50 protein-coding genes, 1 tRNA gene and 1 other RNA gene (1 of these 52 running past the window's edge) are annotated in these 57671 nt (G+C 58.8%); 16 read left to right on the forward strand and 36 right to left on the reverse strand.

Annotated elements, in window-relative coordinates; genetic code table 11:
* Positions 1 to 191 precede the first annotated feature (191 nt).
* From nth to VMV64_RS10125, 4 genes are all read left to right on the forward strand, one after another.
* A complete protein-coding gene (nth, locus tag VMV64_RS10110) occupies positions 192 to 824 on the forward strand; it encodes an endonuclease III (protein WP_325329878.1) in 633 nt (210 codons plus the stop codon).
* A 10-nt stretch (positions 825 to 834) separates the two neighbouring features.
* On the forward strand, positions 835 to 1350 hold the full coding sequence (locus VMV64_RS10115) for an NTPase (RefSeq protein WP_325329880.1): 516 nt from the start codon (positions 835 to 837) through the stop codon (positions 1348 to 1350).
* A 6-nt stretch (positions 1351 to 1356) separates the two neighbouring features.
* Positions 1357 to 2514, forward strand: a complete 1158-nt coding sequence (locus VMV64_RS10120) for an alkaline phosphatase family protein (protein WP_325329882.1) — start codon at positions 1357 to 1359, stop codon at positions 2512 to 2514.
* 109 nt (positions 2515 to 2623) lie between these two features.
* Positions 2624 to 3376 (forward strand): hypothetical protein, encoded by a 753-nt coding sequence (locus VMV64_RS10125; RefSeq protein WP_325329884.1) that lies wholly within the window; start codon positions 2624 to 2626, stop codon positions 3374 to 3376.
* A gap of 58 nt (positions 3377 to 3434) precedes the next feature.
* On the opposite strand, the gene VMV64_RS10130 is transcribed toward VMV64_RS10125, so the two are convergent.
* The 3 genes from VMV64_RS10130 to VMV64_RS10140 all read right to left on the reverse strand — a co-directional run bounded on the left by VMV64_RS10130 (position 3435) and on the right by VMV64_RS10140 (position 5587).
* A complete protein-coding gene (locus VMV64_RS10130) occupies positions 3435 to 3935 on the reverse strand; it encodes a hypothetical protein (RefSeq protein ID WP_325329886.1) in 501 nt (166 codons plus the stop codon).
* Positions 3936 to 4028: 93 nt separating this feature from the next.
* Entirely contained in the window at positions 4029 to 4976 is a 948-nt protein-coding gene (locus VMV64_RS10135; protein WP_325329888.1) for a radical SAM protein, read from the reverse strand.
* 5 nt (positions 4977 to 4981) lie between these two features.
* Positions 4982 to 5587: a SagB/ThcOx family dehydrogenase gene (locus VMV64_RS10140; protein ID WP_325329890.1), complete on the reverse strand. Its 606-nt coding sequence runs from the start codon at positions 5585 to 5587 to the stop codon at positions 4982 to 4984.
* A 284-nt stretch (positions 5588 to 5871) separates the two neighbouring features.
* On the opposite strand from VMV64_RS10140, the gene uvrB reads away from it, so the two are divergent.
* Positions 5872 to 7929, forward strand: coding sequence for an excinuclease ABC subunit UvrB (gene uvrB / locus VMV64_RS10145; RefSeq protein ID WP_325329892.1), 2058 nt, complete (start codon positions 5872 to 5874; stop codon positions 7927 to 7929).
* 35 nt (positions 7930 to 7964) lie between these two features.
* Entirely contained in the window at positions 7965 to 13304 is a 5340-nt protein-coding gene (gene uvrA / locus VMV64_RS10150) for an excinuclease ABC subunit UvrA (protein ID WP_325329894.1), read from the forward strand.
* A 101-nt stretch (positions 13305 to 13405) separates the two neighbouring features.
* Here the strand turns inward: uvrA and VMV64_RS10155 are convergent, their stop codons facing one another.
* The 11 genes from VMV64_RS10155 to VMV64_RS10205 form a co-directional block, all read right to left on the reverse strand.
* The gene (locus VMV64_RS10155) at positions 13406 to 14116 is read right to left on the reverse strand and encodes a response regulator transcription factor (protein ID WP_325329896.1); all 711 of its coding nucleotides are present in this window, start codon (positions 14114 to 14116) and stop codon (positions 13406 to 13408) included.
* A gap of 119 nt (positions 14117 to 14235) precedes the next feature.
* Complete coding sequence (locus tag VMV64_RS10160; protein ID WP_325329898.1) at positions 14236 to 14880, reverse strand: ABC-type transport auxiliary lipoprotein family protein; 645 nt, start codon at positions 14878 to 14880, stop codon at positions 14236 to 14238.
* A 15-nt stretch (positions 14881 to 14895) separates the two neighbouring features.
* Entirely contained in the window at positions 14896 to 15777 is an 882-nt protein-coding gene (locus VMV64_RS10165) for an MlaD family protein (protein WP_325329900.1), read from the reverse strand.
* Positions 15762 to 16547, reverse strand: a complete 786-nt coding sequence (locus VMV64_RS10170; protein WP_325329902.1) for an ABC transporter ATP-binding protein — start codon at positions 16545 to 16547, stop codon at positions 15762 to 15764. Before VMV64_RS10170 ends, VMV64_RS10165 begins: the two co-directional genes overlap by 16 nt.
* Entirely contained in the window at positions 16544 to 17680 is a 1137-nt protein-coding gene (locus VMV64_RS10175) for an MlaE family lipid ABC transporter permease subunit (RefSeq protein ID WP_325329904.1), read from the reverse strand. The genes VMV64_RS10170 and VMV64_RS10175 overlap by 4 nt, the downstream gene beginning before the upstream one ends.
* Positions 17681 to 17876: 196 nt before the next feature.
* Positions 17877 to 18473 (reverse strand): recombination mediator RecR, encoded by a 597-nt coding sequence (recR, locus tag VMV64_RS10180; RefSeq protein WP_325329906.1) that lies wholly within the window; start codon positions 18471 to 18473, stop codon positions 17877 to 17879.
* Between the two features lies 1 nt (position 18474).
* Complete coding sequence (locus VMV64_RS10185; protein ID WP_325329983.1) at positions 18475 to 18798, reverse strand: YbaB/EbfC family nucleoid-associated protein; 324 nt, start codon at positions 18796 to 18798, stop codon at positions 18475 to 18477.
* Between the two features lie 18 nt (positions 18799 to 18816).
* A complete protein-coding gene (gene dnaX / locus VMV64_RS10190) occupies positions 18817 to 20418 on the reverse strand; it encodes a DNA polymerase III subunit gamma/tau (protein ID WP_325329908.1) in 1602 nt (533 codons plus the stop codon).
* A gap of 216 nt (positions 20419 to 20634) precedes the next feature.
* Positions 20635 to 20733, reverse strand: an RNA gene (gene ffs, locus VMV64_RS10195) — signal recognition particle sRNA small type.
* A gap of 7 nt (positions 20734 to 20740) precedes the next feature.
* A tRNA-Ser gene (locus VMV64_RS10200) sits at positions 20741 to 20830 on the reverse strand.
* Between the two features lie 54 nt (positions 20831 to 20884).
* Entirely contained in the window at positions 20885 to 22315 is a 1431-nt protein-coding gene (locus VMV64_RS10205; protein WP_325329910.1) for a DEAD/DEAH box helicase, read from the reverse strand.
* 170 nt (positions 22316 to 22485) lie between these two features.
* On the opposite strand from VMV64_RS10205, the gene VMV64_RS10210 reads away from it, so the two are divergent.
* Positions 22486 to 23430 (forward strand): class I SAM-dependent methyltransferase, encoded by a 945-nt coding sequence (locus tag VMV64_RS10210; RefSeq protein ID WP_325329912.1) that lies wholly within the window; start codon positions 22486 to 22488, stop codon positions 23428 to 23430.
* Between the two features lie 4 nt (positions 23431 to 23434).
* Here VMV64_RS10210 and VMV64_RS10215 read toward each other — a convergent pair whose 3' ends face one another.
* The 15 genes from VMV64_RS10215 to VMV64_RS10285 all read right to left on the reverse strand — a co-directional run bounded on the left by VMV64_RS10215 (position 23435) and on the right by VMV64_RS10285 (position 42747).
* Positions 23435 to 25369, reverse strand: a complete 1935-nt coding sequence (locus VMV64_RS10215) for an HDOD domain-containing protein (protein WP_325329914.1) — start codon at positions 25367 to 25369, stop codon at positions 23435 to 23437.
* A gap of 81 nt (positions 25370 to 25450) precedes the next feature.
* Positions 25451 to 27358 (reverse strand): propionate--CoA ligase, encoded by a 1908-nt coding sequence (locus VMV64_RS10220; protein WP_325329916.1) that lies wholly within the window; start codon positions 27356 to 27358, stop codon positions 25451 to 25453.
* 182 nt (positions 27359 to 27540) lie between these two features.
* Positions 27541 to 28524: an oxidoreductase gene (locus VMV64_RS10225; protein WP_325329918.1), complete on the reverse strand. Its 984-nt coding sequence runs from the start codon at positions 28522 to 28524 to the stop codon at positions 27541 to 27543.
* Positions 28525 to 28533: 9 nt separating this feature from the next.
* Positions 28534 to 29619 carry a cell division protein ZapE gene (gene zapE, locus VMV64_RS10230; RefSeq protein ID WP_325329920.1) on the reverse strand — a complete coding sequence of 362 codons (1086 nt, stop codon included), beginning with the start codon at positions 29617 to 29619 and terminating at the stop codon, positions 28534 to 28536.
* A 19-nt stretch (positions 29620 to 29638) separates the two neighbouring features.
* A complete protein-coding gene (gene lpdA / locus VMV64_RS10235) occupies positions 29639 to 31066 on the reverse strand; it encodes a dihydrolipoyl dehydrogenase (protein ID WP_325329922.1) in 1428 nt (475 codons plus the stop codon).
* A gap of 141 nt (positions 31067 to 31207) precedes the next feature.
* Positions 31208 to 32407: a 2-oxoglutarate dehydrogenase complex dihydrolipoyllysine-residue succinyltransferase gene (gene odhB / locus VMV64_RS10240; protein WP_325329925.1), complete on the reverse strand. Its 1200-nt coding sequence runs from the start codon at positions 32405 to 32407 to the stop codon at positions 31208 to 31210.
* 34 nt (positions 32408 to 32441) lie between these two features.
* Positions 32442 to 35264, reverse strand: a complete 2823-nt coding sequence (locus tag VMV64_RS10245) for a 2-oxoglutarate dehydrogenase E1 component (RefSeq protein ID WP_325329985.1) — start codon at positions 35262 to 35264, stop codon at positions 32442 to 32444.
* A 151-nt stretch (positions 35265 to 35415) separates the two neighbouring features.
* Positions 35416 to 36708 carry a citrate synthase gene (gene gltA, locus VMV64_RS10250; RefSeq protein WP_325329927.1) on the reverse strand — a complete coding sequence of 431 codons (1293 nt, stop codon included), beginning with the start codon at positions 36706 to 36708 and terminating at the stop codon, positions 35416 to 35418.
* Positions 36709 to 36958: 250 nt separating this feature from the next.
* Positions 36959 to 37249: a succinate dehydrogenase assembly factor 2 gene (locus VMV64_RS10255; RefSeq protein WP_325329929.1), complete on the reverse strand. Its 291-nt coding sequence runs from the start codon at positions 37247 to 37249 to the stop codon at positions 36959 to 36961.
* 29 nt (positions 37250 to 37278) lie between these two features.
* Positions 37279 to 37974, reverse strand: a complete 696-nt coding sequence (locus tag VMV64_RS10260; protein WP_325329931.1) for a succinate dehydrogenase iron-sulfur subunit — start codon at positions 37972 to 37974, stop codon at positions 37279 to 37281.
* A gap of 88 nt (positions 37975 to 38062) precedes the next feature.
* Entirely contained in the window at positions 38063 to 39820 is a 1758-nt protein-coding gene (gene sdhA / locus VMV64_RS10265; RefSeq protein ID WP_325329986.1) for a succinate dehydrogenase flavoprotein subunit, read from the reverse strand.
* Positions 39821 to 39971: 151 nt separating this feature from the next.
* Positions 39972 to 40322 (reverse strand): succinate dehydrogenase, hydrophobic membrane anchor protein, encoded by a 351-nt coding sequence (sdhD, locus tag VMV64_RS10270; RefSeq protein ID WP_325329988.1) that lies wholly within the window; start codon positions 40320 to 40322, stop codon positions 39972 to 39974.
* Positions 40316 to 40693 (reverse strand): succinate dehydrogenase, cytochrome b556 subunit, encoded by a 378-nt coding sequence (gene sdhC / locus VMV64_RS10275; protein WP_325329933.1) that lies wholly within the window; start codon positions 40691 to 40693, stop codon positions 40316 to 40318. The genes sdhD and sdhC overlap by 7 nt, the downstream gene beginning before the upstream one ends.
* A gap of 9 nt (positions 40694 to 40702) precedes the next feature.
* On the reverse strand, positions 40703 to 41899 hold the full coding sequence (locus VMV64_RS10280; protein ID WP_325329935.1) for a malic enzyme-like NAD(P)-binding protein: 1197 nt from the start codon (positions 41897 to 41899) through the stop codon (positions 40703 to 40705).
* 113 nt (positions 41900 to 42012) lie between these two features.
* On the reverse strand, positions 42013 to 42747 hold the full coding sequence (locus VMV64_RS10285; RefSeq protein ID WP_325329937.1) for a GntR family transcriptional regulator: 735 nt from the start codon (positions 42745 to 42747) through the stop codon (positions 42013 to 42015).
* 171 nt (positions 42748 to 42918) lie between these two features.
* Between VMV64_RS10285 and prpB the strand changes: the two genes are divergently transcribed.
* From prpB to VMV64_RS10320, 7 genes are all read left to right on the forward strand, one after another.
* A complete protein-coding gene (gene prpB / locus VMV64_RS10290; RefSeq protein ID WP_325329939.1) occupies positions 42919 to 43809 on the forward strand; it encodes a methylisocitrate lyase in 891 nt (296 codons plus the stop codon).
* A 189-nt stretch (positions 43810 to 43998) separates the two neighbouring features.
* On the forward strand, positions 43999 to 45150 hold the full coding sequence (prpC, locus tag VMV64_RS10295) for a bifunctional 2-methylcitrate synthase/citrate synthase (RefSeq protein ID WP_325329941.1): 1152 nt from the start codon (positions 43999 to 44001) through the stop codon (positions 45148 to 45150).
* 102 nt (positions 45151 to 45252) lie between these two features.
* Entirely contained in the window at positions 45253 to 46713 is a 1461-nt protein-coding gene (locus VMV64_RS10300) for a bifunctional 2-methylcitrate dehydratase/aconitate hydratase (protein WP_325329943.1), read from the forward strand.
* A gap of 258 nt (positions 46714 to 46971) precedes the next feature.
* The gene (locus tag VMV64_RS10305) at positions 46972 to 47484 is read left to right on the forward strand and encodes a type 1 glutamine amidotransferase domain-containing protein (RefSeq protein WP_325329945.1); all 513 of its coding nucleotides are present in this window, start codon (positions 46972 to 46974) and stop codon (positions 47482 to 47484) included.
* A 55-nt stretch (positions 47485 to 47539) separates the two neighbouring features.
* On the forward strand, positions 47540 to 48040 hold the full coding sequence (locus VMV64_RS10310) for a BCAM0308 family protein (RefSeq protein ID WP_325329947.1): 501 nt from the start codon (positions 47540 to 47542) through the stop codon (positions 48038 to 48040).
* 299 nt (positions 48041 to 48339) lie between these two features.
* Positions 48340 to 48825 (forward strand): hypothetical protein, encoded by a 486-nt coding sequence (locus VMV64_RS10315; protein WP_325329949.1) that lies wholly within the window; start codon positions 48340 to 48342, stop codon positions 48823 to 48825.
* A gap of 38 nt (positions 48826 to 48863) precedes the next feature.
* Entirely contained in the window at positions 48864 to 49640 is a 777-nt protein-coding gene (locus VMV64_RS10320) for a transporter (protein WP_325329951.1), read from the forward strand.
* A gap of 204 nt (positions 49641 to 49844) precedes the next feature.
* Here the strand turns inward: VMV64_RS10320 and VMV64_RS10325 are convergent, their stop codons facing one another.
* The 6 genes from VMV64_RS10325 to VMV64_RS10350 all read right to left on the reverse strand — a co-directional run bounded on the left by VMV64_RS10325 (position 49845) and on the right by VMV64_RS10350 (position 55942).
* Positions 49845 to 50570 carry a BON domain-containing protein gene (locus VMV64_RS10325; RefSeq protein WP_325329953.1) on the reverse strand — a complete coding sequence of 242 codons (726 nt, stop codon included), beginning with the start codon at positions 50568 to 50570 and terminating at the stop codon, positions 49845 to 49847.
* A 104-nt stretch (positions 50571 to 50674) separates the two neighbouring features.
* Complete coding sequence (locus VMV64_RS10330; RefSeq protein WP_325329955.1) at positions 50675 to 51382, reverse strand: response regulator; 708 nt, start codon at positions 51380 to 51382, stop codon at positions 50675 to 50677.
* Positions 51375 to 51773: a response regulator gene (locus VMV64_RS10335; RefSeq protein ID WP_325329957.1), complete on the reverse strand. Its 399-nt coding sequence runs from the start codon at positions 51771 to 51773 to the stop codon at positions 51375 to 51377. The genes VMV64_RS10330 and VMV64_RS10335 overlap by 8 nt, the downstream gene beginning before the upstream one ends.
* Positions 51774 to 51783: 10 nt before the next feature.
* Complete coding sequence (locus VMV64_RS10340; protein WP_325329959.1) at positions 51784 to 52599, reverse strand: response regulator; 816 nt, start codon at positions 52597 to 52599, stop codon at positions 51784 to 51786.
* A 6-nt stretch (positions 52600 to 52605) separates the two neighbouring features.
* Positions 52606 to 53901 carry a protoglobin domain-containing protein gene (locus VMV64_RS10345; RefSeq protein WP_325329961.1) on the reverse strand — a complete coding sequence of 432 codons (1296 nt, stop codon included), beginning with the start codon at positions 53899 to 53901 and terminating at the stop codon, positions 52606 to 52608.
* 4 nt (positions 53902 to 53905) lie between these two features.
* On the reverse strand, positions 53906 to 55942 hold the full coding sequence (locus VMV64_RS10350; protein ID WP_325329963.1) for a glycoside hydrolase family 15 protein: 2037 nt from the start codon (positions 55940 to 55942) through the stop codon (positions 53906 to 53908).
* 314 nt (positions 55943 to 56256) lie between these two features.
* On the opposite strand from VMV64_RS10350, the gene VMV64_RS10355 reads away from it, so the two are divergent.
* Together VMV64_RS10355 and VMV64_RS10360 are read left to right on the forward strand one after the other, a co-directional pair.
* Positions 56257 to 56871 (forward strand): hypothetical protein, encoded by a 615-nt coding sequence (locus VMV64_RS10355; RefSeq protein WP_325329965.1) that lies wholly within the window; start codon positions 56257 to 56259, stop codon positions 56869 to 56871.
* Positions 56872 to 56894: 23 nt separating this feature from the next.
* Positions 56895 to 57416 carry a hypothetical protein gene (locus VMV64_RS10360; protein ID WP_325329967.1) on the forward strand — a complete coding sequence of 174 codons (522 nt, stop codon included), beginning with the start codon at positions 56895 to 56897 and terminating at the stop codon, positions 57414 to 57416.
* A gap of 93 nt (positions 57417 to 57509) precedes the next feature.
* Here the strand turns inward: VMV64_RS10360 and ftsB are convergent, their stop codons facing one another.
* Positions 57510 to 57671 carry the final stretch of a cell division protein FtsB gene (gene ftsB / locus VMV64_RS10365; RefSeq protein ID WP_325329969.1) on the reverse strand. 183 nt of this gene lie beyond the right edge of the window, so only the last 162 of its 345 coding nucleotides appear in the window; the start codon falls outside the window, past its right edge; it ends in the stop codon at positions 57510 to 57512.

Genomic DNA, 57671 nt, shown 5'->3' on the forward strand with positions numbered 1-57671 from the left:
AATCTGGTATCGTTCGTCTTGGGTGAGATGTGTATAGTTCATTCAGGGCAACTTTGACTTGGCGGTCGAGGGGCTCAGATGCTACAGCATCTCGCCCACCCAACCTGTTAATCAGAATTGCACTTCGAACTTGAATCCGCGAGCCATTGATGCGCCAATGGCTCATTTTAGCAAAACGCGTAACCAGTAATATGCCAAGAAATTGCCATGAGGTGGCGAGTTTGCTGCTGGCGCAATACCCCGAGCCGAGGCTCGCCCTGAACTACGCCAACGCCCTTGAACTGCTGGTCGCGGTGATCCTTTCCGCCCAGTGCACCGATGCGCGGGTGAATGAAGTGACCCGGCACCTGTTCATGAAATACCGGACTGCGGCTGACTTCGCCACAGCGGACCACGCGGCGCTGGAGGAAGACATCCGCCCCACCGGCTTCTACCGCAACAAGGCGAAAGCGGTGATCGGCTGTTGCCGCAAGCTGGTGGAAGAATTCGGCGGCAAAGTGCCGGAAACGCTGGAAGCGCTCATCACCCTGCCAGGGGTAGGAAGGAAAACCGCCAATATGGTGCTGGGCAACGCTTTCGGCAAGCCTGGCATCGCCGTGGATACCCATGTGCTGCGCGTTGCCAACCGTCTCGGCCTCGTTTCATCAGACGACCCCGAGGAGGTGGAAAGGCGGCTGATGGGGCAACTTCCACCGGCGCAGTGGACGGCGTTCAGCAATGCCATGATCCTGCACGGCAGGCAGGTGTGCACGGCAAAAAAGCCGAAATGCGGCGAGTGCGTCCTGTACGCCGAGTGCGGGTGGGCTGGAAAGTTGTCGGCCTGATGGGGTGCTTATGAAAACCATGCTGTTAACTGGTGTCCCCGGCGTTGGCAAAACTACAGTGCTGCGCAAGGTGGCTGCCGGCTTGCCGGACCGGCGGCTGGCCGGTTTCTATACCGAGGAAATCCGCTCCGACGGCGAGCGGCACGGTTTTCGCATGGTATGCTTCGATGGGCGCGAGGGAACAATGGCGCGGACTGAATTCCCTGGCCCCCACCGCGTCGGCAAATACGGCGTGGATGTGGCGGTGATCGATGCGTTGGCCGATTCTTCCCTGAAGCTGGAGCAACACACGGATGTTTATCTGGTGGATGAGATCGGCAAAATGGAATGTCTATCGGAACAATTCGTCGCCGCCATTGGCAGAATCCTGGAGTCGGGCAAGCCGGTTGTCGCCACCGTCGCTTTGCACGGCGAGGGGCTCATCGATGAAGTCAAGCGCCGCCCAGGTATCCAGATATGGCAGGTGACCCGGGAGAACCGCGACCGCCTGCCGGATGACATCCTGGCCTGGCTGATGAAGCCGTAATAGCTCATGGTCCTGCCCGATTACCAAGGCGGCTGCATCCTCAACCTGATGGCCTCCATCGAGTCGGCCTGCGGTGGAAACCCGCCCTATCTGCCGCTGCGTGCACTGCCGCCGGAGGAGATTGCCGGTGCCCGAAATCTCATCCTGCTGATAATCGATGGCTTGGGCCATGAACGCCTGATCAGCGGTTGCGCCGGTGGTGCGTTGCACCGCCACCTGCGGGCCAAAATCACTTCGGTATTTCCCTCCACCACGGCCACCGCCATCACCACTTTTCTTACCGGCCTCGCACCCCAGCAGCACGGGCTGACCGGCTGGTTCACCTATTTTCGCGAGATCGGCAGCGTGGCCGCCGTGCTTCCGTTCCGCCCCCGGCATGGTGGGCGATCTTATCGGGATGCGGGTATCGAGGTGAACGCCTTGATGGGCCATACGCCATTTTTCGATAAGATCGCTGTGCCGTCCTACGTGGTGTCGCCGGAGTGGATCGTGCATTCCGACTTTAACGCTGCGCATTCCGGCCGGGCGCAAAGGCGGGGTTACGATACCCTGGACGCGATGTTTCAGAGCATCGCCGGGATCGTGCGCGAGAGCCCCGAGCGCAAGTATGTTTATGCTTATTACCCCGGCTTGGATACGCTGGCGCACGAATACGGCATTGGCAGCCCCCGTGCAACGACGCTACTGTCCAGACTGGATGAGGCTTTCGAGCGTTTCTTGGCGGAAATTGGCGGCAGCGAGAGTACCGTGATCGTCAGTGCCGACCACGGTTTTATCGACGCCAGTCCCGGAAGTCAGATCGAGCTGGACGATCACCCTTCCCTGGCAAAAACACTGCTGTTGCCGCTGTGCGGCGAACCACGGGCCGCATACTGTTACGTGCATCCGGATAAAACCGAACAGTTCGAGACCTATGTGCGCAACGAACTGTCTGCCCAGATCGGGCTATTCAAGAGCCGGCAACTGGTGGAAGAAGGCTGGTTCGGTCCGGGCGATCCTCACCCGCGCCTGCTGGATCGGGTTGGGCATTACACCCTGGTGATGCGGGAGAATTACGCCATCAAGGATTGGTTGACTGGGGAACGCCGCTATACCCATATCGGCCTACACGGTGGGGTGAGCGAGGCGGAAATGTACGTGCCCCTGATTATTGCCCAGACCTAGAAGCGGTTTCAAAAATGGGAACCGGGAATCGGACGCTGGCGACAGCCGGCCCTCCGCCTCTTAGCAAGGAAGGCGTTTTTCAACACGCTGCCTATACTCTCTCTAGACTATGCCCAAACTCTCTCTCATCGTCACCGAAGCCGAACTGCTGATCGGGCATCTGCCCGAGCCGAAACGTCGCGCACTGCAGCAAGTGCTGGCCGATTTGTGCGAAACCCGCTGGCGCGAGCTGCGCGGACCGGAACCGGCAACGACGCTGGCGCATGCGCTGTGGTCGATGACGCCGCCGCTTGCCGACCTGTTTGTCGAGATGTACGCAGCGGGCGACCCTCGGCTCGATCATGCTCTGCAAGGGCACAAGCCGGCATTGGGGCTGGCATTGCTCGTGCTGGAGGAAATCGGACGCGGCGATGCCGAAGGCACGCGTTTCGCGCATGAGCCGATGATGGTGTTCGAGTCCGCCGAAGCGGCGACGCGTTACGCGGAGAGCATCGCCGCGGCGCTCCACGGCCAGTTGGAGGCCCTGCCTTTGCATCGGCATACCTCGCAGCCGCCGCTGTGGAAAGCGCTCGCCGTCGTTGCGGCACATACCGGGCGCTGCGATCTCAAGGCGATCAGCGAAGTAATCCGGCTCCTGGCTGCTGGGCCGGCCCCTGCGGGTCAGCCTTCGGACGAAGCGCTCGAGCGGCTGCGCAACGCGCTGCTCGATCTGGGCGTACGCTTCCTGGGTATCGACGGCAATCAAATCCGCTACGAGCAGCACGGGCATGCGCACAAGCCCGTAAGCGTCAAGCAGCTGGGGGACTCGCTGATCAAGATTCGCCAGGCGCAGCTTGCTCAGGGCAGCGTCGGCCAAGGTTAGCCGGGCCGCAACGCGAGCGCACTGACATGCAAAATTCCCCAAAATTTTTGTAAACCCTCTACTCGTAGCGCAGCAAGTACTCCGCCAGCGTATCTTCACCATGGCGTTCGATCAGGCTTTCGAGTTCCGCCAGCAGCGCATCATCCTCATCCTCGTCCAGCACCCCTTCGCCCACCAGGCGGGCGCTCAAACCAGATATCATGGCTTCCCTTACGGCTGCCAGCGTGGGCGGGCCTTCCCGGTTTTCGTCGCTCACCACCTCCTCGATCACGCGAGAAAGCGGCTCGCTGGCAGCGGCCCGGACGAAGTCGATAGCCGGCGCATCCTTGCCGAACTCGTCAATCAGGGTATTCAGCTCGTCAATCACCGATTCGCCGATATCAAAGTGATGCATGCGCTCCGCTGCGTTGAACGTAGGCGGCAGCAAGCCGGTAACAAACTCACGGACCATCCCCAAGGTGGGCGGCTCACTGGCGTCCGGATCGTTGACCCGGCTTTCGATGAGAGCGGACAACCTCGGAGTAACGCGGGTTGCGATATCAATTGGATTTCGGATCATACTTGTCCCCTACCCGGCAGCGAGTGCGCCGATAATTCACATATAGCAGATTCGGAGTGACCTTACTAACGCAGCTTCTTGGGCTTACCTGGTTCAGACCCAGCGCAGGCTGCGGGGCTTATCCAGCCGCCGTAGACCGTAGCGTTCCGCCAGCGCCAGAGCTTGCCGGTATTCTTCCGCGGTGATCGGGCGGTCGAGGGGTGGGCAGTCGTAGGCGCGGTAGCAGGGATAGTACTGATCCATGAGGTTGAGATAGGTGTTCGGGGAGATTTCGCGGGCAAGAAACGCCAACACTTTCTCGCTGTCGGCCAAGCCGCCGGGCAGTACCAGGTGCCGCACCAGCAGGCCACGTAGCGCGATACCTCGATCATTCAGGATCAGGTCGCCGACTTGACGGTGCATTTCCCGTACCGCAGCTTGATTCACCTCCACATAGTTCCGAATGTGAGAATACTGATGGGCGGTTTCCGAATCGCCGTATTTCATGTCCGGCATATAGATATCGACCACGCCATCCAGCAGTTGCAAGGCCTCCAGGCTATCGTAGCCGCCGGTGTTGTATACCAGGGGCAGACGCAGCCCCCGTTGCGCCGCCGTCCATACCGCCGCCAGGATCTGGGCCACCACGTGGCTGGGGCTGACCAGGTTGATGTTGTGGCAGCCTTTCCCTTGCAAGTCGAGCATCATTTGCGCCAGTTCTGAAGGCTCGACTTCCCGGCCGATGCCCTTTTGGCTGATTTCCCAGTTCTGGCAAAACACGCAGCGCAGGTTGCACCAACTGAAAAAGATTGTGCCCGAGCCGCCCCAGCCACGAAGTGGTTCCTCCTCGCCATGATGGGGGCCGTAGCTGTGGACCACCGCCCGCTCCCCAGTGCGGCACACTGCGCCTTTTACGGTCTGCAAGCGGTTGACGCGGCAATAGCGAGCACAAAGGTCGCAGTCTTCCAGATGCCGCCAGGCGAGTTTTACCCGTTGTTCCAACTCGCCGCTGCGCAGCAGGCGCAGGTAGGCAGGCTCGAATACTGGTATGGCCGAGCTCATTATGTTCAAGGCGGCAATGGTTTGCCCACCGGCATCAGGTACAAGGGTCTCTCTTCCTTGGGCATCTGCAGGATGGAGGCAATACGTGCATCGTCGAATGCCCCTACCGCCGCGGCGCCCAAGCCGAGCGTCTGGGATTGCAGGCATACATTCTGCGCCGAGTGGCCGACCTCGATGTAAATGTAAGATATCCCTCTGTTTCCATATTTTCGGGTGGTCCGCTCTTCGACTGCGCCGAAGACGATCACCGCCGCCGCTGTTTGCATCCATAGCTGGCCCAGGGCGGCTCGCGCCAGTTCGGATCTCCGATCGCCCTCCGAGACCGGTGTGAGAACGTGCCCGGACGGGTCATAGCGGTACACGCCTGGGTCCAGTCCGGTGACGTTCCCAGCTGCGAGGGTGATCTCAAGGGGGTAGAGCGCGCCGGCTGACGGGGCCGTGCGTAAGCCATCCGGGCTGGTAATGCCTTGTGCTGACCAGAGGAGTTGCGCAATCTCGTTCAGAGTAATGGCAGCGCCGCTGAAATTTCGTACTGAGCGGCGCTGCTTCAATGCGCGTTCCAGTGAGAAATGACTGTCGGAGATGGGTTCGGGCAAGCGGATTGTTTTCATCCTAAATCCTTCCGGATTTGCGCTGGCAACATTACCGGCCAGCGCAAGGAAAGCGGCGAGCATGAGCGGGATGGCCAATAATGGCCAGGTTGTTAAATCGGTGGGCATTAATTTGTCGACATGCATTATCCCATTATAGAAAGGGCAAAGGCTGTCGCACACTGACTCATTCAGCAAAAAAGCATCTGCACAAACACTTCCCTGCCAGGGTGGCAAGCACCTTGGCATCGTTCCCTCCCCCATAGCCTAAACTGAGAATTGCCCCTGCCTTCCATCCTAATAACATGCCGGATTTACGCCTAGTAGCCGATTTCAAGCCTGGTGGCGACCAGCCCAAGGCAATCGCGGCCCTGTCGGCCGGGCTGGAGCGTGGACGACGTTATCAGACGCTGTTGGGCGTCACCGGATCGGGCAAGACCTTCACCATGGCAAACGTCATCGCCAACACGAACCGGCCGACCCTCGTCATCGCCCACAACAAGACGCTCGCCGCCCAGCTCTATGGCGAGTTCCGCGACCTCTTCCCTGGCAACGCGGTCGAGTTCTTTATCAGCTACTACGACTACTATCAGCCCGAAGCCTATCTGCCCGCGACCGACACCTACATCGACAAGGAAACCACCATCAACGAAGAGATCGAGCGCATGCGCCACGCCGCGACCCACGCCCTGCGCACCCGCCAGGACGTGATCGTGGTGGCCTCGGTTTCCTGCATTTACGGACTCGGCACCGCCCGCGCCTACTTCGAGATGGCGGTCACCGTCCGCAAAGGCGAGGACTATGACCGCGATCGCCTATTGCACAAGCTGGTGGAGGCGCACTACCTGCGCAACGACATCGACTTTGGCCGCGGCACTTTCCGCGTGCGCGGCGACACCGTGGAGGTTTTCCCGGCCTACGAGGAGGATCGGGCGATCCGCATCGAATTTTTCGGCGATACGGTTGAGCGGATTTCCGAGTTCGACCCGCTGCACGGCGCGCCTCTCGGCGAGATCGATAAAACCGCGATCTATCCAGGCAGCCATTACGTGGTCGAAATCGAGCAGCGCGGCGGCGCCATCCAGGCCATCCGCGAGGAACTCGCCGCACGGCTGGCAGAGCTGCGCGCGGCCGGGAAACTCATTGAGGCAATGCGGCTGGAACGGCGCACACTGCTGGATATCGAGGCCATGGAGCAGTTCGGCTGGTGCCACGGCGTCGAGAATTACTCGCGCCATCTGGCCGGGCGCGCGCCCGGTGAGCCGCCGCCGTGCCTGATTGACTACTTCCCGGAGGATTTTCTGGTGTTTATCGATGAAAGTCACCAGACCATCCCGCAGATCGCCGGCATGATCCACGGCGACCGCTCGCGCAAGGAAACCCTGGTCGAATTCGGCTTCCGCCTGCCCTCCTCGCTCGACAACCGGCCGCTCACCTTCGGCGAGTTCGAGGCGCGTGTCCGCCAAGTGATCTGCCTCTCTGCCACCCCCGCCGACTACGAGTTGAAGCAAAGCCGCGATGCGGTGGTGGAGCAGCTCATCCGCCCCACCGGCCTGCTCGACCCAGAGGTTGAAGTCCGCTCTGCCGACAAACAGGTAGACGACCTGCTGGGGGAAATCAACGCCCGCGCCCAAGCCGGGGAAAGGACTCTGGTTACCTGCCTGACCAAGCGCATGGCCGAGGAGCTTGCCGACTATTACCTGGAGGCCGGGGTCCGGTGCCGCTACCTGCACTCCGACATCGAGACGCTGGAACGCGTGCGCATCGTGCGCGACCTGCGTCTGGGACGGTTCGACGCACTGATCGGCATCAACCTCCTGCGCGAGGGGCTGGACATCCCGGAATGCTCGCTGGTGGGCATCCTCGACGCCGACAAGGAAGGCTTCCTGCGCTCCCGCACTTCCCTGATCCAGACAATAGGCCGCGCCGCGCGCCACCTCAACGGCAAGGCGATCCTCTACGCCAACACCCTCACCGATTCAATGCGCACCGCCATCGACGAGACCAACCGGCGCCGCTCCATCCAGCGCAGTTACAACGAGGAACACGGCATCACGCCGGAAGCGGTGCGCCGCAACATCCTCGACCTTTCCGCCACGCTCTTCGACGCCGCGCCACACGCCATGCCGCTCACGCCGGAGGCAAAAGGCGACCTGCTCGGCAGGGATGAACTCCACCGGCTGATGGCAGACTATAGTTCAAGGATGAAGCAAGCCGCCGCCGATCTGGAGTTCGAGGCCGCGGCGCAATTTCGTGACCGTCTGCAGCTCCTCCGGGAAATGGAACTGGGCTTGAAGCTGCCCTCCAGGGCGCTTCTGGATGCGGCCGAGGCGCCCAAGTACTGGTATCGCGGGAAACGTTGAACCCGGTTAACCGCAGAGGACGCGGTGAAAATCCAATGGAAAATTTCATACTCGTCGAAGGCGCACACCAGAACAACCTGAAAGGAATCACGGTGCGCGTGCCGGTGGGCGCGGTCACCGCGGTGACCGGCGTGGCGGGTGCGGGTAAATCATCGCTTGCCTTCGAGGTCCTTTACGCCGAGGGCTATCGCCGTTACGTCGAAACCTTCAGTCCTTACGCCAGACAGTTTCTCGAGCGCCTGGACCGGCCCAAGGCAGACCGGATCGAGGGTGTGCTGCCCGCCATCGCCATCGACCGCACCACTCCCGTGCGCACTTCGCGCTCCACCGTCGGCACCATGACCTCCATCGCCGACTACATGCGGGCGCTGTGGGCGCGCTGCGCCAGCCTGCACTGCCGCGGCTGCGGCCAGCCGGTGCAGCGCCACTCGCCGTCATCCATTTTCGATGATCTGATCGCGGCTGCACATGGCAAACAAACACTAATCTGCTTCCCGCTCTACGTCGGGCGCGTCAAACCCGACACGCTGCGCGACCTGCTGCAGCAGCTCGGCCTTGTGCGGGTGTTCGAAAACGGCGTTGCAGTGCGCGTGGAGCAGGCGCGGCTACGCCCGCACCAAGGCATGGTCACCGTAGTGCTCGACCGCATCATGATCGAGCCGGAGCGACGCAAGCGTATTGTCGATTCGCTAGAATCGGCGCTGCGCCTCGGCAAGGGCCATGTCGAAGTGCACGCCGAGGGCATCGCTGAGCCGCTGCGCTTCAGCCAGTTTCTTCGCTGCGAACGCTGCAGCATCGACTACACCGACCCGACGCCTGGCCTGTTTTCCTTCAATAACCCCATCGGCGCCTGCGAGACATGCCGGGGTTTCGGCCGCATTGTGGACATCGATCCCGACCTGGTCGTTCCCGACCCCCGGCTTTCCATCCTGGAGGGGGCGATCAAGCCGTTCCAGACCCCTCTCAACAGCCTGTGCCAGGAAGACCTGCTGGGTTTCCTCAAGCGACGGCGGATTGCTGCCAACGTTCCGTGGCAGGAACTCGACCCGGAAATCCGGCGGCTGATCTGGGAGGGTGAGCCAGGCGGAGGCAACCGCTGGTACGGCATCAGCGGCCTGTTCGACTGGCTCGAAACGCGCATCTACCGCGTCCACGTGCGCGTGTTTCTGTCCCACTACCGGCGTTACCTGCCCTGCCCCGCCTGCAAAGGGGCGAGGCTGAGGCCGGAGGCACTGCTATTCCAGATTTCTGGTCGCACCCTACCTGAGGTCGAGGCCATGCCCATCGCCGAGGCGGATCGTTTCTTCCACGCGTTCGGGCCGCCCGCCAACGACACGGCCGCCGAATTGCTGCTGCGCGAAATCCGCGGGCGGCAGCGCTTCCTGCTCGATGTGGGGCTGTCCTACCTCTCACTCGCGCGCCAGTCGCGCACCCTTTCCGGCGGAGAGGCGCAGCGGGTGACGCTCGCCACCGCACTCGGCAGTTCCCTCACCAGTACACTTTACGTTATCGACGAGCCCTCGGTCGGACTCCACCCGCGCGACCTGCATCAATTGTCCGGCGTGCTGCGCCGACTGGCACGGGCAGGCAACGCCGTGGTGCTGGTCGAGCACGACCCTGCCCTGATCGCCGCGGCCGACCACATCGTCGACATTGGCCCCGGCCCCGGCCGGGAAGGCGGCGAGGTGGTCTATGAGGGTGCGCTTGCAGGCCTGCTGCGGGAGGCCCGCTCCATGACCGCAGACTGCCTCGCCGGGCGGCTGGTGATGCCCGCGCCGCCGCAGCGGCGTCGCCCCGACCCAGGCCGCATGCTGCACGTGATCGGCGCGCGGGAGAACAACCTTAAAAATCTGACGCTGGAAATCCCGCTTGGGCTACTGGTCTGCGTCACTGGCGTGAGCGGATCTGGAAAGTCAACGCTGGTCGACCAGGTGCTCTACCGCACGCTGCGGCGCAACTTAGGGCTTGCCGAACCCGAACCCGGCGCATGCGACGCGGTCACGGGCGCGGACCTGCTGGCGGGCGTCGTCCTGGTGGATCAATCCCCGCCGGGCCGCAGCACGCGTATGAACCCGGCCACCTACATGGGCGTGCTCGAGCCGCTACGCCATGCCTTCGCCGCCAGCCCTGGCGCCAGCGCACTCGGACTCGGCCCCTCGTCATTCTCCTTCAACTCGGTTGCCGGCGCCTGCCCCCATTGCAGCGGAGCTGGCTACGAGAAAATCGAACTGCAGTTCCTGCCAGATGTGTTCGTGCGCTGCCCCGGTTGCGACGGCCGCCGCTTCCGCCCCGAAGTGCTGGAGGTGCGGCATCGGGGCTACAACATCGCGGAACTCCTGGACCTGCCGGCCCAGGACGTGGCACGGATTTTCGCCGATGACCCGCGCGTCACTCAGGCGATCCGTCCCATGCTAGATATCGGCCTGGGCTACCTGGCGCTGTCGCAGCCGGCGCCGACTCTCTCAGGCGGCGAGGCGCAGCGGCTGAAGCTGGCCAAGCACCTGGCGCAGGCAAACCAGGCGCGGAATCTCCTGTTCATCCTCGACGAACCGACCACCGGCCAGCACGCCGCCGACGTATCGAAGCTGCTGGGCGCGCTGCACGGGATGATCGATGCCGGTCACTCGGTGGTCGTGGTAGAGCACAACATGGAAGTGGCCAAGTCAGCCGACTGGGTGATCGACCTCGGCCCCGAAGGCGGCAACGCGGGAGGCAAACTGGTCGGGACAGGGACGCCCGAGGAGGTGGCCAGGATCGATACGCCAACCGGGCACGCGCTCAAGCGGACATTCAGAAAAACACCCGCCTGGGTGCGGCGGCGCGGACGGGCTGACGCAGCCAAAACGCGGGACAAAGCGAAGCAGGGATTCATCCGCATCCTGGGCGCCCGCCAGCACAACCTGCGCGATATCCAGGTGAAAATCCCGCGCGACCGCCTGGTCGCGATTACCGGCATTTCCGGATCAGGTAAATCCACTTTGGCCTTCGATGTGCTTTACGCCGAAGGCCAGCGCCGCTTCCTCGATTGCCTGCCCGCCTACGCCCGGCAGTTCATCCGCCCCTTGGCGCGTCCCGAGGTGGACCGGGTCGAGGGCGTGCCACCGACGGTTTCGCTGGAACAAAAGCTTTCCCGTGGCTCGCCGATGTCCACCGTCGGCACCGCGTCGGAGGTCTACCATTACCTGCGGTTGCTGTTCGCGGCCCTGGGCACGCCCCACTGCCCGAAGTGCGGCGTTCCGGGCGAAGAGGCGGATGCCGCATCACTGGCAGCCCGGGTCGCGCACGACTTCGCCGGCAAGAAAGTGCGGATCCTGGCACCTCTGGTGCGTAGCCGCAAGGGCCAGCACCGCGACATTATCGCCGCCCAGGTCAAACACGGCATGCATGAGGTGCGTATCGACGGCAAGTTATGGGACGCGGCGCATCCGCCCACCCTCGACCGTTACCAGCTGCACGACGTGGAAACCGTGGTGGGGCGCATTACGGCCAACATCGCCAATCTGCCACCTCTCAAGGCGGCAGTGGAACAGGCACTGGAACTTGGCGCCGGCACGTTGATCGTCACCGCCAGCGGCATGTCCGACCGCTTCTATTCGACGCGCAGGGCCTGCCCATCTTGCGGAGCGGGGCTGCCGGTACCTGACCCAAGATTATTCACCTGGAGCCAGCGCTTCGGTGCCTGCCCTGCCTGCGGAGGAACAGGCGCCAACTGCCAGGCCTGCGGCGGTACGCGGTTACGGCCCGAAGCGCTGGCCGTGCGCATCGGCGGTCGGCATATCGGCGCGGTGGCTGCACTCGCCATCGGCGAGGCCCGCACATGGCTTCATTCCATCGGCAAGGCATTGCCGGAAGTGCGGGAAAGGGTGGTACCAGAACTGGAGCGACGGCTTAGCCTGCTCGAGGAAATGGGTCTCTCCTACCTCACCCTTGACCGCGGGGCGGACACCCTTTCAACCGGAGAAGCGCAGCGCATCCGCATCGTCGCACAGCTCTCCTCCAACCTGCGTGGGGTCTGCTATGTGCTGGACGAGCCTACGGTGGGGCTCCATCCGCGCGATTCCGCAGCGCTGCTCAAGGCACTGGAAGACTTGCGCGACCGAGGCAACACAGTGGTCGTGGTCGAGCACGACGAGACCACCATACGCGCTGCCGACCATGTGATCGATCTTGGCCCGGGCGCCGGGCCGGATGGCGGACAAATAGTAATGACGGGAACACCGGAGGCCGTCGCCCGGTCACGGAAATCGATCACCGGTCTGTGGCTGCGCGGGGGCGGCGACCGTCCTGCGTGGCCGAGACGTCCATTGGCAGATGCGCCGCGCCTCACGGTAGCCGGCGCGCGGTTGCACAATATAGACGGCGTGTCGGTGGCTTTTCCGCTGGCACGGCTCATCGGCGTCACAGGGGTTTCCGGCTCGGGCAAATCGACCCTGGTGCGGGACATCCTGTTCCAGGCGCTGAAGGCCAGGTTTGCCGGACGCGATCTGCCGCAGGTTCTCGACGATCTGACGGGGTGGGAGCAGGTCGGACGTGTCCTGGAAGTGGATGAATCGCCCATCGGACGCACTCCACGCTCGGTTCCGGCCACCTACGTCGGCATCATGGACGCGATCCGCGCTCTGTTCGCTTCCACCCCCGATGCGCGCGCCAGCGGCTACGGGCCGGGGAGATTTTCCTTCAATGTCGCCGGCGGACGCTGCGAGCGCTGCCGCGGAGAAGGCAGGATCGAGGTGAAGATGGCCTTGCTGCCGCTGGTCTACATCACCTGCGAGGCCTGTGCTGGTCGGCGCTACAACACGGACACGCTGGCGGTCACGCTAAAGGGTAAGTCGATGGCGGACGTGCTGGTGATGTCGGTGGACGAGGCGCGGGATTTTTTCTCATCTTTCACGGCGATCCGGCGACCGCTGGATTTTCTGTCGGAGATCGGCCTCGGCTACCTGCGTCTGGGCCAGCCAAGCCCGACTCTCTCCGGCGGCGAGGCTCAGCGCATCAAGATCGCCGCGGAACTGGCTGCGCCAGGCTTCGGTCCATCGCTCTATATTCTGGACGAGCCTACCACCGGCCTGCACATGGCAGATGTGGCAAAGCTCGTCGCCGCGCTGCAGCATCTGGTGGATCGTGGCGACACGGTGATCATCATCGAGCATAACCTGGACATGATCGCAGCAACGGACTGCATCATCGATCTTGGTCCCGAAGGCGGCGATCAGGGTGGCCGCGTTGTGGCCTGGGGTTCGCCGGAAGAGGTGGCTCACACGCCCGGGTCGCGCACCGCAGAGTATCTGCGGGGAGTGCTGGAGCAGGGCACGAGACGTCTCAAGAAAACGGGGGACAGCAACGAGCATCTCCCGGGTAGAGCAAGGTATGGGTAAATCAGGCTAGTGATTGAGTAAGCTTGACTCACCATCCTCCAGCCTGTTAATTCGCAAGAGGCTGAAATATTTGAGGGGGATGACTGCTTTTTTTGTTGTAGCTACACCACTCTCGATTCGCTCTCAACCCATTGCACGGCAAACCTGACCAGTTCCGTGGCATTTTTTAGCCCCAGCTTTTCCTTGAGATTGGCGCGGTGCGCTTCAACAGTTTTCACACTGCGATTTACCTCTGAGGCAATATCGCTGGTTCTGAGACCCTTACCGATGAGCCGCAGAACATCAAGTTCCTTGTCGCTTAGGTGAGACACTGGGGACGTTGGGGTTTCGAATCGGTTGTCAATGATCCGCTGCAGGATTTTCGAGCGCATTTTATCGCTGACATAAACTTCGCCGCTCAATATATGCCTGATTGCAATCAAGACCTTTTCTGTGGCCTCCTGCTTCATGATGTAGCCTTTTGCTCCGGCCCTCAACGCCCTTTCGGCGTAGAGAGTTTCATCATGCATGGAAATCACCAGAATCTGAATTTCCGGAAAACGCGAACGCAGGATTTTGACTAGCTCGATACCGGAAATGCCAGGCAGAGACATGTCTACAAGAGCGATGTCAGCTTTGCAGCAACCGTTATTTTTGGCGATTGCCTCCAGAGCCTGATCCGCATCTCCCGCCTCGCAGCAGACTCGCATGTCGTCTTCGCGATTGATGAGTTGAACGATGCCCTGTCGGACGATAGGATGGTCATCGACAATCAGTACGTTACTTTTTATTCTGGGCTCAGTAGATGCCTGATGCCGGTCTACTAGTGGCATTATTTTTCCTTCTTGGCCACGAAATGGATATCGGTTCTTGTTATTAGACTTTTTCTATTTTCTCACATTATCATGAATTTATTGTAATGTCGCATGGATATTCTAATGAGAATTTGCGATTATTTTAGGTGCCCATAGAAGGAGACGCCATTCATAGCGGCGAAGTCGGCAATCTGATCGAGCAGCCTCGGTAGCATCCGGTTAGCCGCGATGACGCCTCCGTAGGGGTTGTCGGCAGGAGCGGCTTCGACCGCATCGAATACTTGGGTTGCCAATACACGGTAGCTCGCCTGCTCTACCAGCTGGACGCGCAGTCTCATGTGCATGCGACTGGGCGAGGTGGTAAATTCTTGTTGGAGAAGGGTGATTTCAGTATCCAGACGCACGTCGCCCTTGACCATGCCGTCAGCGGACGTTACCGCATTGAAGCCTGTTCGCAGTTCCAGCGCGCGCACCAGAAGTGGGTCCAGCATCTTTGCCGGCCTTTCGGCCCAGCGATTCTTGGCAAAATATTCGAGCCTATGGGGTTGACGTACAAAAGCCATGCGCTCGGTGTTGTAACCAGGTGCAGCACGCGACGGACTGACTGTCAGCACGAGTGGAACGGGTTTGGCCTGTACTGTGCGGTCAAATTGCGCTTCCAGCAGATAGGTGCGTACCGCTTCTGCTTCAGTCGAGCGCAAGGTGGAGCAGCCTGCCAGCATTAGGGCGAACAGCAGCGCGGCGATTTTGACAGCCAGTTTTTTTCCGAGGATATGTTTCAATTCTCTCCCTTCCCCTTATTCGCCAGGCCCTGGCTCAGGCTGAGGTTTGCCAAACAGAAGTGTGTTAGGGCTGCGTTCCAGTTGATCGCTGACACGGCGCAGAGAAGTGCTCAGCTCTCTCAGGTCGTCCACAAGCAACTGCATGCCCTGCAGCGTGCCGGGCACGGCAGCGGCAGTGTGGGAGGTCTCGTTGGCCAGTCGCTCGACCGCTTCGGCGCTAAGCCCTGCCCGTTCGATCAGGCGGCCCAGATCAGCGCTGGCACGGGCGCTGTGTTCCAGCGTTTTGGCTGCGTTGTTCACGCCGGCTTCGATTGATTCGGAACGTGACGCCAGAACGCGCGTTAATGCATCGATTTGTGCGAGGCTGTGCTTGAAAGCGCGGCGATTGTCTTCGTCCAGCACTGCATTAATGTTGTCCGAGGCGCGGCTGACGTTCGCCAACAGGCTGGTCAGCGCCGTATCCAGGCGCGCCATCAGCGATGGCCCGGTGCGAATCACCGGGTATTTCTCATCGCGCTTCGGCTTCAATAGCGGGGACTGCAGGCTGCCACCGGTAAGCTCGACGTAGGCGATACCCGTCAGCCCCTGAGTGCGCAGCACCGCCACCGAATCCTCCTTGACCGGCGTGCCGTGCTCAATTTTGAGCAGCAGCCTTACCCTTTCGGAATTGGCGGGATCCAGTGTAATGTCGCGGACATTGCCGACTTCAACGCCACGGTATTTGACTGGTGCATTCAAATTCAGCCCTGAAACCGATTCGTTCATGTAAGCGTAATAGGTATCGTAAATTTTGTAGTATCTGCCACCGGTTCCGAGCCAGAGGAGAATGGCAATCAGCGCTGCAACCAGCGTCAAGGTGAACAGCCCGACGATAGTGAAATTTACTTTCGATTCCACGTTTGCTCCCAAGCTGCTCGCCCCCGCGGTCCGTAAAAATATTCACGCACCATGGGATGATCCGATTTGGATAGCTCCTCCATGGTGCCCTCCCCCAGCACGTGCCCATCGCCCAGAATCGCCACCCGGTCAGCTACGCTCCATAACAGATCGATGTCATGGGTAATCATCAGGATGGTCAGTCCAAGCAATTTTTTCAAGTGCCGCACCAATTCGTCAAGGCTGCTGGCACTCAACGGGTCGAGGCCGGCAGTGGGTTCGTCCAGGATCAGCAGTTCCGGATCGAGTGCAATGGCACGCGCCAGAGCCGCCCGCTTGCGCATGCCGCCGGAAAGCTCGGCGGGGTATTTGGCTCCGGCGCTTTCCGGCAGTCCCACCAGGGCAATCTTGATAGCGGCGATCTCGTCGATCAATGTACTGCTCAGATCGGTGTGCTCACGCAGCGGCATGCCGACATTTTCCGCTACAGTGAGCGCGCTGAACAGTGCGCCACGCTCGAACATGACACCCAGTCGGCGGCGCATGATCGTGGCCTGATCGTCGCGCATGCCCTGCACTTCACATCCAAACACCTTGATCGAGCCGGATACAGGCTGCTGGAGCTGGATTATTTCGCGCAACAGAGTGGATTTTCCGCAGCCGCTGCTGCCAGCCAGCGCAAAAATTTCGCCGCGTTGAACGACGAGGTTCACGTCCTCATGCACCACCGCATTACCCAAGCGGGTGTGAAGGTGGCAGATCTCAATAATCGGCTCGTTAGCTTCATTCATATGTTCAGCCAGCTGAGGATCACGGAAAACAGTGCGTCGAAAACAATCACCAGAAAAATTGCCTGTACCACGCTGACTGTAGTCTGTCGGCCTACGCTGTCGGCGCTGCCACTAACCCGGAAGCCCTGAAAACACCCCACCAGTGCGATAATCGCGGCAAAAATCGGGGCCTTGCCGAGACCAGCCAGAAAAGAACTCATTGTGACGGCTTCGTCGAAGCGGTCGAGGAAATCGGCAAAACTGACATCGAGCTGGTTTTGGGCGATGATCATTCCACCCAGCACGCCAAGGATGTCCGCGTATACCGTGAGCAACGGCAGCGCCACCAACAGCGCCAGCATTTTCGGCAACACCAGCAGTTCCATGGGAGAGACGCCGATGGTGTGCAGGGCATCGATTTCCTCGGTGACTTTCATGGTGCCGATCTGCGCCGCGTAAGCCGATCCGGAGCGTCCGGCGACGATGATAGCGGTCAGCAGCGGCGCCATTTCGCGCAAGATGGAAAGTCCCACCAAGTCGGCCACGAAGATATTGGCGCCGTAACGTACCAGTTGCACCGCACCCTGGTAGGCGACAACCACTCCCATCAGGAAGGCCAGCAACCCGACGATGGGCAAGGCATTGAATCCTGCGATCTGCAGGTTGTACAGGATGGCTCGCCAACGGATGAGTGAGGGGTGTGCCAGAGAGCGCAGCATGGCAACGACGATTTCACCCAGAAAGGCAAGAAGCCCGTTGAATTCATCCAGATGGCGCCAAACATTGCGGCCGAACTGATTCAGAAAGCTGTGGCGCGGCAAGCGGGGAGCGCCCTCCCCGGATGCGTGCGTCTGTATCAGCTGCAATAGTGCTTGATGCTCCGGGCGCAACCCCCGGATTGTAACGGGAAGCCCCATCCGCTCAATCTGCCGCAGGGTGCGGAAGATCAGCCAGGCGCCCGCGCTATCCAGGGCGGTAATGGCCGCACCGTCAAAAATCACTGCACCGGATGCGGGCCAGGTAAGTTGTGCGATATGCCGCTCCAGGAGTGGAATACCCTGCAGCGTCCACACCCCGGAGCAGCGCATGACCTCGGCCTCGCGCGTATTTTCGAGGTTTGCTTCAGCATTCGGTACGAGAGTGAAGGCGCTCATGGAGAGACCTTACGAAACAACTAGGAGACTGTCGGACTTATGGGGATCGAAGCGAAAATTCGGCTGGGCGAGGACAGATTTTGCCGGTTTTGCAGGTCAATAGTCATTCTATTGACCAAAAAAGCGGCGAAATATGGACCGCCTAGACGGATTTGCAGCCGATTCATCATAAGTCCGACAGGCTCCTAGGTGGTTGTCAAACTTCGCGGCGCTCCAGGATGGCTTGCGCCAGAGTGCCACTGTCCACGTGCTCAAGTTCGCCGCCAACCGGCAGGCCGCGCGCTATGCGGCTGGCTTTTACGCCGCGCGAGCGCAGGATTTCGCCGATGTAATGAGCCGTGGCCTCACCCTCAACGGTGAAATTGGTTGCCAGGATCACTTCATTCACCGCGCCATCAGTGGCGCGCTGGATCAACCGGTCGAGATGAATCTCCTTAGGACCGATGCCGTCGAGCGGACTGAGCCGGCCCATCAACACGAAATACAGACCATGGTAGCTCTGGGTCTGCTCCATCATCATCAGGTCAGCAGGTGTTTCCACAACACATAGCAGGGAGGCGTCGCGCCGCTCCGAGCGGCAGAGTGAGCAGACCTCCTCCTCGGTAAAACTGTTGCACAGCCGGCAATGGCGGATGGTGTCGAGGGCATGCGTCAGCGCACCAGCCAGTTTCATTGCGCCTTTCTGGTCGCGCTGCAACAGGTGGTAAGCCATGCGCTGGGCTGATTTGGGTCCGACTCCAGGCAGGCAACGCAGGGCTTCGATCAGGTTTTCGAGGCTGGACGGCGCTTTCACTTTAGAAGGGCAGCTTCATTCCCGGAGGAAGACCCAGGCCGGAGGTAAAGCCGCTCATTTTTTCCTGGGTAGTGGTTTCCACGCGCCGCACCGCATCATTCACCGCAGCAGCCAGCAGGTCTTCCAGCATTTCCTTGTCCTCACCCATCAAGCTGTCGTCGATGCTCACCCGCTTCACGTCATGACGGCAGGTCATTACCACCTTGACCATCCCGGCGCCAGCCTGGCCTTCGACTTCGACCATGGCCAGTTTTTCCTGCATTTTCTGCATGTTCTCCTGCATTTGCTGAGCCTGTTTCATGAGACCGCCCAATCCGCCTTTCAACATCGCACTCTCCTGTTACTATAGGGGTTTAATTGAGGATTCAATGACTTTTGCGTCAAAATTTTCAACCAGCTTGCGCACGAACGGATCCTGCTCGATCGCTGCCACGGCCAGCGACTGTTTTTCCTGCTTTTCACGGTTTTCGATCTGGACCGGGGTGTCTCCGGTTATGCTGCCCTCGGTAATGCTGAGCCTGACCGGCTCGGCAAAGTGCTCGGTCACGGCCGCCCTAAGTTTGTCCTGGTAAGGCTTCTCCATCAGGTGGCGATGCTCCTGTGGCACGCACAGCTCCAGCAGGCCGTTGTCAAAGGATTTCAGCTCGCAGTGCTGGGCCAGCATCTTGGCCATACCGCCCAGTTTGAGCTGGTTGACCAGGCTGTGCCAGTCGCCGGCGAAAGGGGGGCTTTTTTCCGGGGGTGGGTTTATCTGGGCAGCGGGAGTTGGCGTTTCAGTCGGCCGCTCCTCATCGCGTACAACGGGCCTGGCAGGAGGAACCGGGCGTGGCGTTTCGCGTCGAGCCGGGGGCTGGGGCGCCTCCCCCAGAGTAAAAGCCAGCATCCGCAACAAAGTCATGCTGAAGCCGGCGAATTCATCCGGTGCCAGATGCAAGTCGCGTCGGCCATGCAGAGCGATCTGGTAACACAACTGCACCTCGTCGGCATCGAAAAGCTGCGCCAGTTCGAGCAGTTTCGCCCGTTCCGGCAGGTCCTCGCCGAGTGCCTCCGGGATAGTCTGCGCCAGGGCAACCTTGTGCAGCAACGCGCCCAAGTCCTGCAAGGCCGCCTCGAACGACAGGCTGCGTTCTTCCATCCGTTCGGCCGCAGCAATCAGAGCGGGCCCGTCCTTGGCAGACAAGGCGCCGAGGATTTCAAGCAGGTAGGTCTGGTCGATCGAGCCCAGCATGTCGCGCACCTGAGCTTCCCCCACCTTGCCACCGCTGTAGGCGATGGCCTGATCGAGAAGAGACAGTGCGTCGCGCATGCTGCCTTGGGCGGCGCGTGCCAGAAGTTGCAACGCAGCCAGCTCGAAAGGGATGTTTTCCTGCGCCATGATGCTTTGCAGATGGCCGACAATCGCCAGGGGAGGCATTTGTTTGAGATTGAATTGCAGACAGCGCGACAGCACCGTCACTGGGATTTTCTGCGGATCGGTGGTGGCGAGGATGAATTTCACGTGTTCAGGCGGTTCTTCCAGCGTTTTCAGCATGGAATTGAAGGCCGCCTTGGAGAGCATGTGCACTTCGTCGATCAAATAAACCTTGAATCGGCCGGCTGTCGGCGCGTACTGGGCGTTGTCCAAAATCTCGCGCATATTGTCGATACCGGTGTTGGAAGCGGCGTCCAGTTCCAGCAGGTCGACAAAGCGCCCGCTGTCGATTTCGCGGCAAGCGGAACATTGGCCACATGGCGAAGAGGTAATGCCGGTTTCGCAGTTGAGCGCTTTGGCCAGTATCCTTGCCAGCGTGGTTTTGCCGACACCTCGCGTACCCGTAAGCAGATAGGCATGGTGCAGACGTTGCTGATCCAGGGCATTGGAAAGCGCCTTGACGACGTGCTCCTGGCCCACCAGTTCAGTGAAGGTTTTGGGGCGCCATTTACGCGCCAGGACTTGGTAACTCATGGGGGAAATTGTACCAGATTCCGACCTGCTAGTAGTCCGCTCCACCAAAACGGGGGCAGATGAAATGGATGGATTTTTTCGTTAGGCTAGGCGCAGACCCGCCGCCGTATGGGGTATACGGCAAGGGGATGCAACGACGTATGGCGGGAAAAGACGCCATTTCATGTCTGCGGTTTGGTGGAGCGGACTACTAGGCAGAGCGCCAAGCAGTTTAAGGGTGGCGAGCCCAACCCCCGGCACTTGCAATAAATAGCTGTGGCTGCTTCCTTCCGGACCTGACCAGGTTCACTACCTTGCAATGCGGGGAGGCCCGCCATAAATCTGGCGGAGAGGGCGGGATTCGAACCCGCGTTAGGCATTAACCTAAACACGCTTTCCAGGCGTGCGACTTAAACCACTCATCCACCTCTCCGAAGAGCCGGGAAGGATAAACTAGAACCGGACTCGAATCAATATCCGGAGGAAATTAGTTTCCTTCAGAAGGAGGAGTCGCCGGGCGCATCAGCAGTGCCGGGATGGGCTTCTTCGCAGCCTGGCGCGGGTTGGAGTGAGATGCAGGCGCGGGTTGAACCGCTTCTTGCTTGGGAGGCGGCGTAACATAGGGCGCATCCAGCGAATTGACGGGGGGACGAGGAGCTACACCTCTACCCTCCCTGCCTTCCCGCCCTTCCCTGTTGTGTGGACGCTCCCCAGGCCGCGGATCTCGCCGGGGCCTGTCCGCGAATCCGGCGCGTGACGCAATCTGGGCGGCCGCACCGGGCTCGAAGCCGGGCACGGTTTTTCTGGGCAATTCACGTTTCAACATGGACTCAATTTCTGCCAGCATCCTAAGTTCTTCCGCGCACACCAGCGAAATCGCCTCGCCGCTGCTGCCGGCGCGTCCGGTTCGGCCAATGCGATGGACGTAGTCTTCCGGCGCGTTGGGCAGGTCGAAATTCACCACATGGGGAAGCTGGTCGATATCCAGGCCGCGAGCGGCGACATCGGTCGCGACGAGAACCCGAACCGTGCCTGCCTTGAACTCTGCCAGCGCTTGGGTGCGCTGCTGCTGGCTCTTGTCGCCGTGAATCGCGGTGGCGCTAATGCCGTCCTTCTCCAGTTGCTGGGCAAGCCGGCTGGCGCCGTGCTTGGTTCGGCTGAATACCAGGACTTGCTGCAGATTTTCAGACTTGATCAGGTGCGCCAGCAGATCGCGCTTGCGTTCGTGGTCAACCGGATAAATCACCTGGGTAACATTCTCGGCAGCGGCATTGCGGCGTGCAACTTCAATCAGCACAGGGTCGGTAAGCAATTGATCCGACAGTTTCTTGATTTCGCCGGCGAAGGTGGCGGAAAACAGCAGGTTTTGCCGCTTCGCCGGCAATAGCGCGATGATGCGCTTGATATCGGGGAGAAAGCCCATGTCCAGCATGCGGTCGGCCTCATCCAGCACCAGGATTTCCACCTTGGACAGATTGACGGTTTTCTGCTCGACGTGGTCGAGCAGCCGTCCGGGGGTCGCCACCAGGATTTCCACCCCGCTTTTCAGCGCGGCGATCTGTTCTTTAATGTTGACGCCGCCGAATACCACGGTGGATTTCAACGGCAGGTATTTGCCATAAGTCTGTACGCTTTCTTCTACCTGCGCAGCCAGTTCCCGCGTTGGCGTGAGAATCAGTGCGCGTACAGGGTGTTTGGCTGGCGAAGTGCTGGTGTTGGCATGGACGCTCAGCAGCTGAAGCAAAGGTAGCGTAAAGCCGGCGGTTTTTCCGGTGCCGGTCTGGGCGCCACCCATGAGGTCGCGCCCTTCCAGGACGACCGGAATGGCTTGCGCCTGGATCGGTGTGGGCTCGGTATAGCCTTGATCGGCTACCGCGCGCAGCAGTTCGGCCGAAAGGCCGAGAGTTTCAAACGACATGTATAGCATCTCCTAAACGTCGGCCCGCAAAATATTCAGCCGGTCCAGGCAGATCGTGACAAAGTTAAAACTCGGGGTGGGGTATACTACGCGGGCTTGTGCGGCAGACCGGATTGCACGACAACAAATCCTTGCCGCGCGATTATACTCCAGCCAAATCAATTTACCAAGTGACTGATATATCGATTTTTTTCAACCGATTGCAGAAAAACTTCCGGCACTGGGCGAAGTGGGCAAAACGGCGTGGCATCAGCTGCTACCGTGTCTATGACCGCGACGTACCGGAGTTTCCGGTTGCGCTGGATCTGTACGAGCAAAGGGCGCACCTGCAAGAATTCGACACCGGCTGGCAGATCGGTGAGGAGGAGCATGAACGCTGGGTGGAAAGCGTTCGCGCCGTGGCGAGCGAAGCGCTGGCCCTGCCTCTTTCCGCTATTTCCTTCAAGCAAAGGCGGCGTCAGCGCGGCCTGATGCAGTACGAAAAAACCGGCGCCCGGGGCGAGGATTTTGTCGTGCACGAAGGCGGCCACCGGTTTATCGTCAATCTGGAAGAATATCTCGACACCGGTCTGTTTCTCGACCACCGCAACACCCGGCGCATGGTTCAGGAGAAAGCCGCTGGCAGGCGCTTTCTCAATCTGTTCGCCTATACCGGCAGTTTTACGGTCTACGCCGCAGCGGGCGGCGCAATCCGCTCCACCACCGTGGATCTGTCCAACACCTACCAGGATTGGGCGCGTCGCAACTTCGAGCTAAACGGCATGAATTTGGAGCAGCATGAACTGGTGCGCGCCGACGTGTTCGGTTTTCTGGACGATGAAGTAAGGTGCGGGGAAAATTACGACCTGATCGTCATGGACCCGCCCACTTTCTCGAATTCCAAGAAAATGAGCGGAGTGCTCGACGTGCAACGCGACCACGCCCGACTTATCAACCAGTGCCTGAAACTTTTGCCGGAAAGCGGCGAACTGTTCTTCTCAACCAACCTGCGCAGCTTCCAGTTCGACGAGGCGGCACTGGCAACGAAAAATATCAAGGAAATTTCCAGTCAGACCGTCCCCGAAGACTTCCGCAACAAGAAAATTCATCGCTGCTGGCTGATCGGAAAGCGCTAGAAGCTTACAGAGGGGTTGCTGGCGTGTAGGCCACAACCCTGTTTCTTCCATTGAGTTTGGCCCGATTCAGCGCATCGTCGGCCGCTTTAATCAGCGCGCTAAAATGCGGCATGGCCGGGTTGTATTCGGCGATGCCGATGCTGACGTTTATTTTTATGCGGTCTGCTCCAGCATTGATCATGCTGCCTTCAAATGCCCGGCGGATAAGCTCGGCATACTGTGCACCCTCTTTCAGCTGGGTATCCGGGCAAATTACCATGAATTCCTCGCCGCCTATGCGGGAAACAATGTCCTGCGTACGTGCGGCATTTTTCAAAATTTTGGCGGCCTGCTTCAGTGCGGTATCACCAGTATCGTGACCGTAAGTATCGTTAATCTGTTTGAAACGATCCAAATCGATCAGCATGATGGTCACGGGACGGCCCCTGTTTTTGGCCGCTTCCCACTCCTGCTCCAGACTGTCCATGCCATAGCGCCGATTGGGCAGCAGGGTCAGAGGGTCCGTCAGAGCCAGGCGCTGCAGACGGCGATTAGTGACCGCCAGTTCCGATGCGACCCGGCGCACCTCTTCCCGTTCCCGGCTGATCTCCTCCTTGAGCTGAGTCACCCTTTGACCGGCACGCAAACGTGCCATCAGCACTTTTACGCTGTAGGGCTTGACCAGGTAATCGTCCACTCCAGCCTCAAATGCCTCGACCAGCCGGTCTTCATCGGCCAGAGCCGTCAGAATGATGAAGTAAAGCCCGCGGCCATCCCGGGTCATGCGCAAGGATTCGCAGAAGGCGATGCCACCCATGTTCGGCATGATCCAGTCGCTGATAACGAGCTGAGGCGTGTATTCGAGCACCTTCTCCAGACCCTCTTTGCCATCCGCGGCAGAAAACACGGTATGCCCATGACTAGTAAGAAGCTTTTGTAAATAACCGGAAACCGCCTTGTCGTCGTCCACAATCAGGATGCGCAGCGGGAATTCAGCTTGATCGGTTTTCCTTGATGCTTCGCTATCGGCAGCCTCGACCATGGGTGGCAAGGAAGCGGCCATTTCAGCAAAGGGCGGCAGCTCCTGGGTTGGCACGTCGAGAATCTTGCCCCACTGCTGCCATTCGCGGACGACATGATCGCTCAGGGTCATCAGCGCTTCAGCATCGATGCCGAGGCGAGCGCCAAGTACGTACAAACCCGGCAGCAGCGCGCGGCGCGAGCTTTCGCCCGCTATGCAGAGGTTTGCCAGGCTACGGGACAAGTGTAACGCATGCACCAGCGTATAGGCCCGTGAGCCCGCCTGAAAATCCCCTTTTTCCGGATGTTCATGATGGCAAACCGTTTCAATGAGAATGTCGGGGAACCCCCATTCTTTGAGCAGAACGGCAGCCAATTCGTTGTGATCGGTATCAAACTGCTCCTGCTCGAGACGGAGCAATTCATCAGGGGATGCTCCCGCTGCAGTGTTAAGGACTTTTGCATACTTCTCGGGAAACAGGGTGGCCAGCGTTAACCTCCCAATCCCGCTCAGTAAACCGCAGGTAAAGGTTTCCTCGTTCGATGTTTTGGCCTGTGCGCTCAGTGCCTGGTTGGCGATGGCGGTAGCCAGTGAGCTTGACCAGAATTCCTGGTAATTGAAAGCATTGCATTGACCATTGCGATAATTGGATAAAACCGAAAATCCCAGCACCAGCTGGCGCACCGTGGGCAGGCCGACCACCAGCACCGCCTCGGGAACCGAAGCGATGGGGCGACGCATATTGAAATGCAGCGAATTGGAGAATTTGATCAAGCGCCCGGAAAGGGCTGGATCGGTCTGTACGATGCGAGCAATATCCTGGATTGTAACGTCATCCTGTTGCATCAAATTCAGCAAGGCGAGAGCCACGCCTTTCGGGGAGGGCAGCCGCCCCGTTGCCTGCAGTTCCTTGAAGCGGTTCTGGTTGATGGCTACCATTTCAGACCTGTAATTTTTTATTCTGACTGGATCTAGGTTACGGAATAACGCCCAACAATACAAACGTTGAGCACCAAACAGTCAGTCTTTCCGCCACTGTGCTATGGCATTTCGTATCAGTTCAAGAGAGGCCGGATCGTCCAGCGTGGTCAGATCTCCAGGTTCGCGCCCTTCCGCCAGCGCTTGCATGCTGCGGCGCAGAAGCTTGCCGGAGCGGGTTTTCGGCAAAGCGGCAACGAAATGCACCTTGGCTGGACGGGCGATGGCGCCTAGCTCCTTGTCTACCGTCGCCATCACTTCCTTTTCCATCTGAGCAGTACTTTCCGGAGTTGAGGTGCGGCCCGCATCCTTGACCACCGCGAAAGCCATGACCGCCTGCCCCTTCACCTCGTCGTGAACGCCAACCACCGCCACTTCGGCGATGTTGGGATGGGCCTGAATGGCCTCCTCGATCTCGCGCGTGCCCAGGCGATGTCCGGCGACATTGATGACATCGTCGGTGCGGCCAAGAATGAAATAGTAGCCATCCTCGTCACGGGTCGCCCAGTCGAAGGTGGAGTAGACCTGTTCGGTCTCGAAATTCGAGAAATAGGTGTTGACGAAGCGCGCGTCGTCGCCCCATACCGTGGACAAACAACCCGGTGGCAGCGGGGGCACTGCTACCAGCACGCCCTTCTCGTTGACACCCACTTCCTGACCGGTGCTCTCGTGCAGCAGCTTCAGATTAAAGCCATACACCTGGAAGCTGGGCGAACCGAACTTGCGTACCGTGTCCTCTATCCCTGGCACGCTGGACAGGATCGGCCAACCGGTCTCGGTCTGCCAGTAGTTGTCGATGATATTCACCTTGAGCGCGTCGGCGATCCAGCGCGCAGTCGGCTCGTCCAGCGGTTCACCGGCAAGATACAGGTTGCGCAGCGAAGAGACGTCATGTTTTTGCAGGAATTCGGGCGGCTGTTTTTTCAGCACGCGAATTGCGGTGGGCGATGAAAACATCACGCTGACCTTATTCTCCTCCACGATCTTCCACCAGATTGCCGGATCGGGCCGGATCGGCAGACCCTCGTACAGGATGGTAGTCATGCCGTTGATCAGCGGGCCGTAGACGATGTAGGAATGCCCCACCACCCAGCCGATGTCGCTGGTGGTAAACAGGGTTTCGCCCGGCTGCCCGGCGTAGATGTGGCGCATGGAAGCTGCCAGGGCCACCGCGTATCCGCCGGTGTCGCGCTGCACGCCCTTGGGTTTGCCGGTGGTACCGGACGTGTAGAGGATATAACTGGGCTCGGACGACTCCAGCCACACCGGATCGATCCGGTCATCCATATGCTGCTCGCGCAGGCTGGCATAATCCAGATCGCGGCCGGCAGTGATCGCCATTGTCTTGTCGAGACCACGGTTGACAATCACCAGCTTCTGCGGAGGATGGCTGGACAGTCGAAGCGCCTCATCCACCAAGTGCTTGTAAGGAATGATCTTGCCGCCGCGCATGCCGGCATCGGCGGTCACCATCAGCCGGGGTTGGGCATCGTCGATGCGGGTCGCCAGACTGGCCGAGGCAAAGCCGCCGAACACTACGGAATGGATGGCCCCCAGCCGCGCACAGGCAAGCATGGCAAAAACCGCTTCAGGGATCATCGGCATGTAGATGATGACGCGGTCCCCCTTCTCCACGCCCTGCGCGCGCAACACTGCGGCAAAACGGTTGGTTTCGGCATGCAGTTCGCGGTAGGTGTAGGCCTGCTGCTGACCGGTTTCGGTGGAGATATAAACCAGCGCCTTCTGCTCCGGGCGGTCTTTCAGGTGGCGGTCCACGGCGTTATGGCACAGATTGGTGAGACCGCCGACGAACCATCGGGTGAAGGGCGGCCGGCTGTAGTCCAGCACTTGGTCAAACGGCTTGTGCCAGTCGATCAGCCTGGCCTGCTCGGCCCAGAATTCATCCGGCTCGTCGATCGATCTCCGGTAAAAGTCCTGGTACTTGCCCATTTTTCCACCTCATATTTCGACAAAAAGCAGTTGAACCGCAAAGGACGCAATGGACGCGAAGGAAGTCAAAGGCTTAAACAACTAATCTATTTGTCAGATGGGTGATGCATTATAGTTCATTAACCCATTGGTTTCCTTAGCGAACCTTTGCGCCCTTTGCGGTGAAATGCCATTTTCAGGTTTTATATTTCAACCACCACCCTGCCCTTTACAGTGCCCTTCAATAATGCGTCGAAGATTTCGGGCAACTGTTCGAAATGGATGGTGCGCGTCATTTCCTTGAGATGGCGCGGCCGCATGTCGCTGGCCAGCCGCTCCCAGACTCTGCGCCGCAACTCCATCGGGCACTGCACCGAATCGATGCCGAGCAAACTGACGCCGCGCAGGATGAAGGGCATCACCGTGGTGTGCAATTCGACCCCGGCCGTCAGGCCGCAGCTGGCAATCGTCCCACCCTGTTTCATGGTGCGGGTGAGCCAGGCAAGCGTCTCGCCCCCAACCGGATCAACCGCACCCGCCCAGATGGTCTTTTCCAGAGGCTTTCTGCCCATTTCCAGGGTATGGCGTGACAACACCTGGGATGCGCCCAAATGGCGCAAATATTCGTGCTGATCGTCCTTGCCGCTGATGGCGGTCACTTCGTATCCCAGTCCGGCAAGCAAATCCACGGCCACGCTGCCCACCCCTCCCGAAGCACCGGTCACCGCCACGGGGCCGTTGGCCGGCTTGAGGCCGTTCTGCTCCATGCGCATGATCGCCAGCGCGGCGGTGAAACCCGCCGTGCCGATCGCCATCGCGTCGGCAGTGCTCATTCCCTGCGGCAGAGCCACCACCCAGTCGGCAGGTACGCGGGAATATTCGGCATAGCCGCCGTCATGCTCTACCCCCATGCCGTACCCGGTGACCAGTACCGCTTCGCCTTCCTGGAAACGCGTATCGCCGGAGGTGACTACCGTTCCCGCCACGTCGACCCCGCCGATGACGGGAAAACGACGGACAACCCTGCCCGTACCGGTGGCGGCAAGGGCATCCTTGTAATTGACGCTGGAATGGCTGTTCCTGATCAGCACCTCGCCCGGATCGAGATCGTCGATCCCGAGCTCGACCAACCGGGCCGACACCTGACCCTCATTTTCGAAAATACGGTAAGCATTAAATCGGTGCATGTTCCTCCCTCAAGGCAAATGCGGTTGGGCCAGGTACTGGCGCGTCTGCATTTCCGTTAACCGGCTTATGGTGCGATCGAATTCATCGGCATGGGGGCCGCCCATATACAGCTCCTGCGGCGGCACCTGCGCCGACACGATCAGCTTCACCCGCCGGTCGTAGAATTCATCCACCAGCCAGGTAAAGCGCCGGGCTTCCGCCGCCTGTTCAGGCGCCATTTTCGGAATGCCGGAAATCAGCACGGTATGGAAGCGCCGGGCAATTTCAATATAGTCCGCCTGCCCCCGCGGTGCACCGCAGATGGTCTGAAACTCGAACCAAACCACGCCGGGCGCTGTGCGTGTTGTGGCTATCCGGCGACCCTCGACCCCCAGAGAAATAGGGCTTGCCACTTCTTCGCCGGCAAGGCTGGAAAAAGCGGCAGCCAGACTGGCTTCAGCCGCTTCATCGAGGGGGCGGTGGTAGACCCTGACCCTTTCCAGCATGCGCAGCCGGTAGTCGATGCCGGCGTCGATTTCAACCACATCCAGTCGTTCCTTGAGCAGGGCGATGGCTGGCAGAAAGCGACTGCGCTGCAGGCCGTGCATGTACAGTTCATCCGGTTTATGGTTCGAGGTGGCGACCAGTACCACACCCTGTTGCAGTAATTCGCGCAGCAGCCGCCCCAGCAGCATGGCATCGGCGATATCGCTGATGTGGAATTCATCGAAGCAGATCAGGCGCGCCTGCTGCGCAATGCGCTGCGCCACGATCACCAGCGGGTCGGCGTGATGCTTGATGGTGTCGAGCTCGGCGTGAACATCCTGCATGAAGCGATGAAAATGCACCCGCTTTTTATGCTCGAACGGCACGCTGGAGAAAAAGGCATCCATCAGAAAGCTTTTCCCGCGGCCGACCCCGCCCCACAAGTACAATCCGCGAACAGGATGTTGTTTTTTGCCGAACAATTTGTGCAGAAACCGACTCTTGCGCGCTTTGTTTTCCAGCAAGGAATCGTAAAGACGCTGCAGACGGTCCACCGCGTGCTGTTGCGCCTCATCCAGCACAATGCCGTGCTGGCGGGCCCGCTGGTGGACGCATTCCGCCAGGTTCATGTTCAACACGCCGCCAGCATTAAATATGAATCGACCGCTTGGTCACACCCAGTGCCGCCTCATGCAAGGACTCCGAAAGAGAGGGATGGGCATGCACGATGCGGGCGATGTCCTCGCTGCTCGCCGCGAATTCCATCGCCACCACCGCTTCCTGGATCAATTCGGAGGCGCACGGGCCGATGATGTGCACGCCGAGGATGCGGTCGGTTTGGGCATCGGCCAGAACCTTGACCAGCCCGGTCGTTTCCTGCAAGGCATGGGCGCGGCCATTGGCACTGAACGGGAAGGTTCCCTTGCAGTATTCCACTCCGGCGACTTTGAGCGCCTGCTCGGTCTGCCCTACCCAGGCGATTTCCGGCGAGGTATAGATTACCCAGGGGATAGTTGCGTAATTGACGTGCCCGGCCTGACCGGCGATCAGCTCGGCGACTGCGACGCCTTCTTCCGAACCCTTGTGCGCCAGCATGGGCCCGCGCACTACGTCGCCAATGGCGTAGATGTTCTGCAAGTTGGTGTGGCAATGCTCGTCCACGTCGATATATCCCTGTTCATCGAGCTTGAGCCCGACCTTGCCGGCATCCAGGCCGGCAGTGTTGGGGGCGCGTCCGATCGCCACAATCAGCTTGTCGAACAACTGCTTCTGCGTGCCTTCCTTGTTTTCGAATTCGACAGCGACGTTTTTACTGCTCACCTTGATCGAGGAAAACTTGACGCCGCGATGGATCACCAGCCCTTGCCGAGTAAAGATGCGCAGCGCCTCGGCTGCGAGCTGGTCATCCACGCTGGATAGGAAGGCATCTTTTGTCTGGAACAGGGTGACATTCGAACCGAGCCGGCGCCATACGCTGCCCAGTTCAAGGCCGATGACACCGGCGCCGATGATGCCGAGCCGCTTCGGCACTTCCTTGAAGTCGAGCGCACCGACATTGTCTACCACCCGCTTGTTGTCCACCGGCACCTGCGGCAGTTGACGCGGGGTGGAGCCGGTGGCGATGATCACGTGTCTGGCCTCGACCGATTCCGTCTTTCCGTCATGCTGCACCACTTCGAGTTTCCATCGTGCACTGCTGCCAGTAAAGCTGGCCCGGCCATGGATGATGGCCACCTTGTTCTTCCTGAATAGCGCCGAAATACCGTCGGTCAGGGTACGCACGATCTTTTCCTTGCGCGCCTGCATGGTGCCGACATCCAGCTTCAGCCCCTCGACCGTAATGCCGTGAGCGGGGAAGTTGTCCCGGATGCGCTCGTAGTTCTCCGAGGATTCGAGCAGCACTTTGGAGGGAATGCAGCCGACGTTGAGGCAGGTTCCGCCCAGGCTGGCCTTGCCATCCTGGTTTTTCCAGTCGTCGATGCACACCGTATTCAGCCCGAGCTGGGCGCAGCGGATTGCCGAGACATAGCCGGCCGGACCGGCACCGATTACCGCCACATCATAGGTTACGGACATGATTTTCCTTCCCTCGTTCAAGGTTAAAACATACAGATGGAAAGACCTTAGCCACGGATTAACACAGATGTACACAGATTATCAAAACACATTGTTTTATCTGTGTAAATCCGTGTTCATCTGTGGATAAAAGCGGTTTTTTTAAATCTGCAGCAGCATGCGCGCCGGATCTTCCAGCGCTTCCTTGATCGCCACCAGCGACAGCACCGCTTCACGGCCGTCGATGATGCGATGGTCGTAAGACAGCGCCAAATACATCATCGGACGGATGACGATCTGGCCGTTTTCCACCACGGGACGATCAGTGGTCTTGTGCATGCCGAGAATGGCCGATTGCGGCGGATTCAGGATCGGCGTCGACAGCATCGAACCGAATACGCCGCCGTTGGAGATGGTGAAGGTGCCGCCGGTGAGCTCCTCGATGGTCAGCTTGCCGTCTTTGGCGCGGACGCCGAAATCGGCGATTTTCTTCTCGATCTCGGCGATGGAAAGCTGGTCGGCGTCGCGCAGAATCGGCACCACCAGACCCCGTGGGCTGCTCACCGCGATACCGATGTCGTAGTAGCCATGGTAGACAATATCGCTGTCGTCTATCGAGGCGTTGACGATCGGGTATTTCTTTAGCGCCGCGATCGCCGCCTTGACGAAGAAGGACATGAAACCGAGTTTGACGCCGTGCTCTTTCTCGAATTTTTCCTTGTAGCGGCTGCGCAGTTCCATCACCGGCTGCATGTTGGCTTCGTTAAAGGTGGTGAGGATGGCGGCAGTTTGCTGGGCCTCTACCAGGCGCTCGGCAACGCGGGCACGCAACCGGGTCATCGGCACGCGCTGTTCCGGACGGGTGCCGGCAGGAATGGCAGGCGCCACCGATGGGGGAGGCACCAGCGCAGTGACCATCGTTGGACTGGAGGGTTTTTCGAGATGGGCCAGCACGTCTTCTTTCGTGATGCGTCCACCCTGGCCGCTGCCACTGATTTCCGCTGGATTAAGGTGCTGCTCGGCCACCAGTTTGCGCACTGACGGACTCAGAGCGGCACTGACTGACTTTGTCACCGTCTTTTCCGGTTGCACCTGAGCCGATTCAACTGTTACAGCCCCCTTGGCCTCGGTGTCGATCACGGCGATCACCTCGTCACTGGTCACGGATAGTCCGTCGCCCTTGATGATTTTCGTCAACACGCCGGACTGAGGCGCGGGCAATTCGAGCACCACCTTGTCGGTTTCAACGTCGATCAGGTTCTCGTCGCGCACTACGGCATCGCCGACTTTCTTGTGCCAGGAAAGCAGGGTGGCCTCGGAGATGGATTCGGATAAAACCGGTATTTTAACTTCAACTAGCATCTTAATAGTCTCCGATAACTTAATGAGTTAATTATTATTTATATTTCTTAAGAGCCGCTTCTACCAAAGCCTGTTGCTGCTCCTGATGCTTCGCAGCATAGCCCACTGCCGGCGATGCGGACGCGGGGCGTCCGGCATAGAAAAGCTGCTGCCTGGCCGACAGACATTCGCGCAGATGATGCTGGGTCTGATACCAGGCACCCTGATTCATCGGTTCTTCCTGTGCCCACACCAGCTCCTTAACCTTCTTGTAGCGTTGCATCTCGGCCGTGAATTGTACGGCCGGGAAAGGATAGAGCTGCTCGATGCGGACAATGGCGATATGGTTGAGCTTGTGCTTGCGCCGTGCCGCCAGCAAATCGTAGTAGACCTTGCCGCTACACGCCACGACGCGGGTGACCTGGTCCGGATCGGTGACGTCCACTTCGCCGATCACCGGATGAAATTCCCCTCGCGCCAGATCTTCCAGCGATGACACTGCGTCCTTGTGGCGCAGCAAACTCTTCGGGCTCATCACGATCAACGGTTTTCGATAGGGTCGTACCATCTGGCGGCGCAGCAAATGGAAAATTTGCGCTGGCGTGGTAGGCACGCATACCTGGATGTTGTCCTCGGCACACAATTGCAGGTAGCGCTCCGGGCGTGCCGAAGAGTGTTCCGGCCCCTGCCCCTCGTAGCCGTGCGGCAATAGCATCACCAGGCCGCATAGCCGGCCCCATTTTGCCTCGCCGGCGCTGATGAACTGGTCGATCACCACCTGGGCGCCATTGGCGAAATCGCCGAACTGCGCCTCCCAGATCACCAGTTCGTTCGGCTCGGCCGATGCATAGCCGTACTCGAACCCGAGCACCGCCTCTTCAGACAGCACCGAATCGATCACCAGGAAGCGCGGCTGCTTGTCGGACACGTTCTGGAGAGGGACATACACCCCGGCATCCCATTTTTCCCGGTTCTGGTCGTGGAGCACGGCATGGCGGTGAAAAAACGTCCCGCGCCCGCTATCCTGGCCGGAAATCCTCACCGCGAAACCGTTTTCCAGCAAGGAGGCATAGGCCAGATTTTCCGCCATCCCCCAGTCGAGCGGCAACTTGCCCTCGCCCATCTGGCGGCGGTCGGCGATGATCTTCTCCACCCGCGAATGCAGCTTGAAGTTGGCGGGAACCGCTGTCAGCACACCCGACAGCCGCTGCAGGTCGGCCAGCGGCACCGAGGTGTCGGCCGGGTCATCCCATTTGCCTTTCCTGAAAGGCGACCAGTCTGTGGCGAAAGCTTTCCTGAAATTCGTCAGCACCGTTCTGGTCACGGAAACACCAGCATCGAGATCCCGGCGGTAGGCGGCGATCATTTCTTCCGGGTCGTGCGGCGCAAGCACCCTCTCGGCCACCAGCCTGTCGGCGTAGAGTTTGCGCGTACCGGGATGCTGAGCGATCTTCTTGTACATCAGCGGCTGGGTCACCAGCGGCTCGTCCTGTTCGTTGTGGCCCAGGCGCCGGTAGCACACCAGATCGATCACCACGTCCTTGTGGAAATCCATGCGATAGTCGAGAGCAATTTCCGTCACCAGCAGCACCGCTTCCGGATCATCTCCGTTGACATGGAAAATCGGTGCGCCCACCATCTTAGCCACGTCGGTGCAATACAGCGTGGAACGGGTGTCGCGCGGGTCGGAAGTGGTAAAACCGATCTGGTTGTTGATGACGATGTGTACCGTGCCGCCGGTGCCGTAGCCGCGCGTCTGCGACAGGTTGAGGGTTTCCATCACCACGCCCTGACCGGCAAAGGCGGCGTCGCCGTGGATCAGCACCGGCACCACCTGGTTACCGACGAGATCGTGGCGGCGCTGCTGGCGCGCGCGCACCGAGCCTTCTACCACCGGGTTGACGATCTCCAGGTGCGAGGGGTTGAATGCCAGAGTCAGGTGCATAGCCCCGCCCGGGGTGGCGACGTCGGTAGAGAAACCCTGGTGGTATTTGACGTCGCCGGAAGCCAGTTTGCTGTGCGCGGCATGCTTGCCCTCGAACTCCAGGAACAGGTCGCTCGGCAGCTTGCCGATGGTGTTGACCAGCACGTTAAGCCTGCCGCGGTGCGCCATTCCGATCACCATTTCCTGTACGCCCTGGCTGCCGGAACGCTGAATCAGGTGATCCAGCAGCGGAATCAGGCTATCGCCGCCTTCCAGCGAAAAGCGTTTCTGCCCGACATAGCGGGTGTGCAGGTACTTTTCCAGGGTTTCCGCAGCAGTGACCAATTCGAGTATGCGTCGCTTGCTGTCGGGAGAAAATTGGGGCCGTGCCCGGTTTGTTTCCAGTCGCTCCTGAATCCAGCGTTTCTGGCTGGTATCGGGGATGTGCATATACTCGGTGCCGATATTGCCGCAGTAGGTTTCCCTGAGAATGTGCAGGATATCGTGCAAGGTAGTCTGCTCGGGCGCCACCAGGGAACCGGATTTGAAGACTTTTGACAGGTCGGCATCGGTCAGGCCGTAAGATTCCGGCAGTAGTTCCGCCACGTCAGGAATTTGCTGGCGCTTGAGCGGGTCGACGGTGGCGAGCTGTACGCCGCGGAAACGGTAGGCGTTGATCAGCTGCAGCACCGCGATCTGTTTCCTGACCAGCGCATCGACATCGGCTGCCTGCACTGGAACACAAGGCTGTTTGGCGCGTTCGGCGAAGGATTGCAGCACCGGGGAATGGGGCACATCCTTGGCGAGTGCCCCCGGCATTTTCTGCAGACGGTTGAAATACTCCCGCCATTCCTCGCCGACCAGGGCAGGATTGCTCAGGTATAGCTCGTACAGCTCCTCGATGAACGGCGCATTACCGCCATAGAGTGCCGAGTTGTCCAACATCTCCTTCATTACGCCCATATTCTTCTCGTCTCCTCCGTGTGGTTCCAGAGCGTTTTACCTGCACCGGGCAAAGAGTGAAGAGTCATGAGTGATGGGTAAAAGCAAAGGCGTGGCCGCTTTTGCTTTTATCCATCACTCATCACCCATCACGGTTATTCGGTTATTCGCGCTGAGATATAGGCACAAAATCCCTTTTCTTCGGCCCCAGGAACAACTGGCGCGGACGACCAATTTTCTGTTCCGGGTCTGAAATCATCTCGTTCCATTGACTGCTCCAGCCGATGGTGCGGGAAATGGCAAAAATAGCGGTAAACATGTTGGTCGGGATGCCGATGGCGCGCAGCACGATGCCGGAATAGAAGTCCACGTTGGGGTAGAGCTTCTTGGCAATGAAATACTCGTCCTCAAGGGCGATGCGCTCCAGTTCGAGCGCGATCTGGAACAGCCGGTCGTCTTGGGCGCCGAGTTCCTTCAGCACTTCGTGGCAGGTTTGGCGCATCAGGTTGGCGCGCGGGTCGAAATTCTTGTACACCCGGTGGCCGAAACCCATCAGGCGGAAGAGATTTTTCTTGTCCTTGGCGTGTTCGATAATCTTCGGGATATTGGAAACGTCGCCGATTTCCTCCAGCATCTTCAGTACCGCCTCGTTGGCGCCGCCGTGGGCTGGACCCCACAGCGAGGCGATACCGGCGGCGATGCAGGCGAAAGGATTGGCGCCGCTGGAACCTGCCAGTCGCACCGTCGAGGTCGAGGCATTTTGCTCGTGATCGGCGTGTAGCGTGAAAATCCGGTCCATAGCCCTGACCACTACCGGGTTGGGCACGTATTCCTCGCACGGCGTGGAGAACATCATATGCAGAAAGTTCGCCGCGTAGGAGAGTGAATTTTTCGGATAAGCGAAGGGCTGCCCGGTGTTGTATTTGTAGCTCATGGCCGCGATAGTCGGCACCTTGGCGAGCAGGCGGTGGGCGGAAATTTCGCGCTGATGAGGATCAGACACGTCGCTGGAATCCCGGTAAAAAGCGGACAGCGCTCCCACCACTCCCACCATCACCGCCATAGGGTGGGCATCGCGACGGAAGCCCTTGAAGAAGCTGGTCACCTGGTCGTGCACCATAGTGTGATGGCGGATGATGAAATCGAATTCCTGCTTCTGCTCCTTGGTGGGCAGCTCGCCGTAATAAAGCAGGTGGCAGACCTCGATGAAATCCGCGTGCTCGGCCAATTGCTCGATGGGGTAGCCACGGTAAAGCAGCATCCCTTCGTCGCCGTCGATGAAGGTGATTTTCGAGCTGCAGCTGCCCGTCGACATGAATCCCGGGTCGTAGGTGAACACCCCGTGTTTCCCCAGATTGCGGATATCGATTACATCCGGGCCGAGGGTGCCGGAAAGAAGCGGCAATTCGATTTCTGCGCCACCGTCGATTCTGAGATATGCCTTGCGTTCGCTCATGACTCGTATTTCCTTCGATCAATGTTTGGTTTTGGCAATGCTGTTCATTTAAGCAACCGTCCCATGTAGGTTGGGTTAGCAGCCTTATCGCGTAACCCAACAGACCCAAACATTCAAAGCCTATGTTTAAAGGGAAGCTTTAGGTTTGTTGGGTTACGGCGCTAAAAGCCGCGCCTAACCCAACCTACATATGATGCATCCTTTACGTAAACAGTATTGGGTTTCAAAGACACCGCTAACAACGCCGGCATCAGCTTCCGCGCAGTAACTGCAGCACCGTTTTTATTTCATCATCCCCACAGGTTCCGCTGTCCTGGATCAGTCCCCATAAATCCGGGTCGGAATAAGCCAGCAGATCCTTGAATGCTTCCACTTCCTGCGGCGTAAGCCGCTCGAAATTCTGATCCATAAATCGCGCCAGGACAATGTCGAGTTCCAGCATGCCGCGCCGGCAGTCCCAGCGGATACGGCTTGCGCCGTGATGGGTAATGGGTAATGGGTGAAGTGCAAACGCTTCCCCCTCTTCCTCAATTCCTCCCATTACCCATTCCTCATCACCCATCACCCGTTTTAAACAGTTCTCTTGACCAGCATTTCCTTGATCTTGCCTATCGCGCCGGTCGGGTTCAGTCCCTTTGGGCAGACATCCACACAATTCATAATACTGTGGCAGCGAAACAACCGGTAGGGATCCTCCAGGTTGTCCAGGCGCTCGTTGGTAGCTTGGTCGCGCGTGTCGGCGATAAATCGATAGGCCTGCAACAATCCGGCCGGGCCGACGAATTTATCCGGGTTCCACCAGAACGACGGGCAGGCAGTGGAGCAGCATGCGCACAGGATGCACTCGTACAGACCATCCAGCTTTTCCCTGTCTTCGGGTGATTGCAGACGCTCGATTTCCGGTTCCGGCTCGTTGTTGATGAGGTAGGGTTTGATCGAGCGGTATTGTTTGTAAAACTGGCTCAAATCCACTACCAGATCGCGAACCACCGGCAGGCCGGGCAACGGACGCAGTTCGATCGGCTGCTTGAGTTCGGACAGCGGCGTAACGCAGGCGAGCCCGTTGCGTCCATTGATATTCATGGCGTCCGAGCCGCACACCCCTTCGCGGCAGGAGCGGCGAACGCTCAGGGTTTCGTCCTGTGCCTTGAGCAGCAGGATGGCATCGAGCAGCATCATGTTGCCGGCATCGATATCCAGCTCATAGTCCTGCATGTGAGGTTTGGAATCGGTTTCCGGGTTATAGCGGTAAATCGAGAAACGCATTCACTTCTCCTGGTGATGGGTGACAGGTAGTGAGCAATGGGTGATGAGTGATGGAAAAATCCATCACCGTTTACCCATCACCCATTACTCAATACACCCTCGCCTTCGGCTTGAAAGGCTCAACCGTCAACGGTTTCAGCCGTACCGGCTTGTAATCCAGCCGGTGTCCTTCGCTGAAATACAGCGTATGCTTCAGCCAGTTATTATCGTCACGCTGAGGGTAGTCGTCGCGTGCATGGGCGCCACGGCTCTCCTGGCGCGCCGCTGCCGAAATCATCGTCGCCAGCGCTACCCCCATCAGGTTTTCCAATTCCAGCGCTTCGATCCGTCCGGTATTGTAGATCTTGCTGTGATCGCGTAGCGCCACATCCGGCAGGCGCGCAGCAATTTCCAGCATTTCCCTGACCCCCTCCTGCAGCACCTCTTCCTTGCGGAACACGCCGCAATGCCTTTGCATGGTCTTGCGCATCTGTTCGCGCAACTCGTCCACGGTAATGCCGTCGCGCTTGGCATCCCAGCGGCTCAGACGTGCCATGGTCAGATCCAGGGCGCCATCCGGCACGTGCCTGGGGAACGGGTTTTCCTTCAGGAACTCGATGACGTGGTTGCCGGCGGCGCGTCCGAACACGATCAGGTCGAGCAGTGAATTGCTGCCCAGACGGTTGGCGCCATGTACCGAAACGCAGGCGCATTCGCCGATGGCGTAAAGCCCGATCACGGCCTCCTCCGGGGCAGTACTGGTCGGCATCACCACCTGGCCCTGCAGATTGGTGGGAATGCCGCCCATCATGTAGTGCACCGTAGGCACCACGGGGATCGGCGCCTCGATTGGGTCGACATGGGCGAACTTGATGGAAAGATCGCGGATGCCCGGCAGGCGCTGCTGGATCACCTCCGGCCCGAGATGGTCGAGCTTCAGCTCGACGTAATCGCCGTCCTTGCCGCAGCCGCGCCCTTCGTGGATTTCCACTGCCATGGCGCGGGACACTACATCGCGGCTGGCAAGGTCCTTGGCGTTGGGCGCGTAGCGCTCCATGAAACGCTCACCATTCTTGTTGACCAGATAGCCGCCCTCGCCGCGCACCCCTTCCGTCACCAGCACACCGGCCCCGGCAATACCCGTCGGGTGGAACTGCCAGAATTCCATGTCCTCGAGCGGAATGCCGGCGCGCAGCGCCATCCCGAGGCCGTCGCCGGTATTGATCAGGGCATTGGTCGTGGCGCTGAAAATGCGCCCGGCGCCCCCGGTTGCCAGCAGCGTTGCGCGCGCCTCGATAAAGATCGGCTCGCCCGATTCAATCTCGAGCGCCACAGCACCCAAGGCATAGCCGTGACCATCCGTCACCAGATCGACTGCGAAATATTCTTCGAAAAAATGGGTCTTTGCAGCGATATTGCGCTGGTACAAGGTATGCAGCATGGCGTGGCCGGTGCGGTCGGCAGCGGCACAGGTGCGCATCACCGGCGCTCCGCCGTAATCCTGCGTCATTCCGCCGAACGGGCGCTGGTAGATTTTGCCATTCGGCAGGCGGTCGAACGGCATGCCGAAGTGCTCCAGCTCTATCACTGCCTCGTTGGCCTGTCGGCACATGAATTCGATGGCATCCTGGTCACCCAGATAATCCGAGCCCTTCACCGTGTCGTACATGTGCCAGTGCCAGTTGTCCTCGCTAACGTTGCCCAGGGACGCGGCAATGCCGCCCTGGGCTGAAACGGTATGGGAGCGGGTCGGGAATACCTTGGACACTACCGCCACCTTGAGATTGGCGTGGGACAGTTGCAGCGCCGCGCGCAGGCCCGCCCCGCCGCCGCCGATGATCAATGCATCAAAAGTACGCTTCTGAATCACGCTTGTTCCTCGCTGGAAAAATGGTGGAACATCGGCGGCAGGCGGTGATTCGCGGACGGGCGCATCCCCGCTTCGCGGGGCCCCTGCTTCCTGCTCACACCGCCCCGCCTCATGATCAATGCATCAAAAGTACGTTTGGCGATGGCCACTATCCGATACTCCATAAAATCTGCACCGACCATGCGGTACAACCGACCAACAAGAGTATGACCAGCGCCTCAGCTGTCAACCTGAGCACGGTGTGGTGCACATAATCCATCAAGATGTCCCTGACCCCAACCCAGGCGTGGAGGTAAAGGCTGAGCAGGAACAGCAGGCTGGCAAGGCGCATCCACTGGTTTTGAAACAGACCGCTCCATTCAGCGAACTGGAGCGGCTGATGGGTCAGCAGGAAGGCCGCCAAAAAGAGCGAGTAAAGCGCCATGACGACGCCCGTGATGCGCTGCATCAACCAGTCGCGCAGGCCGTAATGGGCTCCGCTGACGATGCGCTCTACCATAATAGCCACCCCCCTATCATCGCGGTCAGCGTCAGGCTGAAAGCCACGACCAGCCAGCTGTTCCGACGGGTCTTGTCCAGTTCCATGCCGAGGCCCATATCCATGGCGATGAAGCGCAAGCCGGCAAAAAAATGATGGGAATAGGCCCACAACAGGCCAAGCAACACCAGCTTGACCAGCGGACTTCCCAATCCCTGCCTCACCTTCTCGAAGTCTGCCGGGGACCCTAGCGTAAGCTGGAATACGGCAAGAAACAGGGGGATAGCGATAAACAGCAGCGCTCCGCTGACCCGGTGCAGGAAGGAAACGACACCCGGCAAGGGCAGCTTGATCTTGAACAGATTAAGATACTTGGGGCGTCGGTTTGCCATCGCTCGTCCCTATTCGACCGCGTTGGCCACTGCCTGCGGAATGCGGTCGATCAAGCGGGGATCGAACGGCTTGGGCAGGATGTATTCCCTGCCGAAAGCCATTTCCTTGGCATTGTAAGCCTTGAGCACCTCTTCCGGCACAGGCTCGCGCGCCAGCTCGGCCAGCGCTTTCACGGCGGCGATCAGCATTTTCTCGGTGATCTGTTTGGCGCGTGCGTCCAGCGCACCGCGGAAGATGAACGGGAATCCCAGCACGTTGTTGACCTGGTTGGGAAAATCGGAGCGCCCGGTGGCCATAATCAGGTCGTCGCGCGCCGCATGTGCTTCACTAGGCAGGATTTCAGGATCGGGATTGGCCATGGCAAACACGACCGGTCGGGGCGCCATGCTTTTTATCATCTCCTGGCTGACCAGGTTGGAACTGGAAACGCCAATGAACACATCCGCGCCATTCATGGCATCCGTCAGCGTGCGCAATGGGGTATCCCTGGCGAATTCCTGCTTGTAGGCATTCAGGTCGTTGCGTCCGGTGTGGATCACGCCCTTGCTGTCCACCAGCAGCATGTTTTCCTTTTTCGCGCCCATTGAAATCAACAGGCGCATTCCTGCCAGTCCGGCAGCGCCGGCGCCGAGACACACCAGCTTCACGTCCTCCAGCTTCTTGCCCTGTATTTCCAGCGCGTTGAGCAGGCCTGCGCAGATGATTACCGCGGTGCCGTGCTGGTCGTCGTGAAAAACCGGAATGTCCAGACGCTCCTTGAGCGCCTTCTCGATCACGAAGCAGTGCGGTGCGGCGATATCCTCCAGGTTGATGCCGCCGAAGGTCGGCGAAATGTTGACCACGGTTTCGATGAAGGACTCGATGCTGGGCGCGTTGACCTCGATATCGAACACGTCGATATTGGCAAAGCGCTTGAACAGGACGCCCTTCCCTTCCATCACCGGCTTGCTCGCCAGCGGCCCCAGATTGCCCAGGCCAAGAATGGCGGTGCCGTCGGTGATTACCGCGACCAGGTTGCCCTTGTTGGTGTAGCGGTAGGCGTTTTCCGGATTTTTGGCAATTTCGCGCACCGGCTCGGCCACGCCAGGGGTGTATGCCAGGGAGAGATCCAGCGCTGTGGCGCAGGGCTTGGAGGATTCGACCGAAATTTTTCCCGGCCGGGGAAACTCGTGATAATCGAGAGCCTGTTGATTCAAGGTGGTCATGTTTCTAGTCCTTAAGTTCAAAGTCCTGTGTGCTGAGTAACGTAGGATGGGTGGAGCATAGCGATACCCATCTTGAGCGGCCAATATGATGGGTATCGCCCCCCATCCTGCATTTATCCCAAGTCGTTCAGATAGCAGTGATGTTGTGTGTTGCAGCGGCTGATGCGCCATTCCACCGGCTGATCGCCGTAAGTATAGGCCACCCGGTCGATATCCAGCAGCGGCGCATTCGGCGGGATGCCGAGCAGGCTCGAAGCGGCTTCGTCCGCCGTGACGGCCCGGATACGCTCCTCGGCACGGATGATCCGGGTGCCGTAGCGGGATTCGTAAAGACTGTAGAGCGTACCCTGAAACTCGGTGATCAAAGTATCGTTGAGTCCCTTGAACAGGATGGCGGACAGGCAGATATCATCCAGAATCACCGCCTCTCCCGAAAACCGGAGCAGGCGGCGCACCATCATGACCGGCGCCCCGCGCTTCAGCCCGAGCCGCTCCGCGGCAGTGCTGTCGGCCTTGCCGCGCTCGCAATGAAGCACCTCGCTGACTGGGAATTCCTTCTTGCCGCTCAGCTCTACGATGCGCAGAAAACGGTACTGAGTATGCTCCTCGGTATGGGTGGCGACGAAGGTCCCCTTCCCCTGGCGCCGCACCAGAATGTTTTCCGCTGCGAGCTCGTCGATCGCCTTGCGCACCGTTCCCTGGCTGACCTTGAACCGGCTCGCCAGTTCCAGCTCGCTGGGAATCACCTCTCCCGGCCGCCATTCGCCTGCCACAAGGCTTTGCGTGATCAGAATCTTGATCTGCTCATAGAGCGGTCTGAATGTAGGAGTCGAATGCGATTTGGTCATGGTTTGCCCTTGTTTTCTAACCCTAGCACGATCAATAATAATTATCCACTATCTTATATAAGACATATTACATAAGCTAATTATTGACATATACTTTATTCGACCACATTATACCCATTCTTGGAATTTATGCTTTGTAAAACAACAGCGCTTCCCACAAAGAGGTAAGACATGACCGAGGTTCCATCTGCTGGTGCGCGCTTCCGCGCCGCCGTCGCTGCCGAAAAACCCCTGCAGGTAATCGGCGCAATCAATGCCTACCATGCCAAACTGGCAGAACATACGGGCTACAAGGCGCTCTATATCTCGGGCGGCGGCGTGGCGGCGGGTTCGCTCGGTTTGCCCGACCTCGGCATATCCACCCTCGACGACGTACTCACCGACGTGCGCCGCATTACCGACGCGACCAATCTGCCGGTTCTGGTGGATATCGATACCGGCTTCGGCGGCGCCTTCAACATCGCCCGCACCGTCAAATCGATGATCAAGTTTGGCGCGGGCGCCGTGCATATCGAGGACCAGGTCCTGGCCAAACGCTGCGGCCACCGTCCCGGCAAGGCGATAGTCTCCCAGGCGGAGATGGTGGATCGCATCAAGGCCGCTGTGGATGCCAGAACCGATCCAGCTTTTGTCATCATGGCCCGTACCGATGCCCTGGCGGTAGAAGGCTTGCAGTCCGCCATCGACCGCGCCTGTGCCTGCGTCGAGGCGGGTGCGGACATGGTCTTCCCGGAAGCGATCACCGAGCTTCACATGTACAAAAAATTCTCTGAAGTGGTAAAAGTGCCCGTGCTCGCCAATATCACCGAATTCGGCTCGACACCGCTCTATACTGTTGAAGAGTTGGCGGGCGCAGACGTTTCCCTAGTGCTCTATCCGCTATCCGCTTTCCGCGCCATGAACAAGGCCGCGCTGAACGTCTACGAGTCCATCCGCCGTGAAGGATCGCAGAAGAACGTGCTCGACCAGATGCAAACACGCATGGATCTGTACGAACACCTTGGTTACCATGAATACGAGCAAAAGTTGGATGAGCTGTTTTCTCAAGGAAAAAACAATTAACCGAAAAACCGCTTTTATCCACAGATGAACACGGATTAACACAGATAAAACAATGTGTTGTTGAAGATTTGCGATTCACCCTATAAGATGATTAAGATGAGAAATGTAACTCATTGATAATCTGTGTATATCTGTGTTAATCCGTGGCTGAACTGTTTTTTTATAGGATTAACATTTGGAGATTGACTAGTGAGTGAAGCTATCCCAACCCCGAAAAAGAAAAAATCGGTCGCCCTGTCCGGCGTAGTGGCCGGCACTACGGCAGTATGCACCGTCGGCCACAGCGGCAACGACCTGCACTACCGCGGCTACGACATCCTAGAGTTGGCGGAAATGTCCACTTTCGAGGAAGTGGCTTACCTGCTGGTTCACGGCGCACTGCCCTCCCGATCCGAGCTTGACGGCTACAAGCACAAGCTGAAGTCGCTGCGCGGCCTGCCTGGGCCATTGAAAACCGTGCTCGAACAAATCCCCTCCTCTGCGCACCCGATGGACGTCATGCGCACCGGCTGCTCGATGCTGGGCATCCTGCTACCCGAAAACACCGACCGCAATATCGAGGGGGCGCAAGACATCGCGGACAGGCTGGTCGCCTCATTCGGCTCGATGCTGCTGTACTGGTACCACTATTCGCGCAACGGGAATCGCATCGAAGTGGAAACGGACGACGACACCGTGGCCGGCCATTTCCTCCATCTCCTGCACGGCAAGACGCCTTCCGACCTCCACAGCAGGGCGCTGGACATATCGCTGATCCTCTATGCCGAGCACGAGTTCAATGCCTCCACCTTCACCGCCCGGGTGATTGCCGGCACGCTGTCCGATATCCACTCCTGCATCACCGGCGCAATAGGCGCGCTCAGAGGCCCGAAGCACGGCGGCGCCAATGAAGCGGCGATGGAGATCATCCAGCGCTACCGCAGTCCTGACGAGGCGGAAGCCGACATCCGTAGCCGCATCGCGCGCAAGGAAATCATCATCGGCTTCGGCCATCCGGTCTACACCATTGGCGATCCGCGCAACATAGCGATCAAGACCGTGTCGCGCCTGTTATGCGAGGACGGCAGCAACATGAACCTGTTCGACATCTCCGACCGTATCGAATCGGTGATGTGGGAAACCAAGAAGATGTTCCCCAACCTCGACTGGTATTCGGCCTCCAGCTATCACATGATGGGCGTGCCGACCGAGATGTTCACCCCCCTGTTCGTGATCGCCCGCACCACCGGCTGGGCGGCGCACGTGATCGAGCAGCGCATCGACAACAAGATCATCCGACCGAATGCCGAGTATGTCGGGCCGGAGAACCGCCCTTACATGCCTATCGAGAAAAGGGCTTAAATTCGTAACCACGAATGTTCACGAATCATTCGTGGCAATTCGTGAACATTCGTGTGAATTCGTGGTTAATCTGATTTTCTGTAAATTTATTAAGGAAACTGCATGTCCGCCCACACTTCCAACGTCCGCCCCGAACCCGATCAGGTTTTGGTGGATATTGCTGACTACGTCTGCGATTACGAAATCAAATCCGCGGAAGCTTACGATACCGCCCGCTACTGTTTGATGGACACCCTGGGCTGCGGCCTGGAGGCACTTTCCTATCCGGCCTGCACCAAGCTGCTCGGGCCGATCGTGCCCGACACGGTGGTACTCAACGGCGCCAGGGTGCCCGGGACGCAATTCCAGCTGGACCCGGTCAAAGCCGCGTTCGATATCGGTGCCATGGTACGCTGGCTGGACTTCAACGACACCTGGCTTGCCGCCGAATGGGGCCACCCTTCCGACAACTTGGGCGGCATCCTCGCCACCGCCGATTGGCTGTCTCGCACCCGCGTGGCGCACGGCAAACCCGCGCTGACCATGAAGAATGTGCTGACCGCCATGATCAAGGCGCATGAAATCCAGGGCGTGCTGGCGCTGGAAAACAGCTTCAACCGTGTCGGGCTGGATCACGTGATCCTGGTGAAAATCGCCTCCACCGCCGTCGTCACGAAGCTTCTGGGCGGCTCGCGGGATGAGATCATCGACGCCGTGTCAAACGCCTGGATCGATGGACAAGCCCTGCGCACCTATCGCCACTCGCCCAACACCGGCCCGCGGAAATCCTGGGCGGCAGGTGACGCCACCAGCCGCGCAGTACGCCTGGCGCTGATGACGCTCAAAGGCGAAATGGGCTACCCCTCTGCCCTTACTGCCAAGACCTGGGGTTTCTACGACGTCCTATTCAAGGGCAATGCCTTCAAGTTCCAGCGCCCCTACGGCTCTTACGTGATGGAGCAGATTCTGTTCAAGATTTCCTTCCCCGCCGAGTTCCATTCCCAGACCGCGGTGGAAGCCGCCTTCCAGCTTCATGCCAAGGCGGGTGACCGGCTGGACACGCTGGAGAAGATCGCACAGATCGACAAGATCGTCATCACCACCCACGAATCAGCGATCCGCATCATCGACAAGAAGGGCCCGCTGCACAATCCGGCCGACCGCGACCACTGCATCCAGTACATGGCCGCCGTTGGCCTCCTGAAAGGCCATCTCACCGCCGCCGATTACGAGGACGCAGCTGCTGCCGACCCGCGCATCGACGCCCTGCGCGACAAGATGGAATGTGTCGAAAATCCTCAATACACCAGGGATTATCTCGACCCCGAAAAGCGCTCCATCGCCAACGCCCTGCAAATCTTCTTCAGGGACGGCACCCAGTCCGAAAACATCGCGGTCGAATACCCGATCGGCCATCGCCGCCGCCGCGCGGAAGGCATCCCCGAGCTGGTCAAGAAATTCAGGGTGAACCTGGCGCGGAGATTCCCTGCCAAGCAGTCGAATGCGATCCTTGGGTTGTGCATGGATACAAAACGCCTTGAAGCAACGACGGTGAACGAATTTATGGACATGCTGGCAATCTAGGGAAGCGCTGATTTGTTCGCTCCGTTCGGGCTGAGCCGTGAGCTTGTCGAACGGTCGAAGCCATTTCTAACATTATGATTTACATAGAATGCCCTTCGACGGGCTCGGGGCGAACGGATTTAATCAGCGTTTTCCTCGCAGCGTGAAACCGCGCTCATTGCCAACAACCGCACAACCCGAACCTGCCTAGCCATCCCAGGCGCTCCCAGAACGTTTGACTATAATGACTATAGGCAAGCCGGAACAGCAGGAGGCGTCATGAAGGCATTGATCATCAGCGCAGACCATTTCGAGGATACCGAACTTCTGGTGCCCTACTACCGCCTGAAGGAAGAAGGCTTTGAGGTGGATATCGCCTCCATTTCCAGGGGAAAAATAAACGGCAAGCACGGCTACGAAGTCAGTGTAGACAAGGCACTGCGCGACGTTCATGCCAAAGACTACGACATTCTCGTTCTTCCGGGCGGCAAGGCGCCCGCGGCACTGCGCAAGGAACAGGCCGCACTGGAAATAGTGAAGGATTTTTTTCGCAGCAACAAGCCGGTCGCAGCCATCTGCCACGGTCCGCAACTATTGGTCACGGCGGGCGTCCTCATGGGGCGACGCGCCACCTGCTACCATTCTGTCGCCGAAGAACTGAAAGAAGCCGGCGCCCTGTACGAAGACAGCGAAGTGGTGGTGGACGGCAACCTGGTCACGTCCCGCCAGCCCTCAGACCTGCCCGCTTTCATGCGGGAAACCATCGGGATGGCGTCAAAAACCGTGCGTTGAGCCCGTCCCTGCACAATGTATAATGTATCCCGACACGACAACCAAGGAGAACAAAATGAAAACCCGATTCGCCGGTTTCCAACCCATCCGGCCTGACCGTCATATTTGGGGGCAGGAGTATCGGCATGACGCCTACAAAGCCAAGCACAAGCTGCCCGAACCCACGGCTTGCCCGGTCTGCGGTGCCGTATATCATGAAGGACGCTGGCAATGGGCGCCCAGACCGGATCAGGCCCACGAGGAAATGTGTCCGGCCTGCCATCGCATCCATGACGAGTTCCCGGCTGGATTTGTGACCGTGGGCGGGCAGTTCTTCAAGGAACACCGGGAGGAATTGCTGCACCTGGTGAAGAACGAGGAAGCAAAGGCCAAGGCAGAGCATCCCATGGAGCGGATCGTCAAGATCGAAGACCAGGATGACGGTGCCCTGGTCACCACCACCGGAATCCATCTCGCCCGCGGCATCGGCGAAGCGCTGCATCACGCTTACAAGGGCGAACTGGAATTTCACTACAACGAACAGGAAAACCTGCTGCGCGTAGTGTGGGAGCGCTAAACGCACTGTTTTCCAAATGCATGGCCAACTCGCATTACAGATGGATATGGGGAAGCTCTTGCTTGCCTGTATCCACCCCGTTTTTATCACATTAAACCGGCAGATTACGCAGATTTAATTTCCCGTCAAAACCCGCTAGAAGTCTCGCTCTCCACTTGATCTGAGCAATAAGTTACCGATAGGCAAATTGACACCATGCGCCCCCTTACGCTTAGATGGGTGCGACCTCGTTACCCGCACTCGGAATAATCCTGTCGGGAACGCATGGTGCGTTTAATTTTCTGCAAAGGAGAACTCTCATGTTCAGCAAAAACAAAATCCTCATAGCCATCAGCGCCGCATTCCTATTGAGTAGTGCCGGCCTGCACGCAGCCGATGCAACCGCTACGACTACTGGTACAACTGCCGGCACCACTACCACCGGCACGACTGCCGGCACCACCACTGCTGGTACGACTACCGGTGCCACCACTGGCACGATCACAATCACGACGACCCAACAACCGGCAAGCCAGGCACTTACCAGCATCAACAAAAATCTGGAAAAGAACCCGGATAATGCCGGCCTGAAAAACGCCAGAAGCCGCCTGGAACGCAACCAGGAGCGCCGTGAAGCGAAGGAAACCGAGCGCGTCGAGAAACGTATTGAAAAAATGGAGCGCGTAGAAAAAGTTGCGCGCCCTGAGAAGATCGAGCGCCCTGAGAAAGTTGAGCGTCCCGAAAAAGTAGAGCGTCCCGAAAAAGTAGAACGTCCCGAAAAAGTAGAACGTTCAAGCCGTTCCTAACATTTCCTACACTATCGGATATTTTCATGATCAGCAAAATGCGTAAAACCTTAACCGCGAGCGCGATTGCCGCCTTGGCCGCATTTTACGGCCAGGCGGCCAGCGCCGCGGAAGCGGGTGATTTCAGCTTCACCACCGGCCTTGACTATAGTTCAGGCAAGTACGGTGGAACCCAATCGACCGACATCCTCTACATCCCGTTTATCGGCAAATACGAAACAGGCCCCTGGTCATTCAAGCTGACAGTACCGTACATTCGCGTCACCGGCCCAGGCGGTGTGGTAAAGGATATCGGCGCGGTCAAGGCGGCCGGTACCGAGCGTACCACCGAGTCCGGGTTGGGTGACGTGGTTGCCGCAGCCACATACAACATTTACGGCAGCACTGGCGCCAACCCGTTGTTGATCGACCTGACCGGCAAGGTCAAGTTCGGCACTGCCGATGAAAACAAAGGGCTGGGAACCGGCGAGAACGATTACGCAATCCAGGCCGATGCCTACAAAACCATCGACCAATTCACCGCCTTCGGTACCGTAGGCTACAAGGTATTCGGCGAGCCCGTGGGTATCAGCCTGGATAATGTTTTCTACGGCTCGTTGGGCGGAAGTTACAAGTTCAACCCACAAACGAGTGCCGGCCTGATCCTGGATCTGCGCCAGAAGGCAACAGCAGCCGGCGCACCGCAAAAGGAACTGACTGCTTTCGTCAGCCATAAAATCGACAAAACCTGGAAAGCTCAGGGCTACGTCCTACAAGGTTTTGCCGATGGCAGCCCGGACTGGGGTGGTGGCGCGATGGTCTCGTACGCCTTCTAGTTCAATAACCCTAGAAAAAGCAGTTCAGCCACGGATTAACACAGATTATCAATGAATTACCTTTCTCAATCTTGCACACCTTTTTGGTGAATGGCAAATCTGCCACAACACATTGTTTTATCTCTGTTAATCCGTGTTAATCTGTGGCTGGCTGTGGTTTTTAGGATAACAACGAAGCTTAATCAACCGCATACAGAAGCTGCGTTATGCTTTAACTTCAATGCGGTTGATTACCTTGTCCACGGCGAATAGGTACCAGGCGTCGAGTTCGGCCATTTTTTTCTCCTCCTCGTCGCCAACGAGCCCCTCCAGGGTCACCACGCAGTTGCTGACGCTGGCGCGGATCTGGTCGGCGTGAACCAGGGGGTCTTTCTCCAGTACCAGTCGCAAGGCGTCGGCGACTTCATCATCACTGTCTTCCTCTGGCGGCATCACTTCCAGGCCGTTGACCACATCGCGGCAGCCGGGCGTCCACCATGCCAGCACTCCGGCCAGGCGCTTGTGAGACAGGCTGAGCACTTCGCCGTCCAGGGTGATCACCCCATTTTCCACGGATGCCACTATCGTTCCCGCCGGCTCCACGCCCGCATTCCTGAGTGTTTCCACCCGCTCCTTCTGCCAGACTTTCACGGTAGCATTGAATAAGTTCGGCTCCTGTAACAGGAAACTGCACACGGCATCGCGAATATCGCCATCTTCCCTGCGTTCCGAGGGGATAACCCGCAAGCGGTCTATCACACCCCTGACGCCGTCTTCCGCTCCACCCAGCTCCAGGGCGAGTTTCTTCGCTGCAATGTCCTGCACCTCGCCTTCCAGCGTCAGCACGCCGTTGTCGAATTCCATGGCGATGGGGTGATGGTGCAGATTAATGCGGTGCTCCCGTTCGAAGGCCGCCCGAATTTGCTTCAAAACCGCATCGCTAGAATCCATAGTCCTGTCTCCTGATTTTTTGCCGGCCCCGGAATGGCAGAAACCGCGCCGTGCTCGAAAGAAAAGTTTATCCAGTATAGGCAATCCGCCAGTTGTAGCATCGGTCAGCCCACCGCTTCTCTCAGCGTGATCAGCCGCAGCAACGGATGACCCGCCGGATCGAAGACCTCGACCTGCCGCGCATCAAGGGACGAGCGGGTGACCGGTACGCGCAGACTGAATTCGGCAGGCAGGTCACCGCGAACAACCTGGTCTTTTTCTGCCTGCCCTAACAGCTCGGTGAAGTTGAGTACCATCAGGCCTGGCTCCGGAATGCCCAACAGGATCGTGGCCAGCGGCGACATGCCGATAATCCTCCAGGCCGGATCGGTGATTACCACCGCACCGGGGAGTTGGTGGATAATTCCATTCATGCCGAGCTTCGCCAAGGCAAGGCTGGACTGAATTCGCGCCAGCAGCTCCTTCTTGTTGAACGGCTTGCTGATAAAATCGGTCGCGCCGGCTTCGATGCCCCTGATACGCTCCTCCGCCAAGGACAGGGCCGTAACCATGATCACCGGCAAGGCCGCGAATTCCGGGTCATGCCTAATCTCCCGGCATACCTCGTAACCCGTCATGCCCGGCATACGCACGTCCAGCACCATGGCGTCGGGTTTTTCCCGCCGCAGCGTTTCCAGCGCCTCGGGTCCGCTGCCAGCCTCCAGCACCCGGTAGCCGGCATCCTTCAGGATCAGGCGCAGCAACTTCACATTGGGCGGTGCATCGTCCACAACCAGAATCGTCGCACCGGCGGTAAAAACCTCGTCAAGCATGGCCGGTTCTCCTTCCTTCCCGAAGAAAGCGCTCCACCACTTCGGGCAACTTCCGGGTATCGAGCGGCTTGCTCAGATAGCCGTCGAAACCTGCCGCCAGAAAGCGGCTTTCATCGTCTTTCATGGCCTGGGCAGTAATCGCCACCGCCGGCACTTCATCGAATGTCGGGTCTGCCCGGATGGCGCGTATCACGTCCAGGCCACTGCCTTCGCCGAGGCGGATGTCGAGCAGGAGCAGGTCCGGCTTTACGCCCTTAAGCATTTCCAATGCCTGTTCGACACTATTCGCTTCCTGAATGAGATAACGCTTGCCACTGAGAACAACGCGAACCAGCTTGCGGTTGGTTTCATCGTCCTCGACCAGCAATATGGTCTTGGGTTGTTCTTCCATGCCGTCTCCCTCAGCTTTCTCCGCCGGGCAGCTTATCCCTCATGAAAAGCAGGGTGATTGCAGCCAGCAACCGCTCTTCGATAAGCTCGTTATCCTGCATCAGGACAAACTCGATGCCGCCCCCGGTTCGCGCGCGCTCCTCGGGGGTGAAGGCGAAAGGGGTCAAGGCCAGAACCGGGATATTGGCAGTCTCGGGCGTCGCCTTGAGGCCTTCCATCAGAGCAAAGCTATCCATCCCACCGGCCAGCAGATTGGTCACCACCAGATCGGGATGCGCGCATCTGGCGAGGCTGGCCGCCTCCTCTGCACCCAGCGCCTGAATCACCTCGTAACTTTCCTGAGCAAGGATCATGGCGAGCAGATTCAGCTCGTCAGGATCGGAGTGCACCACCATCACCTTGTGACAGGCCACGTTCTCGCCCTCGCGGTGAACGCATCGCCTCAAGGCATGGAGCAATTCGGCGCGTTCCACGGGCTTGACCAGGTATTCCGAAGCACCCAGCCGGAATCCGAATGACTGCCTGTCCAATACCGAAACGATGACCACCGGGATATCGCGGGTGCGCGGGGAAGCCTTCAGCTCGGACAACACCTCCCAGCCGTCAAGGCCCGGAAGCAGGAGATCCAGGGTGATCGCCAGCGGGTGGCACTGGCCGGCCAGCTCCAGCGCACTGACACCATTGTCAGTGACCAGCACATCGTAACCCGCCTGGGTGAGATAAAGCGTCAGGAGTTTTGCCGCCTGCGGGTTGTCTTCCACCACCAGAATGGTGTTGCCGGGATCAGGACGCAGCCCGGTTTCAGAACTGGTGCTCGCACCTTCCATTTCGGTTCATCCCCCCTGATCCTGGACCATAGCACTATCCGTTTTCTGTGAATTCAGCGGCTGCAGGGGCAGCGACACGTGAAAAGTACTGCCCTCGCCGAACTTGCTGTCCAGCCAGATGCGCCCGCCGTGTGCCTCCACCAATCTCTTGGAGAGCGCCAGCCCCAGCCCGGTTCCTTCGTGGCGCCTGGCATGAGAGTCATCCACCTGACTGAATTCGACAAAAATCCGGTCCATGTCCTCCGTGCGCATGCCGATACCGGTATCGGCTACAGCCACGTGCAACTGACTGCCCTCAATCGAACCTGAAATGACCACCCCGCCGCTGTCGGTGAACTTCACCGCGTTGGACAGCAGATTGAACAATATCTGCTTGAAGCGGATCTGGTCGGCGGTGATCAACCCAAGATCGGGCGGCAGGTTCACCTGGATGGAGAGCCCTTTCTTCTCGGCTGCACCACGCAGGGCGGTGACCGTCTCCCGCACCGTCTGCGCGATGGGAAAAGTCTCGTAGAAGAGCTCGAGGCGCCCGGCTTCCACCTTGGCGAGATCCAGCACATCGTTGATCAGCCGCAACAGCAGTTGGCCGGCATTGTGGATATCGCCCAGGTATTCCACCTGGTCGGCGTTGAGCGGCCCTGGAATCAGGTCCTGGAGCACCTCGGTGAAGCCGATGATGGCGTTGAGCGGCGTCCTGAACTCGTGCGACATGTTGGCCAGGAACTGGCTTTTGGCGGCGCTGGCCGCCTCGATCTGCAGGTTGAGTGCCTGCAGCCTCTCCATGGTGTCTGAATAGTGGATCATGTAGCTCTGGATGCCCAGTTGCATGTCCAGGTTCATGATCTTGTCCAGGGCGAGAATATGGTCCACCACCGCCTTCGCGTCATCCGGATAGCGCTCCAGGATCATCGGGTAGAGGATGCGGTGGTAAAGCTGGAATGCGCCGATGAACCAGTGGGGCTCGACATGAATGGCGTTGTGGATGTAACCGATGCGCCAGCGACGGTCGAAATAAGCGGCGTTGTAAGGGCCCTGCACAGCCTGCATCAGGTAGGCTTTTTGCGCTTCGCCCAGGCGGAGGATCATTTCCTCGTCCTTGAACACCTTGCGAGTCGCCTCGAAGGAAAGCATGTGCTCGTAAAAGCGCTTGGCAATTTCATTCAGCCGCTCCTGGAACAACGACTCCAGGTCATGCAGCAGTTCAACGTCCCGCTCGCTGAACATCAGGAACGCCAGCTGCTCCCCGCGGGAAGCCTCGTCGAAAACGGGTGGAATCAAGTCTCCATAGGGTTGTTCCGACATGCCATCACCTCCAGTCCGTACCGGCCACGACGGGGTGCGGCCGCGACTCATGGCCGCTCAGCACCTGCGCCTTCTCGATATAATCCAGCACCGCCGCCACCAGCGTCGCATGGCTCCAGGTCAGGGGAGAGACCGAAATAAAATCGCCGCTTTCCGGGTGCACCTGCTCCGGCAGAACCCCGGACGGAAGCGCCCGTTCGGCGGCCCACATGAGCAGGGGCAGTGCCTGCTCCAGAGCCTTGCGGTTACGGGCCGCCGCGATGCGGTACTGGGCAAGCCACAGGGTGCAGACCAGCCACGGATTACCCGGCACGCCTTCGCGGTCCAGCGCCCGCTGATAGCTGTCGCCCTCATAGCGTGCCAGGCCGCCGCTGCCCGCCTTTACCCAAAGCCGCTCCTCCACCGCCTGGACGGTTCGCACCACCCGTTCGTCCAGGGGATCGTAGCCGCCGAAAATAACCAGCCCGAGAAGGCTCGAGTCGACCGTCGTATCCCTGGTCTGAACACCGTCATCTAACAGGATGCCGCGCGCAAAGCGGCCTTCACGCTGGCAGTAGAGATGCTGGTCGAGAGCGGCCTTGACCTCCATGGCGCCGGTCATATAGGCATTCACCCGCTCATCATCCTGGAACAGGGTTGCCAGGTTGGCGGCCGCTTTCAGGCCACCGATCACGGTCGCCGTGGTGAAGGTAAAAATACCCCGCCGTTCTTCCCACAAGTCATAGGAAGGCAGTGGCAAGTTGGTCTTGTCGTCGCGAAAACCCAGCAGGAAATCGGCGGCCCGCTCCACGAAAGGGCTGTAAATGGGGCGGATCGCCTCGATATCGCGATGAACCCGGTAATGGCTCCAGATCGCCCAGATCACCAGGGCGGTTTCATCCTCCTGGATCGGCAACAGCATTTCCCCGTCCTGCAGCCAGGGCTGCCAGGAACTGCCCACCGAACCGTCCGGGTTGTACTTGTGCATGAGGAAACCGGTCTCGGCCAGAATGCTGGCGGAGTAATTGTAGTTGACCGCTTTTTGCGTACAAAATTCCAAAAACCGCCGGCTCATCCTCCCATACCCGGCGCGGTCCAGTGCCTCGGAAACAATGGCGCCGTCCCGCGGCCAGACATAGCTGTAGGTATCCTGGTTGAACTGGCGGATATCGGTGTCGTTGGCCGCAATCACCGCCCCGCCCCGGTCGATCTGGGTGCGCAGGATCAGCAGGCTGCGCCGGTAGCGCTCCACCAGCAGCGTGGGCAGGCCGTAATAATCCTTTTCCCCGGCCAGGATCCAGCGCCGCCAGTAGTCGATGTTGCGCTCGATCAGTCGGTCCGGCCCGATCTGGGTCACCAGCCGATGCAGCTCTTCGACTTCGCGGTAGTTTTCCCCCACCGCCATCCAGTAGTGGCAGACCGCTTCCTGGCCGGCGGCGATCGAGAGATGGATGCCAATCACCGAATCCACCGAACCTTGGGCAATAGGGTTGCCGCCCAGAATGCCGTTTTCCGCATCGCGCCAGGTACCCTCCAGCCCCCGGTGCCGCTTGGTTCCGGTGGCGAAATGGGTCACCCCCAGCGTGGTCTCCGTCGCGCAGCTCATCAGGAAATAGCGCGGCCCCTTGTAGTGGATCAGGCAGGCGTTCTTGGGGTCGAAAAAAACCGTGTCGCCGATTTCGTTTTCCATCGCATTGAGATCGGTATGGAAGAAAATCCGCGGCGCCAACGGGCGCGAAGACAGATTCTGCACCCGCACTCGCCGCACCAGGATGTTCTTTTCATAATCGATGGCATCGTTGAAATAAAGCCGTAGCGGCAGGCGTGCATGGGATGCGGTGACCGCGGTGACCAGCGCGTCGGACACGTAATCGCGCTGAAGAACCCAGCTATCGCGGTTGAGCCAGGAAAACTCCCCCTCCAGCCACACGCCGAACCGCCAGGGATAACCGAGCGCATGGTTTTCCTTGCCGACGCGCGGATAGTAGAAATCGCGAATCTGGTAATCGAAATCGAAAGCGGCAAGCAATGTACCGTTGCCGATAGGCAGGTCGCGCGGCATGGGTATCACCCAAGGGTTTGATGACTTTTTAATATAGATCAAATGAAACAGATTGGCCGTCAGAGCGGACTTGATTCCGACAAGCGTAAACTCAGGGTGTGTTGCAAATTGCCAGGGCGCAAGCGAACCGGCTATTGCGTCTTATCTGCTTGTGGGAGGCCCGTAATAAATCTATGATGCTGGAATGGTTTTAACGGGAATGTATCCGTAGCCCCCCGTGTTACTTGGACGGGTAGCGCATGTAAACCCCATGTCTGGGATGTGCCACAACCGGTTACTTCAAAAACCACAAAATTGCGGGCCCCTCTTTAATCATGACAACGCCCATTTTCATCGACAGTTGCGCTTGGAACTACCTATTCGTCCATCATATTGATCTAGCGGTAGAGTTGCCGCGCGAAGAGTTCGCGCTTGCTGTCACCAGCGAAGTGAAAATTGAAATCGAAAGTATTCCGGATGGCAAAGATAAGTGCCCCTTAAAGATTTATATCGCGAATAGTTTCGCGGCAAACAAAGTTCAAATAACATATGTGTTCGGGTTTGCAACTCACGAGCCCGACGGTAGCCTATCAAAAATCCAAACGAACGGCGGTTTCGGTCAAGGCACCTTTCAATCTAAGAAGGATAGAGCATGGTATGCGTCGGAGGCTGTAAAGCAACTTTTGATCAAGAATAAAAAGAAAAAATCTGGGTTAGGTCCGAATCAAGCCGACGCTTCAATGGCCATACGATCGCTTGATCCAAATTCCATTGTTCTAACCAATGAAAATAAGACGCAAATAAATAAACAATCCGGGCTCCTTCAGATGACGGCTAAACAAGGTGGGCGAATTGTATTTTTGCGTGACGAGGTTGAGCCGAGCGGTCTTTCGTTAGGGGATTATCTAAGAACAATGCTTCGAAGATTCCCAACGGGCACTATCAACTAATCCAGAGCATCTATGGAGGGAGTATGTTCTCAGCAATGCTTAACCTGCTTAAACGAAAAGAGCATCCCAAAGGATACCCAAAATATAGCGCTAAAGAGTTTGAGAAGTTTTTTGCGCTAGACAAAGAACAATCCAAAAAATTGGAGAGTGACTATCTATTGCTTCTTCAATTTGACAATAAATCTGATTTTTCTGAGCTGGCATTTGGTGCGGGACGTGATCTTTTTAAATTGTCTACCTCGCTTGCCAGTCGGTATGGCGTTCCGAAAACACGTGCCGGTGCTGTTGCTCATTTTTTTGCAAATATCACCACAACGCGGAATGATCAAATCAGCAAGCAGAAACTTGGCATTTCGACATGTATTTGGAAAACAAGTGTTTGTGGGATGCGAAAAAACGACCCAAATATTTCGCACGTTTCTCTGTCCGGGCAGGCATATAACGTCAATACTGGTCTGCTTGTGGACGGTAATTACTTACTGCCTGGCGTGGCATTGGGATGTACATGCAACGGGCGATCAGTTATTCCCGGATTTGATGACTGAGCAAGGCGTTGGTTAGGGTAACGAAATAACCTCTTCCCAGTGCCCAGATTTGTCCGAACCGGCGAGCCGGCGAGCCGGCAACGTCATATTCCCCTAGGGCTTGGCCGCATCCAACCGCGGTGCGTCTTTCTTCTTCGCCTCAGGCTGCGCACGTGCCGCCGGCTTCGGCTCTTCCAGCACCTGGAAAAAAATCTCGTCGCGCTTGACCATGCCCAGTTCGCTGCGGGCGCGCTCCTCGATGGCGTCGTAGCCTTG

This window comes from Sulfuricella sp. (assembly GCF_035531155.1).
Taxonomy (GTDB): Bacteria; Pseudomonadota; Gammaproteobacteria; order Burkholderiales; family Sulfuricellaceae; genus Sulfuricella.

Bases quoted from the DNA above. Each gene is read 5' to 3' on its own strand.
- VMV64_RS10325 (WP_325329953.1), bottom strand. From the start codon at position 50,570: ATGGATTCTAGCGATGCGGTTTTGAAGCAAATTCGGGCGGCCTTCGAA.
- VMV64_RS10315 (WP_325329949.1), top strand. From the start codon at position 48,340: ATGTTCAGCAAAAACAAAATCCTCATAGCCATCAGCGCCGCATTCCTA.
- gltA (WP_325329927.1), bottom strand. From the start codon at position 36,708: ATGAGCGAACGCAAGGCATATCTCAGAATCGACGGTGGCGCAGAAATC.
- VMV64_RS10330 (WP_325329955.1), bottom strand. From the start codon at position 51,382: ATGCTTGACGAGGTTTTTACCGCCGGTGCGACGATTCTGGTTGTGGAC.
- VMV64_RS10305 (WP_325329945.1), top strand. From the start codon at position 46,972: ATGAAGGCATTGATCATCAGCGCAGACCATTTCGAGGATACCGAACTT.
- odhB (WP_325329925.1), bottom strand. From the start codon at position 32,407: ATGCTAGTTGAAGTTAAAATACCGGTTTTATCCGAATCCATCTCCGAG.
- sdhC (WP_325329933.1), bottom strand. From the start codon at position 40,693: ATGGCAAACCGACGCCCCAAGTATCTTAATCTGTTCAAGATCAAGCTG.
- VMV64_RS10280 (WP_325329935.1), bottom strand. From the start codon at position 41,899: ATGACCACCTTGAATCAACAGGCTCTCGATTATCACGAGTTTCCCCGG.
- VMV64_RS10350 (WP_325329963.1), bottom strand. From the start codon at position 55,942: ATGCCGCGCGACCTGCCTATCGGCAACGGTACATTGCTTGCCGCTTTC.
- VMV64_RS10215 (WP_325329914.1), bottom strand. From the start codon at position 25,369: ATGGTAGCCATCAACCAGAACCGCTTCAAGGAACTGCAGGCAACGGGG.
- VMV64_RS10155 (WP_325329896.1), bottom strand. From the start codon at position 14,116: ATGCCACTAGTAGACCGGCATCAGGCATCTACTGAGCCCAGAATAAAA.
- VMV64_RS10125 (WP_325329884.1), top strand. From the start codon at position 2,624: ATGCCCAAACTCTCTCTCATCGTCACCGAAGCCGAACTGCTGATCGGG.
- VMV64_RS10335 (WP_325329957.1), bottom strand. From the start codon at position 51,773: ATGGAAGAACAACCCAAGACCATATTGCTGGTCGAGGACGATGAAACC.
- VMV64_RS10220 (WP_325329916.1), bottom strand. From the start codon at position 27,358: ATGGGCAAGTACCAGGACTTTTACCGGAGATCGATCGACGAGCCGGAT.
- prpB (WP_325329939.1), top strand. From the start codon at position 42,919: ATGACCGAGGTTCCATCTGCTGGTGCGCGCTTCCGCGCCGCCGTCGCT.
- VMV64_RS10135 (WP_325329888.1), bottom strand. From the start codon at position 4,976: ATGAGCTCGGCCATACCAGTATTCGAGCCTGCCTACCTGCGCCTGCTG.
- VMV64_RS10300 (WP_325329943.1), top strand. From the start codon at position 45,253: ATGTCCGCCCACACTTCCAACGTCCGCCCCGAACCCGATCAGGTTTTG.
- VMV64_RS10360 (WP_325329967.1), top strand. From the start codon at position 56,895: ATGTTCTCAGCAATGCTTAACCTGCTTAAACGAAAAGAGCATCCCAAA.
- VMV64_RS10310 (WP_325329947.1), top strand. From the start codon at position 47,540: ATGAAAACCCGATTCGCCGGTTTCCAACCCATCCGGCCTGACCGTCAT.
- uvrB (WP_325329892.1), top strand. From the start codon at position 5,872: ATGCCGGATTTACGCCTAGTAGCCGATTTCAAGCCTGGTGGCGACCAG.
- sdhD (WP_325329988.1), bottom strand. From the start codon at position 40,322: ATGGTAGAGCGCATCGTCAGCGGAGCCCATTACGGCCTGCGCGACTGG.
- VMV64_RS10245 (WP_325329985.1), bottom strand. From the start codon at position 35,264: ATGAAGGAGATGTTGGACAACTCGGCACTCTATGGCGGTAATGCGCCG.
- VMV64_RS10205 (WP_325329910.1), bottom strand. From the start codon at position 22,315: ATGTCGTTTGAAACTCTCGGCCTTTCGGCCGAACTGCTGCGCGCGGTA.
- VMV64_RS10285 (WP_325329937.1), bottom strand. From the start codon at position 42,747: ATGACCAAATCGCATTCGACTCCTACATTCAGACCGCTCTATGAGCAG.
- VMV64_RS10355 (WP_325329965.1), top strand. From the start codon at position 56,257: ATGACAACGCCCATTTTCATCGACAGTTGCGCTTGGAACTACCTATTC.
- VMV64_RS10255 (WP_325329929.1), bottom strand. From the start codon at position 37,249: ATGGGAGGAATTGAGGAAGAGGGGGAAGCGTTTGCACTTCACCCATTA.
- VMV64_RS10340 (WP_325329959.1), bottom strand. From the start codon at position 52,599: ATGGAAGGTGCGAGCACCAGTTCTGAAACCGGGCTGCGTCCTGATCCC.
- VMV64_RS10130 (WP_325329886.1), bottom strand. From the start codon at position 3,935: ATGATCCGAAATCCAATTGATATCGCAACCCGCGTTACTCCGAGGTTG.
- nth (WP_325329878.1), top strand. From the start codon at position 192: ATGCCAAGAAATTGCCATGAGGTGGCGAGTTTGCTGCTGGCGCAATAC.
- VMV64_RS10120 (WP_325329882.1), top strand. From the start codon at position 1,357: ATGGTCCTGCCCGATTACCAAGGCGGCTGCATCCTCAACCTGATGGCC.
- lpdA (WP_325329922.1), bottom strand. From the start codon at position 31,066: ATGTCCGTAACCTATGATGTGGCGGTAATCGGTGCCGGTCCGGCCGGC.
- VMV64_RS10170 (WP_325329902.1), bottom strand. From the start codon at position 16,547: ATGAATGAAGCTAACGAGCCGATTATTGAGATCTGCCACCTTCACACC.
- VMV64_RS10260 (WP_325329931.1), bottom strand. From the start codon at position 37,974: ATGCGTTTCTCGATTTACCGCTATAACCCGGAAACCGATTCCAAACCT.
- VMV64_RS10320 (WP_325329951.1), top strand. From the start codon at position 48,864: ATGCGTAAAACCTTAACCGCGAGCGCGATTGCCGCCTTGGCCGCATTT.
- VMV64_RS10345 (WP_325329961.1), bottom strand. From the start codon at position 53,901: ATGTCGGAACAACCCTATGGAGACTTGATTCCACCCGTTTTCGACGAG.
- VMV64_RS10140 (WP_325329890.1), bottom strand. From the start codon at position 5,587: ATGAAAACAATCCGCTTGCCCGAACCCATCTCCGACAGTCATTTCTCA.
- uvrA (WP_325329894.1), top strand. From the start codon at position 7,965: ATGGAAAATTTCATACTCGTCGAAGGCGCACACCAGAACAACCTGAAA.
- VMV64_RS10225 (WP_325329918.1), bottom strand. From the start codon at position 28,524: ATGCACCGATTTAATGCTTACCGTATTTTCGAAAATGAGGGTCAGGTG.
- VMV64_RS10115 (WP_325329880.1), top strand. From the start codon at position 835: ATGAAAACCATGCTGTTAACTGGTGTCCCCGGCGTTGGCAAAACTACA.
- zapE (WP_325329920.1), bottom strand. From the start codon at position 29,619: ATGAACCTGGCGGAATGCGTCCACCAGCGGGCCCGCCAGCACGGCATT.
- VMV64_RS10175 (WP_325329904.1), bottom strand. From the start codon at position 17,680: ATGAGCGCCTTCACTCTCGTACCGAATGCTGAAGCAAACCTCGAAAAT.
- dnaX (WP_325329908.1), bottom strand. From the start codon at position 20,418: ATGAGTTACCAAGTCCTGGCGCGTAAATGGCGCCCCAAAACCTTCACT.